The 54,200-nt window shown below is 70.1% G+C and carries 57 protein-coding genes and 1 tRNA gene; 25 read left to right on the plus strand and 33 right to left on the minus strand.

What is annotated here, in order from left to right; genetic code table 11:
• Positions 1-193 precede the first annotated feature (193 nt).
• Positions 194-1,177, minus strand: coding sequence for a GTPase (locus tag DVK07_RS13300; protein ID WP_017344295.1), 984 nt, complete (start codon positions 1,175-1,177; stop codon positions 194-196).
• A gap of 223 nt (positions 1,178-1,400) precedes the next feature.
• Here DVK07_RS13300 and DVK07_RS13305 point away from each other — a divergent pair, with 223 nt between their 5' ends.
• Complete coding sequence (locus tag DVK07_RS13305) at positions 1,401-2,864, plus strand: Na+/H+ antiporter NhaC family protein (RefSeq protein WP_121597518.1); 1,464 nt, start codon at positions 1,401-1,403, stop codon at positions 2,862-2,864.
• Between the two features lie 19 nt (positions 2,865-2,883).
• Here DVK07_RS13305 and DVK07_RS13310 read toward each other — a convergent pair whose 3' ends face one another.
• Genes DVK07_RS13310 through tnpA form a run of 4 tightly spaced genes read right to left on the minus strand, consistent with a single transcriptional unit; the run spans position 2,884 to position 6,159 of the window.
• Positions 2,884-3,660: a class I SAM-dependent methyltransferase gene (locus DVK07_RS13310; protein ID WP_121597519.1), complete on the minus strand. Its 777-nt coding sequence runs from the start codon at positions 3,658-3,660 to the stop codon at positions 2,884-2,886.
• Positions 3,661-3,669: 9 nt separating this feature from the next.
• A complete protein-coding gene (locus DVK07_RS13315; RefSeq protein WP_121597520.1) occupies positions 3,670-4,554 on the minus strand; it encodes an aldo/keto reductase in 885 nt (294 codons plus the stop codon).
• Positions 4,555-4,612: 58 nt separating this feature from the next.
• A complete protein-coding gene (locus tag DVK07_RS13320) occupies positions 4,613-5,767 on the minus strand; it encodes an RNA-guided endonuclease TnpB family protein (RefSeq protein WP_121597521.1) in 1,155 nt (384 codons plus the stop codon).
• Positions 5,768-5,769: 2 nt separating this feature from the next.
• The gene (gene tnpA, locus DVK07_RS13325) at positions 5,770-6,159 is read right to left on the minus strand and encodes an IS200/IS605 family transposase (protein ID WP_121597522.1); all 390 of its coding nucleotides are present in this window, start codon (positions 6,157-6,159) and stop codon (positions 5,770-5,772) included.
• A 216-nt stretch (positions 6,160-6,375) separates the two neighbouring features.
• Here tnpA and DVK07_RS13330 point away from each other — a divergent pair, with 216 nt between their 5' ends.
• On the plus strand, positions 6,376-6,885 hold the full coding sequence (locus DVK07_RS13330) for a DUF2240 family protein (RefSeq protein ID WP_199719514.1): 510 nt from the start codon (positions 6,376-6,378) through the stop codon (positions 6,883-6,885).
• Position 6,886: 1 nt separating this feature from the next.
• Positions 6,887-7,294, plus strand: a complete 408-nt coding sequence (locus tag DVK07_RS13335) for a hypothetical protein (RefSeq protein ID WP_121597523.1) — start codon at positions 6,887-6,889, stop codon at positions 7,292-7,294.
• 52 nt (positions 7,295-7,346) lie between these two features.
• Here the strand turns inward: DVK07_RS13335 and DVK07_RS13340 are convergent, their stop codons facing one another.
• Positions 7,347-9,257, minus strand: coding sequence for a methyl-accepting chemotaxis protein (locus DVK07_RS13340; RefSeq protein ID WP_121597524.1), 1,911 nt, complete (start codon positions 9,255-9,257; stop codon positions 7,347-7,349).
• Positions 9,258-9,582: 325 nt separating this feature from the next.
• Here DVK07_RS13340 and DVK07_RS13345 point away from each other — a divergent pair, with 325 nt between their 5' ends.
• Positions 9,583-10,878 (plus strand): DNA double-strand break repair nuclease NurA, encoded by a 1,296-nt coding sequence (locus tag DVK07_RS13345; RefSeq protein ID WP_121597525.1) that lies wholly within the window; start codon positions 9,583-9,585, stop codon positions 10,876-10,878.
• A 519-nt stretch (positions 10,879-11,397) separates the two neighbouring features.
• Here the strand turns inward: DVK07_RS13345 and DVK07_RS13355 are convergent.
• The 9 genes from DVK07_RS13355 to DVK07_RS13395 form a co-directional block, all read right to left on the minus strand.
• Positions 11,398-12,132, minus strand: a complete 735-nt coding sequence (locus DVK07_RS13355) for a CPBP family intramembrane glutamic endopeptidase (protein ID WP_121597527.1) — start codon at positions 12,130-12,132, stop codon at positions 11,398-11,400.
• A gap of 80 nt (positions 12,133-12,212) precedes the next feature.
• Positions 12,213-13,499 (minus strand): glucose-6-phosphate isomerase, encoded by a 1,287-nt coding sequence (locus DVK07_RS13360; RefSeq protein WP_121597528.1) that lies wholly within the window; start codon positions 13,497-13,499, stop codon positions 12,213-12,215.
• 90 nt (positions 13,500-13,589) lie between these two features.
• Entirely contained in the window at positions 13,590-14,693 is a 1,104-nt protein-coding gene (locus DVK07_RS13365; protein WP_121597529.1) for a DoxX family protein, read from the minus strand.
• A gap of 118 nt (positions 14,694-14,811) precedes the next feature.
• Positions 14,812-15,372: a class I SAM-dependent methyltransferase gene (locus DVK07_RS13370; RefSeq protein WP_017344314.1), complete on the minus strand. Its 561-nt coding sequence runs from the start codon at positions 15,370-15,372 to the stop codon at positions 14,812-14,814.
• A 109-nt stretch (positions 15,373-15,481) separates the two neighbouring features.
• On the minus strand, positions 15,482-16,624 hold the full coding sequence (locus DVK07_RS13375) for an aminotransferase class V-fold PLP-dependent enzyme (protein ID WP_121597530.1): 1,143 nt from the start codon (positions 16,622-16,624) through the stop codon (positions 15,482-15,484).
• A 40-nt stretch (positions 16,625-16,664) separates the two neighbouring features.
• The gene (gene trxA / locus DVK07_RS13380) at positions 16,665-17,003 is read right to left on the minus strand and encodes a thioredoxin (protein WP_017344316.1); all 339 of its coding nucleotides are present in this window, start codon (positions 17,001-17,003) and stop codon (positions 16,665-16,667) included.
• 231 nt (positions 17,004-17,234) lie between these two features.
• Positions 17,235-17,519 (minus strand): translation initiation factor eIF-1A, encoded by a 285-nt coding sequence (locus DVK07_RS13385; RefSeq protein ID WP_006628131.1) that lies wholly within the window; start codon positions 17,517-17,519, stop codon positions 17,235-17,237.
• 100 nt (positions 17,520-17,619) lie between these two features.
• Positions 17,620-18,306 (minus strand): AAA family ATPase, encoded by a 687-nt coding sequence (locus DVK07_RS13390; RefSeq protein WP_121597531.1) that lies wholly within the window; start codon positions 18,304-18,306, stop codon positions 17,620-17,622.
• 283 nt (positions 18,307-18,589) lie between these two features.
• Positions 18,590-18,664: transfer RNA gene (locus DVK07_RS13395), tRNA-Val, on the minus strand.
• Positions 18,665-18,838: 174 nt separating this feature from the next.
• Here DVK07_RS13395 and DVK07_RS13400 point away from each other — a divergent pair.
• Positions 18,839-19,990 (plus strand): Xaa-Pro peptidase family protein, encoded by a 1,152-nt coding sequence (locus DVK07_RS13400; RefSeq protein WP_121597532.1) that lies wholly within the window; start codon positions 18,839-18,841, stop codon positions 19,988-19,990.
• Between the two features lie 48 nt (positions 19,991-20,038).
• Here the strand turns inward: DVK07_RS13400 and DVK07_RS13405 are convergent, their stop codons facing one another.
• A complete protein-coding gene (locus DVK07_RS13405) occupies positions 20,039-21,427 on the minus strand; it encodes an NAD(P)/FAD-dependent oxidoreductase (protein WP_121597533.1) in 1,389 nt (462 codons plus the stop codon).
• A gap of 215 nt (positions 21,428-21,642) precedes the next feature.
• Here DVK07_RS13405 and DVK07_RS13410 point away from each other — a divergent pair, with 215 nt between their 5' ends.
• Complete coding sequence (locus DVK07_RS13410) at positions 21,643-22,998, plus strand: sodium-dependent transporter (protein ID WP_121597534.1); 1,356 nt, start codon at positions 21,643-21,645, stop codon at positions 22,996-22,998.
• A 63-nt stretch (positions 22,999-23,061) separates the two neighbouring features.
• Here DVK07_RS13410 and DVK07_RS13415 read toward each other — a convergent pair whose 3' ends face one another.
• The 4 genes from DVK07_RS13415 to DVK07_RS13430 all read right to left on the minus strand — a co-directional run bounded on the left by DVK07_RS13415 (position 23,062) and on the right by DVK07_RS13430 (position 25,766).
• Entirely contained in the window at positions 23,062-23,718 is a 657-nt protein-coding gene (locus DVK07_RS13415) for an AIM24 family protein (RefSeq protein ID WP_121597535.1), read from the minus strand.
• 111 nt (positions 23,719-23,829) lie between these two features.
• Positions 23,830-24,495 carry a cytochrome c biogenesis CcdA family protein gene (locus DVK07_RS13420; RefSeq protein ID WP_121597536.1) on the minus strand — a complete coding sequence of 222 codons (666 nt, stop codon included), beginning with the start codon at positions 24,493-24,495 and terminating at the stop codon, positions 23,830-23,832.
• A 6-nt stretch (positions 24,496-24,501) separates the two neighbouring features.
• Positions 24,502-25,074: a TlpA disulfide reductase family protein gene (locus tag DVK07_RS13425; protein WP_121597537.1), complete on the minus strand. Its 573-nt coding sequence runs from the start codon at positions 25,072-25,074 to the stop codon at positions 24,502-24,504.
• The gene (locus DVK07_RS13430; protein ID WP_121597538.1) at positions 25,071-25,766 is read right to left on the minus strand and encodes an SCO family protein; all 696 of its coding nucleotides are present in this window, start codon (positions 25,764-25,766) and stop codon (positions 25,071-25,073) included. The genes DVK07_RS13425 and DVK07_RS13430 overlap by 4 nt, the downstream gene beginning before the upstream one ends.
• A gap of 208 nt (positions 25,767-25,974) precedes the next feature.
• Between DVK07_RS13430 and DVK07_RS13435 the strand changes: the two genes are divergently transcribed.
• Positions 25,975-26,181, plus strand: coding sequence for a cold-shock protein (locus DVK07_RS13435; protein ID WP_004595330.1), 207 nt, complete (start codon positions 25,975-25,977; stop codon positions 26,179-26,181).
• 175 nt (positions 26,182-26,356) lie between these two features.
• Entirely contained in the window at positions 26,357-27,076 is a 720-nt protein-coding gene (gene radB, locus DVK07_RS13440) for a DNA repair and recombination protein RadB (protein ID WP_121597539.1), read from the plus strand.
• Between the two features lie 64 nt (positions 27,077-27,140).
• Here radB and DVK07_RS13445 read toward each other — a convergent pair whose 3' ends face one another.
• Entirely contained in the window at positions 27,141-28,280 is a 1,140-nt protein-coding gene (locus DVK07_RS13445) for a CBS domain-containing protein (protein WP_121597540.1), read from the minus strand.
• Between the two features lie 126 nt (positions 28,281-28,406).
• Here DVK07_RS13445 and DVK07_RS23350 point away from each other — a divergent pair, with 126 nt between their 5' ends.
• From DVK07_RS23350 to DVK07_RS13455, 3 genes are all read left to right on the plus strand, one after another.
• Positions 28,407-28,547, plus strand: a complete 141-nt coding sequence (locus DVK07_RS23350; RefSeq protein ID WP_199719516.1) for a hypothetical protein — start codon at positions 28,407-28,409, stop codon at positions 28,545-28,547.
• Between the two features lie 123 nt (positions 28,548-28,670).
• A complete protein-coding gene (locus tag DVK07_RS13450) occupies positions 28,671-29,354 on the plus strand; it encodes an HAD family hydrolase (protein WP_121597541.1) in 684 nt (227 codons plus the stop codon).
• A 69-nt stretch (positions 29,355-29,423) separates the two neighbouring features.
• Positions 29,424-30,182 carry a hypothetical protein gene (locus DVK07_RS13455; protein ID WP_121597542.1) on the plus strand — a complete coding sequence of 253 codons (759 nt, stop codon included), beginning with the start codon at positions 29,424-29,426 and terminating at the stop codon, positions 30,180-30,182.
• 1 nt (position 30,183) lies between these two features.
• On the opposite strand, the gene DVK07_RS13460 is transcribed toward DVK07_RS13455, so the two are convergent.
• On the minus strand, positions 30,184-30,744 hold the full coding sequence (locus DVK07_RS13460) for a hypothetical protein (RefSeq protein WP_121597543.1): 561 nt from the start codon (positions 30,742-30,744) through the stop codon (positions 30,184-30,186).
• 175 nt (positions 30,745-30,919) lie between these two features.
• On the opposite strand from DVK07_RS13460, the gene DVK07_RS13465 reads away from it, so the two are divergent.
• Both DVK07_RS13465 and DVK07_RS13470 read left to right on the plus strand, forming a co-directional pair.
• On the plus strand, positions 30,920-31,729 hold the full coding sequence (locus tag DVK07_RS13465) for an aldo/keto reductase (protein WP_121597544.1): 810 nt from the start codon (positions 30,920-30,922) through the stop codon (positions 31,727-31,729).
• A gap of 93 nt (positions 31,730-31,822) precedes the next feature.
• Positions 31,823-32,716: a bifunctional methylenetetrahydrofolate dehydrogenase/methenyltetrahydrofolate cyclohydrolase gene (locus tag DVK07_RS13470; protein WP_121597545.1), complete on the plus strand. Its 894-nt coding sequence runs from the start codon at positions 31,823-31,825 to the stop codon at positions 32,714-32,716.
• Positions 32,717-33,153: 437 nt separating this feature from the next.
• Here the strand turns inward: DVK07_RS13470 and DVK07_RS13475 are convergent, their stop codons facing one another.
• A complete protein-coding gene (locus DVK07_RS13475) occupies positions 33,154-34,602 on the minus strand; it encodes a bifunctional UDP-sugar hydrolase/5'-nucleotidase (protein WP_121597546.1) in 1,449 nt (482 codons plus the stop codon).
• Positions 34,603-34,842: 240 nt separating this feature from the next.
• Between DVK07_RS13475 and rpl7ae the strand changes: the two genes are divergently transcribed.
• From rpl7ae to ndk, 4 genes are read left to right on the plus strand one after another with little or no spacing between them, the layout of a single operon-like run.
• Positions 34,843-35,205 carry a 50S ribosomal protein L7Ae gene (rpl7ae, locus tag DVK07_RS13480; protein ID WP_004595322.1) on the plus strand — a complete coding sequence of 121 codons (363 nt, stop codon included), beginning with the start codon at positions 34,843-34,845 and terminating at the stop codon, positions 35,203-35,205.
• 6 nt (positions 35,206-35,211) lie between these two features.
• On the plus strand, positions 35,212-35,436 hold the full coding sequence (locus DVK07_RS13485) for a 30S ribosomal protein S28e (RefSeq protein WP_004595321.1): 225 nt from the start codon (positions 35,212-35,214) through the stop codon (positions 35,434-35,436).
• Positions 35,437-35,439: 3 nt separating this feature from the next.
• Positions 35,440-35,634: a 50S ribosomal protein L24e gene (locus DVK07_RS13490; protein WP_004595320.1), complete on the plus strand. Its 195-nt coding sequence runs from the start codon at positions 35,440-35,442 to the stop codon at positions 35,632-35,634.
• The gene (gene ndk, locus DVK07_RS13495) at positions 35,631-36,110 is read left to right on the plus strand and encodes a nucleoside-diphosphate kinase (protein ID WP_026046299.1); all 480 of its coding nucleotides are present in this window, start codon (positions 35,631-35,633) and stop codon (positions 36,108-36,110) included. Before DVK07_RS13490 ends, ndk begins: the two co-directional genes overlap by 4 nt.
• Positions 36,111-36,277: 167 nt before the next feature.
• On the opposite strand, the gene DVK07_RS13500 is transcribed toward ndk, so the two are convergent.
• The 4 genes from DVK07_RS13500 to DVK07_RS13510 all read right to left on the minus strand — a co-directional run bounded on the left by DVK07_RS13500 (position 36,278) and on the right by DVK07_RS13510 (position 40,403).
• Positions 36,278-37,573: a PQQ-binding-like beta-propeller repeat protein gene (locus DVK07_RS13500; protein WP_121597547.1), complete on the minus strand. Its 1,296-nt coding sequence runs from the start codon at positions 37,571-37,573 to the stop codon at positions 36,278-36,280.
• 113 nt (positions 37,574-37,686) lie between these two features.
• The gene (locus DVK07_RS13505) at positions 37,687-38,439 is read right to left on the minus strand and encodes a carbonic anhydrase (RefSeq protein ID WP_121597548.1); all 753 of its coding nucleotides are present in this window, start codon (positions 38,437-38,439) and stop codon (positions 37,687-37,689) included.
• 86 nt (positions 38,440-38,525) lie between these two features.
• Positions 38,526-38,660, minus strand: a complete 135-nt coding sequence (locus tag DVK07_RS24215) for a hypothetical protein (RefSeq protein WP_255410485.1) — start codon at positions 38,658-38,660, stop codon at positions 38,526-38,528.
• Positions 38,661-38,729: 69 nt separating this feature from the next.
• The gene (locus DVK07_RS13510; protein WP_121597549.1) at positions 38,730-40,403 is read right to left on the minus strand and encodes an ABC transporter substrate-binding protein; all 1,674 of its coding nucleotides are present in this window, start codon (positions 40,401-40,403) and stop codon (positions 38,730-38,732) included.
• Positions 40,404-40,543: 140 nt separating this feature from the next.
• On the opposite strand from DVK07_RS13510, the gene phoU reads away from it, so the two are divergent.
• Both phoU and DVK07_RS13520 read left to right on the plus strand, forming a co-directional pair.
• Positions 40,544-41,218 carry a phosphate signaling complex protein PhoU gene (phoU, locus tag DVK07_RS13515; protein WP_121597550.1) on the plus strand — a complete coding sequence of 225 codons (675 nt, stop codon included), beginning with the start codon at positions 40,544-40,546 and terminating at the stop codon, positions 41,216-41,218.
• Positions 41,219-41,335: 117 nt separating this feature from the next.
• Positions 41,336-41,680 (plus strand): hypothetical protein, encoded by a 345-nt coding sequence (locus DVK07_RS13520; RefSeq protein WP_121597551.1) that lies wholly within the window; start codon positions 41,336-41,338, stop codon positions 41,678-41,680.
• 53 nt (positions 41,681-41,733) lie between these two features.
• Here DVK07_RS13520 and DVK07_RS13525 read toward each other — a convergent pair whose 3' ends face one another.
• From DVK07_RS13525 to DVK07_RS13540, 4 genes are all read right to left on the minus strand, one after another.
• Positions 41,734-43,137, minus strand: a complete 1,404-nt coding sequence (locus DVK07_RS13525) for an ATP-binding protein (protein WP_121597552.1) — start codon at positions 43,135-43,137, stop codon at positions 41,734-41,736.
• A 124-nt stretch (positions 43,138-43,261) separates the two neighbouring features.
• Positions 43,262-43,972, minus strand: a complete 711-nt coding sequence (locus DVK07_RS13530; RefSeq protein WP_321166979.1) for a ZIP family metal transporter — start codon at positions 43,970-43,972, stop codon at positions 43,262-43,264.
• Positions 43,973-44,981: 1,009 nt separating this feature from the next.
• On the minus strand, positions 44,982-47,489 hold the full coding sequence (locus DVK07_RS13535; protein WP_121597554.1) for a DUF2309 domain-containing protein: 2,508 nt from the start codon (positions 47,487-47,489) through the stop codon (positions 44,982-44,984).
• Entirely contained in the window at positions 47,479-48,966 is a 1,488-nt protein-coding gene (locus DVK07_RS13540; protein ID WP_121597615.1) for a proton-conducting transporter membrane subunit, read from the minus strand. Before DVK07_RS13540 ends, DVK07_RS13535 begins: the two co-directional genes overlap by 11 nt.
• Before the next feature lie 263 nt (positions 48,967-49,229).
• Here DVK07_RS13540 and DVK07_RS13545 point away from each other — a divergent pair, with 263 nt between their 5' ends.
• Complete coding sequence (locus DVK07_RS13545) at positions 49,230-50,246, plus strand: amidohydrolase family protein (RefSeq protein ID WP_121597555.1); 1,017 nt, start codon at positions 49,230-49,232, stop codon at positions 50,244-50,246.
• Between the two features lie 27 nt (positions 50,247-50,273).
• Here DVK07_RS13545 and DVK07_RS13550 read toward each other — a convergent pair whose 3' ends face one another.
• Entirely contained in the window at positions 50,274-50,753 is a 480-nt protein-coding gene (locus DVK07_RS13550; protein ID WP_121597556.1) for an Lrp/AsnC family transcriptional regulator, read from the minus strand.
• A 116-nt stretch (positions 50,754-50,869) separates the two neighbouring features.
• Between DVK07_RS13550 and DVK07_RS13555 the strand changes: the two genes are divergently transcribed.
• The 5 genes from DVK07_RS13555 to DVK07_RS13575 all read left to right on the plus strand — a co-directional run bounded on the left by DVK07_RS13555 (position 50,870) and on the right by DVK07_RS13575 (position 52,951).
• Entirely contained in the window at positions 50,870-51,268 is a 399-nt protein-coding gene (locus tag DVK07_RS13555) for a thioesterase family protein (protein WP_121597557.1), read from the plus strand.
• Positions 51,269-51,355: 87 nt separating this feature from the next.
• Positions 51,356-51,595 carry a glutathione S-transferase N-terminal domain-containing protein gene (locus tag DVK07_RS13560; protein WP_121597558.1) on the plus strand — a complete coding sequence of 80 codons (240 nt, stop codon included), beginning with the start codon at positions 51,356-51,358 and terminating at the stop codon, positions 51,593-51,595.
• Positions 51,592-52,125, plus strand: coding sequence for a cob(I)yrinic acid a,c-diamide adenosyltransferase (locus DVK07_RS13565; protein WP_121597559.1), 534 nt, complete (start codon positions 51,592-51,594; stop codon positions 52,123-52,125). The genes DVK07_RS13560 and DVK07_RS13565 overlap by 4 nt, the downstream gene beginning before the upstream one ends.
• Positions 52,126-52,202: 77 nt before the next feature.
• Entirely contained in the window at positions 52,203-52,529 is a 327-nt protein-coding gene (locus DVK07_RS13570) for a cupin domain-containing protein (RefSeq protein ID WP_121597560.1), read from the plus strand.
• Positions 52,529-52,951, plus strand: coding sequence for a rhodanese-like domain-containing protein (locus DVK07_RS13575; RefSeq protein ID WP_121597561.1), 423 nt, complete (start codon positions 52,529-52,531; stop codon positions 52,949-52,951). Before DVK07_RS13570 ends, DVK07_RS13575 begins: the two co-directional genes overlap by 1 nt.
• A 26-nt stretch (positions 52,952-52,977) precedes the next feature.
• Here DVK07_RS13575 and DVK07_RS13580 read toward each other — a convergent pair whose 3' ends face one another.
• Positions 52,978-53,886: a Vms1/Ankzf1 family peptidyl-tRNA hydrolase gene (locus DVK07_RS13580; protein WP_121597562.1), complete on the minus strand. Its 909-nt coding sequence runs from the start codon at positions 53,884-53,886 to the stop codon at positions 52,978-52,980.
• Between the last annotated feature and the right edge of the window lie 314 nt (positions 53,887-54,200).

Consider the following 54,200-nt stretch of genomic DNA (forward strand, 5'->3'; position numbering starts at 1 on the left):
CCCAGCGTGGAGTCCTATCTCGCTCCACAAACGACAAGTCGATCCACGCGATACCTTCGGTGAGGCGTTCGATTTCGGCCATAAGCACTCTGAAGTCGAACGCCTCATCCTCTAACTTTACGCGACCAGCTGTCGCTCACGGATATTTAAATACCGTTTCATCGCCATCGATCTGCGACACTCACTCCCGTGATTACTCCCCGTCGCGGGTGGGGAGGTCGGGCTCGTAGCCGACCGCGTCGACCGCCATGTCGAGGACGTCCTCGACGTTCTCCTCCTCCGTGACGCTCATCGTCGCGTCGACGGACTCTGCCTTCACCGCCTCGAAGCGGTCGTGTTTGTTCGCCACGGTGAGCAGCGGCACGTCCGCGCCGAACAGCTCGCGGACCTCCTCGCGAAGCTCAAGCTGGACGTCGAGGGGGTAGCCGCAGTCGCCGGAGGGGTCGATGACGAAGACGACGGCGTCCGCGAGGTGTTCGAGGGCGCTCACCGCCTGCCGCTCGATGTCGTTGCGCTCGTCCTCCGGGCGGTCGAGCAGGCCGGGCGTGTCGACGATCTGGTACCGGACGTGGTTTCGGTCGAAGTGGCCGATCTGGACGCCCTTCGTGGTGAACGGGTACTCCGCGATCTGGTTGGACGCGCGGGTGACGCGGTTGACGAACGAGGACTTCCCGACGTTCGGGTAGCCCGCGACGACGATGGCGGGCTCGTCGGGGTCGATCTCCGGCAGGACCTTCAGCTGGTCCCGCGAGTCGCCGATGTAGCGCAGGTCGGACTCGATCTGGTCCATCACGTCCGCCATGCGGGCGAACGCCTGCTTCCGGTGTTTCCGCGCGGTGTCGACGTCGGAGTTCCGGATCTTCGTCGTGTACTCGTCGCGGAGGTCCTCGATCTGGCGGCCGGCCCACATCACCTGCGAGAGCGCCTGTCGGAGGCGGTCGACGTCGACGATGGCGTCGGCGAGCTCGTAGTAGAACGGGTCGACGTCGAAGCCGAAGTCGGGCCACGAGGTGACGACGTTCTCCAAGTTGTCCGAGAGCACGTTGCCGGCGGTCCGGAGCATCGACTCCTGCGCCTCGTGGCCGCGCTTCGCGCGCCCGGCCCGCGCCGCCCGCGAGAACGCCTTGTCGACGAGCTCCTCGGAGCGCGGAGTCGTCGGGAGGCCCTCAAATATCATGTTGCCCCGACTTGACCGCCGACGCGTATAAGAGCGTCCGTTCGCGGACCGCCGCGACACGGCGGCACACGGTCGGACGCGCGGGGTGACGGGAGCGGGCGCCGCGCCGTCGCCCCGTCGGACGCCTCGGGCTCGCGGCCCCGCCGCGAACGAGACGAACGATCGTTATCTTTTTCACGCATATTTCGAGTTGTTCTTATGCTTCAAGGGAATATAGCCGCGCATGGCACGCTCGTTCACGCCGACGGCGTACGAGGACCTCGACCCGGACCGCCGCCCGAGCCTCGCGGCGGCGCTGGTCCCGGTCCTCGCCGTCGTCGCGTTCCTCGGCATCGGCTCGGCCGTCCTCGGCTTGGACCCGCACCCGCCGCTCCTCTGGAGCATCGCCTTCGTCGGCGCCTTCGGGCTCTGGCTCGGCTACGACTGGGACGAGCTGTTCGACGGTATCGCCAACGGCCTCGTGATGGGGCTTCAGGCGATCCTCATCATCTTCACCATCTACGGGCTGATCGCGACGTGGGTCAGCGCCGGCACCATCCCGAGCCTGATGTACTACGGGCTGGAGGTGCTCTCGCCGACGACGTTCCTCCCGGCGGCCGCGGTGCTCGCCGCGATCGTCGCGTTCGCGATCGGCTCCTCGTGGACCACCGTCGGGACGCTCGGCGTCGCCTTCGTCGGCATCGGCGCCGGGCTCGGCGTCCCCGCCCCGATGACGGTCGGGGCCGTCCTCTCCGGCGCGTACGCCGGCGACAAGCAGTCGCCGCTCTCCGACACCACGAACCTCGCGGCCGGCGTCACCAACACCGACCTGTACGGCCACATCCGGCGGATGCGGACCGGCACCGCGATCGCCTTCGGGCTCGCGGTCCTCGGCTTCGCCGCGCTCGGCCTCCGCACGAGCGGGGCCATCCCGGCGGGCCGGATCGCCGAGATCCAGGGCGGGCTCACGGAGACGTACGCGATCACGGTCGTCGCGTTCGTCCCGCTCGTGGTCACCTTCGGGCTGGCGCTGCGCGGCTACGCCGCGCTCCCGACGCTCGTCGCCGGCGTGTTCGCCGGCGCGTTCACGACGATCCTCCTCCAGGGGACCGGCTTCGTCGCCGCGTGGGAGGTGTTCATGTCCGGGACCGCGCCGGAGTCGTCCTCGGCGACGGTGAACGACCTCCTCGCCACCGGCGGCCTCACCGGCTCCGCGTGGACGATCACGGTCGTCGTCGCCGCGCTCTCGCTCGGCGGCATCTTGGAGCGCACGGGCGTCCTCGCGGTGATCGCCCACGCGTTCACGTCGGCCGTCCGGAGCCCGGGCGCGCTCGTCGCGGGGACCGGCGTCTCCGCGATCGCCATCAACGCGCTCACCTCCCAGCAGTACATGAGCATCGTCCTCCCGGGCGTCACGCTCCGGAACACCTACGACGAGTTCGACCTCGACACCGACCAGCTCTCCCGCGCGGTCGAGGCCGCCGGGACGCCGACCGGCGCGCTGTTCCCGTGGCACGCGGGCGCCGTCTTCATGGCGAGCGCCACCGACGTGCCGACGCTGGAGTACGCCCCCTACTACCTGTTCGCGTTCCTCTCGCCGCTCGTGCTGTTCGCCATGGCTGCGACCGGATACACCATCGACGCGAACCCGGTCTCGGTCGGGGCGCCAGCCGCCGACGAGCCGGCCGCGGCGACCGACGACGACTGAGCCGCGACTTCCGAGGCCCTCAGCCCGGACGTCGAAACGCGAGACTGTACATCCGTCCGACTGATTCCGACTCGATCTCGGTCGCGAGTCGACGCGCGGTTGCCGACAGCGTATCGCCCGCTTCACCGGGACATTCCGCGGCCATGGAGGCCGCCTCGTCGGCGTGTGCCGAGACGTGACTCTCGGTCCAGGGGACCGGCTCCAAGAGCGTCCGCTCCCGCTCGAACTCCCAGCCGTGGCCCGCGAAGAACCGTCGCAGGAACGCCGCCGGGTAGAAGGTGAGCGCCGGGCGGCAGCGGGCCAGTTCCGACGCGGCGTTTTCGACGGCGAACAGCTCGCCGATCGCGGTGCCGTCTGGCAACGGGTCGTAGTCGTCGACGACGAGGTGCGCGCCCGGGGCCGCGACCCGTGACAGCTCCTCGGCCACCGTCGACAGCGCCGCGGGATCGAGGACGTTACACAGACCGTGCGCGGTGATCAGGTCGACGGAGCCGTCGGGTAGCGGGATCGATCGGAGGTCCGCCTTCAGCACCGCCAGCCGGTCGGCGTCGTTGCCGCGGTCGCTACCGTCGCCGTCGCTACCGTCGCCGCCGCTGTCGGCGACGCCGCTGTCGGCGACGCGTCGGCGCGTCGTCCGCGCGTGGTCCGGGTCGTTCGTCACGGCGTATACCCGAGCGGCGCCGTTCGCGAGCAGTCCGGCGGTCGCGTTCCCCATGCCCGCACCGGCCTCCAGACAGCGTCTCCCGGTCACCGGCCGGTCGCCGAGCGCGGTCGCGACCGTGTCTGGCACGTCCATCCGCCGTTCTCAGTGGTGGAGCTGTTCGGGAACCGGGCTGTCGTCGTGGCGCGCCCGTTCGATCACCGACCGCTGAGCGGCCTCGTCCATGCCGTCGTAGTCGGCCGCGGCCTCGAGGATCATGGTGATGAGCTTCGGATCGCCGGCGTTGATAACGCTGGTGAGTCCCTGTGCGGCAGCGAAGTCGAACCGCTCGCGGATCTCGTCGGGCGCGGTGACCGGCCGGTACCAGTTCGCGAACGGTCGGTCCGCCTCTGGAAGCTCGTCGGTCGGCGGCCACGAGCCGCCGGCGAACGCCTTGATCCCCAGCGTACCGACGTTCTTCTCGTCGGCGCGGGCGAGGACCGCCTCGTAGTCGTACTCGTCGCCGTCCTTCCCGGCGACGACGGGGTTCAGGGGGAACATCACCGATTCGAGGTCGTCGATACGGTCGAGCGCGTCGAGGATGAGTCCCGGGTCGCCGTGGCTCGTCAGGCCGATGTGGTCGATCAGCCCCTGCTCTTTGGCCTCGCGAAACCCCGTGAGCGCCCCGTCGTCGCCCGTGATCTCGTTCAACTCCTCGTCGTACTCGAGCCCGTGGACCTGATACAGATCGATCTTCTCGACGCCGAGGCGGTTCAGCGACCGGTCGAGCTTGCGCCACGCGCCCTCGTAGGTCCGCTCTTGGGTCTTACAGCCGAGAAAGATCTCCTCGCGGTGTTGGCGGAGCTTCGGGCCGAGCTTCAGCTCCGCGTCGCCGTACGTCGGGGCCACGTCGAAGTGATTGACCCCGTAGTCGAGGACGTGTTCGACCAGCTGGTTCGCGCCCTCCTGTTCGAGCCAGTTGAGCGCGATCGCGCCGAACGTCATGACGGTGCTGTCGTGGCCGGTGTCGCCGAGCGGGCGGGTCTCCATACGTGCGCCATCTCGCTGGCCCGACATAACGGTTGCCGGGCCTGACATCCTCCCACGGCTAAAGCCGTGGGGTTCCCCCACTGGGGGTTGAACCCACGGACACGGAGAGGTTCGCAGGTTCGTCGTCACGTGGGACGATGACCTGCGTTTCGGGCTGTGCCAGTACAGCCCCCGCCTCGGACAGCGGTTTCGAGAACTTGCCCAAGGCTCGTTTGCCGATATTCAGCGCACCGTTTTTGTCCGCGTTATCGTCAAGCCCACACTCAGGACACTCGAATCGCCCCTGCGTCTCACGGACGCCCTTACAGGCACACCGATTACAAGTCTGCGACGTGTCGTACTCATTGGTCAACTGTACGTCGATACCCGCGTCGTGGGCCTTGTACTCGATGTAGTTGAGCAGGCGAGCGAACGGCATCTTGTGGGTCTTGTCGTTGACGTACCGTCCCTTGTCGTTGTCCTTGCGAATCCCACCGAGGTCGCCCACAACGATGACCGCGTTCCGTTCCTCGGCGTCCTCCACGATTTGGCGAGCAATCTTGTGGAGACGCTCGTCCACCTTCCGCGCTTCTGCGTCACCGATACGCTTGACCACCTGCTGTCCCTGTCGGGGTTTGGCTTTCCCGATGGACTTGCGAAGTTGCTTGTAGTGTTCGCGGATGCGACGGACTTCCTCGCCGTAGAAGGCGGTCTTGCGGTCGGAGAGGAACGCGCAGGTAGCGACCCACCGTGCGCCCATGTCGATAGCCAGCACGTCGTCGTACTCGTCTTGGACGGTCACAGACCGCCTCACGACGAGATGGACGTACCAGTTACCGTCACGGCGCACTAACTCGCTGTCCCGAACGTCGCCCTCACGGACGAGTTGTTCGTCTTTGTACGGGACGTGAGCGGGACACCAGATGGAGTTACCCCGACCCTGTTCAGGGTCGTAGACGGGGACTTTGATCCACCACGACGAGAGAACAGTATCCTCGTCGTAGGCCACGTCGAACACATCGTTGCGGAGGACGACAGGTTGTTCGGTGTCGGGGTTCGGGTCTTTCTGTCGCTGGACTTTCGACGCCTGCTGGTCGGTCGCGGAGTAGAGGTCAGCGTCTCCGCCGTGAACTGCGGTCTGGAACGCCTCATACTCGCGGGCGAGTAGGTCGGCTTTCCTGTTGGTCAGCGAGTGGAGTTTGACTCGCACCGTGGTCGAGACGTTCCGTTGCATGACTATTCACCTGCTTGGGTGTCGATGTACTCCTCGATGACTTCGCTGGACACGTCGCCCGCGCTTGAGACGAAGTACGAGCGCGTCCACAGCGACGGCAAGCCGAAGTCGAACTCGTCCCGAAGTCGGCGCGAGGAGTAGCCCTTGACCTGTTGCATTATCTTGTTCGGGGCGAGCGTCGGGTCGCCCGTGATGAACAGGTGTACGTGGTCGGGGCGAATCGCCAACTCCAGTATTTCGAGGTCGAGTTCGTCGGCTTTCTCCTCGATGAGTTCTTCGAGACGGTCGCGTACCTCGCCCTCAAGCACCGATTTACGGTATTTCGAACACCAGATGAAGTGGTACTGGAGTTTGTGGACGTTGGTACGTTCCCTGTCGAACCCACGAGGCATCGTCAGTATATAGAGTATCTTCACCTAAATATGTTGCACAAGCATCCAACCCCAGCCGTGGCTACGAGCGTGGATAGATTCCCAGTTGTCGACTTCATCCCACCCGTAAACGGGTGGGCTTTCGCCTCGCTACCGCTATAAGCCGGACGTCGCGGCCGCCCTGAAGCGGGATGCGGTCCGGTAGGTTTACCGCCGTCGGCGCCCCCCGATTCGCACATGAGTCTGGAGGTCGCCGTCGCCGCCCCGTTCAAGACCCGGGCCCAGGACCGGCTCGGGGAGGGGGAGTTCGTCGTCGCGCTGTCGTTAGAGCGGGAGTGGTTCTCGCCCGACCAGGCGAAGCGCCTCGTCGACGTCGCCGTCGGTCGCGGGCTGCTGGCGTCCGAGGACGGCGACTTAGTCCCGCAGTTCGACCCGGCCGAGGTGACCGTCCCGGAGGGGTTCGCCCCGGACGAGTCGGTCCTGCGCGAGCAGTCCACCTTCGAGAGCGCGCTCGACGCCATCGTGGCCGCGGGCGTCGAGAAGCAGCGCGCGGTCGCCGCGATCAACGAGCGCCAGCGCGCCCTGGCGGTCACCATCGAGGCCGCCGCGGTCCTCTACGCCCGCGAGCAGGGCGCCGCGGTCGACCGGCTGGCGGCCGACGTGCGCGAGGAGCTCGCCGCCGCGGCGGGCGACGACGGGGGCACGGCGACCGGCTCGAACGACGCCGACGACTCGGAGGCGGCCTGAGATGGTCACGGACCGCCTCGCCGACGGCGTCCGGATCGCCGAGCTTCTCGCCTCGGAGGTGACCGGCAACGAGAGCGACCTCCGCGGGCTGGCGGTCGTCGACGCCGACCGCGACGTCGAGCCGACGGCGGACGGCGCGCTGGCGTACCGGATCGCCCGCGAGGGCTCCGGAACGGACGAGGGCGCGACCGAAGCGCTCGCCGAGGTGCACGTCCAGCCGGACCGCGCGCTGATCGAGGCGGTCGTCGCCCCGGACGCCGCCGCGGACGCGGCGATAGAGGTCGACCTCCGCGCGCGTCCGAAGGCGGTCCACCCGCCGCGCACGCTGGTGTTCGTCGAGGACGGCGCGCAGGTGAAGCGGGCGCTCGCGGTCCTCGAAGCGGTCGGAAACGCGTCGGACGACGAGTAGCCGACGGCCGCCACCGAACTGATAAAAAGCGTCCTCGTCGCGCGGTCGTCGACTACTCCGGCTGTCCGCCGTCGCCGACGGCGACGTTCGGCCCGGCACCGGCGGCGGGGTCGACGTCGTCGCGGGAGACGTCGAAGTCCCGGACGAGCGCGCCGAGCCGCTCCGCCTGCTCCGCGAGCGAGCCGGCCTCCGTCGTCGCCTCGTTCATCGCGGTCAGCTGCTCGTCGGCGGCCTCGGCGACCGCGTCCGCCTCGTCGGCGGTCGACCCACTGATGTCCGCGACCTCCTCGGCCATCGAGACGGTCTCCTCCGTGCTGGCCGCCTGGTCGTCGGTCGCGCGGCTGATCTCGCGGATCCCCTCGCCCGCCTCCGCGGCGTTGTCCGACACCCGCGCGAACGCGTCCGCGGCGTCCTCGACGGCGTCGGCGCCGACGGCGATGTTCTCCTCGGCGCTCCGGACCGCCTCGACGGTCCCCTCGGTCTGCGACTGCGTGGCGCCGATCAGCTCCTCGATCTCCGTGGCCGCGTCCTGGGTCTCCTCGGCGAGCTGTTTCACCTCGTCGGCGACGACCGCGAAGCCGTCGCTCCCGCCGCCACCGCCGCCGCCGGCGCGGGCCGCCTCGATGTTCGCGTTCAGGGCGAGCAGGTTCGTCTGCTCGGCGATGTCGCCGATGAGGTCGACGATTTCCCCGATGTCCTCCATCCGCTCGTCGAGCTCCTGGACGGTCCCCGCCGCGGAGTCGAGCGCCTCGCGGGACTCCTCGACGCGCTCGATCGCGGCCTCGGCCGTCTCCTCGCCGTCGTCGGCGATGTCGGCGGTCTGCTCCGCGACCTCGACGACCGTCTGGGTCGAGGAGGCGACCTCCTCGATCGTCGCCGAGAGGTCGTTCATCTCGTCGGACACCTGCCGGAGCATCTCGCGCTGCTCGTCCGCCCCCTCGGCGATCTCCGTGACCGACTGGCTGACGGCCTCGCTCCGGTCGGCCGCGGTCTCGACGCCGTCGACCGTGTTCGCGCTCGCGGTCGACACCTCCTGAGCGAACGACCGGACCTCGCCCATCGCCTCGTCGATGTCGTCCATCATGCCGTTGAACGCCTCGCCGATCTGGGCCATCGCCTCGCTCTCGCTCTCGGCGTCGAGCCGGACGGTCAGGTCCCCGTCGGCCGCCCGGTCCATCGCGGCGCTGTAGTCGTCAGCCTTCGTCTCGAGGTGGCTGTTCAGCCGCTCGACCTCCTCGCGGCGCTGTTCGACCTCCGCCTTGGCGGCCTCGACGTCCTGTATCTCCGACTGCTTCCGCTCGGCGAGTTCGAGCTGCTCGCGCGCCGCCTCGCGCGACTTCTCGATCGAGTACCAGTTGACCATCAGCGCGCCGGCGAGCGCGAGGACGAACACCGCGTGAATGCCGCCCCAGACGATCGGGTTCTCGATCGCCGCGGTGTGGTTGTAGACGAGGCTCGAGTCGATGAGGCTGAACGCGCCGTGGCCGATCGCCACGTACGCGACGCCGACGGCGAACGGGAGCCAGTCCTCGTACAGCGCGAGCACCCCGATGAACACGAAGAAGCTGAAGTGCGCCTCGATGTACCCGCCCGACAGCTTCACCATCGCCATCGAGACGGTCATGAGGCTGAACGCCGTGAGCACCGTCCGCTGGCGGCGGCCGAGCCCCGACCAGTTCGCCAGCGCGGCGGTCGCGAGGATGACGGCGACGAACCCGCCGAGCATCCACGGCGGCGTCGCCGGGATCTGCGCGCCGGTGATCGACTCGGTCCCGCTGTACAGCCCCATCGCGATCAACAGCGGCACCTGTACCACGGTCGCGATCAGGATGTTCCGGTGGCGCGGCGCCCACATCTCTTCCGGCATCGAAGTGCCGTCAGGGATGTACCGGATCACCTCTCGTACGCTCCCGGTCAGCCCGCCCGATCCGCCCGAATCTATCCCGGTCGCAGTCTCTGCCATACCCGTGGGTTGTCGTATGTTTTAAAAACACATCGCCTCCAACTATTATCCCTGATACCGTCGTTTAGCGCGCGCAGCGACGCTAAGAAACTGGAGCCATTCGCTGACGAGACTCCTCTTTCGGCCCATTTTGCTGGTAAATTGACGTAATCCGAACTGGTTCGGTCGATCGGCGGTCCCGATCGGCCGTCCCTCGACTCGGCTCGGCGGATCGAGCAGCTCGGCGGATCGAGCAGCTCGCCGGATCGAGTCGTCACCGGACCGCGGCGATGCCCTTGACGGCGCGGCCGACGACTTTTATATCCGTCCGGACCGCCGTACGGTCGTGACGCTCGATCCGATCCACGTCGAGAACATCGCCCAGCTCGCGTACGGCATCGGCGGCGACGTGGACGCGACGGACCACGACGACCTCGCCGAGCGCGTGTGGCGCGAGTGGCTCCCCGAACTGCGCCGCGACGGGCGGGTCGTGATCGCGGCGCTCGGCGACCACGAGCGCCGCCGGGCCGCCATCGACGACGTGGCGCTCGCCGAGCGCCCGTTCGAGACGGTCCACGGCCTCGACTCGGGGACGATCAACCCGACGACATTTAAAAACGGCCTCGTCGTCGACGTCGCGCACGCGGCGATGGCGAGCTCCCCGACGGATCTCGACCTCCACCGCGACCGCACCATCGTCGCCACCGTCCACGCCGGCGACTCGACCGCCGGCTTCGACAGCGAGTGGACCCGCCGCGACGAGGGGCACACCAAACAGCGCGTCCTCCACGTCCCGCGGGTGAACCGCTACGCCGAGCGGGTCGTCCACGCGCTCGCCTTATACCTCGCCGAGGGGACTCACGCGCTCGACCGCGCCGACGAGGTCGACGAGCTGCTCGTCCTCGACGGCCCCATCTACCCGAAGGAGCTGTTCACCTGGGCCGACCGCGACCCCGAGCTCGGCGCGCTCGCCCGCGAGGCGAAGCCCCGCGCGGTGATCGAGAAGTACGTCCGCCTCGTCGAGCGGTTCGCCGAGCGCGGCGTGCCGCTGGCCGGCTTCGTCAAGAACCCCGCGAGCGGCGCCGCGGTCCGGGCGCTCTCGCGCGCCGGCGTCGAGTCGCCGTGGCCCGACGACACGGCGCTTTTCACGCGGCTGCTGGAGCGGCGGGAGCAGGGTGACGGCGCCGAACCCGTCGGAACGGACGGTGACGACCCCGCGGCCGCCCGCGGCGCTCGCCTCGACGACGACCTCACGTTCACCACCTGGTTCCGCAGCCGCGGCGGCGCGGACGCGCCGATGGCCGCCGACGGCGACGCGCTCGGCGTCGAGCGCGAGCTCGACCCCGAGCTGTACGAGCCCACGTTCATGGTCGTCTACGACCCCCGGACCGACGTGACGTACAAGCTGGAGGCGCCGTACGCGTTCACCCGCGACGCGGCGACCCGCGAGCGGCTCACCCGGCAGGTGGTCGCCGAGGTGGCGGCGACGCGCGGCCCGCCGGAGCCGGTCTCGAAGGCGGACGAGCTGGCGCGGATCTCCGCGACCGAGAAGGCCGCGCTCCGCCGGAAGTTCGAGGAGCGGCTCGGCAGCGACCAGCAGGCCACCTACGACGACCTGCGGTGGGGGAAAGAGACGTACTGAACTACCGCCGACTGCTTATAAATGGCTGACTGCGGAATGGCAGAGAGCACCGCTATATCCCTATCTGCTCGCTTATAAATTGCTGATTCTGGATCGGCGGGGAACACCGCCAAAGCCCCAGCTGCTCATTTATAAATAGCCGCCAACGGATCGACAGAAAACACCGCCAAAGCCCCAGCTGCTCATTTATAAATAGCCGCCAACGGATCGACAGAAAACACCGCCAAAGCCCCAGCCGCGAGGGCGGCGCACACTCGCTGCGCTCCTCGTTCGTTCGCTTCGCTCACTCACTGCGGTGCTTGCGTCGTCTGCGCCGCCCTCGCGGCTGCCCCTTTGAGTCCCACCCCGCACCGCACAGCACCTCACACCCCCCCAGCCTCGCGGCTCCCTCCGCTTCGCTCCGGTCGCCGCGTCCCTCGCGCGTGCTCCTCGCGGCCTCCGCTTCGCTCCGGCCGCTCGCAGGCACGCGCCACCGCAAAAATTCGGTCCCGATTCTCGGCAGAAACGTCGCGGCCGCCCTCAGAGCGTCTCCGCCAACAGCAACGCGTACGTGATCGCGTTGTAGATGCCGTGGACCAGTCCCGGGACTACCACGTTGTCCGTCCACTCGTAGAGCGCGCCGAGGACCGAGCCGAGGACGACCACGACGCCGACGTACGCCCACTGCTCGACCGGCGTTCCGGAGACCGAGGGGAGGTGGATCAGCCCGAACGCGAGGCTCGCGATGAGGATCGCGGGGACGGCGTCGAACGCGCGCCGGACGCCGCCCTGAACCACGCCCCGGAACAGCAGCTCCTCGACCGGGCCGACCACCGCGAGCGACACCGCGATCATCGCGAGGTAGTAGACCACCGGGTCGCCCGCGGGGACGACGGCCTGGTTCTGCCCGGTCGTGAGGCCGACCTGGCTGAGCGCGAACAGCGCCCCGTACTGGAACGCGAAGAGGCCGGTCCCGCCGCCGACGATGATCGCGGCCTCGCGGGCGTCCGGCCGGGCGACGCGGGCGATCTCCCAGTCGTCGGTGACCGCGAGGTAGCCGACGGCCCCGAGCGCCAGCGCCCCGAACTGGAGCAGTGTCTGAAGCACCTGGTAGCCGGTCGACCCCTCCGAAACCAGCCCGACGGAGGCGGCGAGCGTGGCCGCGGGCACGGTGATCGCGTTCGCGACGAGGAACGCGAACACGACCGCGAACAGCGCGCTCGCGAGGCGGAACACCCGGTCCCCGACAGCGGCCGCGATGGGGTCGTCGCTCATTGTCGAGGGCACGGCTTGCGGGGCTTTAGGCGCACCGGAAGGGATCGGCGGCGTCGACTCCGACCCGGCGGCCCGGGGCTTCAGTCGATCCGCAGTTCGCGCTTCTCGTCGACCGCCTCGGCCTCAGCGAAGTCGCCGCCGCCGAGCAGCCCGCGGGCCGCCTTCTTCCCCCACTCGACCGCGGGCTGCGTGAACGTCGAGACGCTCGCCAGCTCGCCGTAGAGGACGCAGGCGGCCTCCATCCCGAAGAGCAGCTCGCCGAGCGCCCGCTCGTCGACGCGGTCGATCTCGACGCGCACGTTCGGCACCCCCGCGGCCGCGAGGCTCGCCTCGGTCGCCTCGAACTCGGCGTCGAGCAGCCCGCCGAGCGACGACCTGCCGAGGTACGCGAGCCCGTCGAGGTCAGTCTCCGGGATCGCCACCTCTGTGCGCTCGGTCGGGCGCAGGAGCGTCACCAGCTTGTCCGGCGGCCCGGCGCGGTACAACTGGAGCTGGGAGTGCTGGTCGGTCGCGCCCAGCGCGCGCGCCGGCGTCTGCCCGAGCCCGTCCTTCCCGAGGCTCTCGGCCCACAGCTGGGCGAACCACTCCGCGAACGTCTCCAGCGACTCCGCGTACGGCATCACGGCGTTGGTGAGCGCGCCGCGCTCCGCGAGCGCGTACGTCGCCGCGCCGTAGGCGTACGCGGGCGACTCGTACAGCGACCCCGAGAGCGATTCTATCCCGTCGCGGCCGCCCGCGAGGACGGCCTCGACGTCGTGGCCTTGGAGCGCGGCGACCGCGAGTCCGACGGTCGACAGCGCGGAGAACCGCCCGGGAACCCCGTCCGGGACCGGCAGCGAGGGCAGATCGTGGCGGTCGGCCAGCTGGCGGAGGTTCCCCTCCTCGCCCGTCGTGACGAGCGTGCGCTCGGTCCAGTCGACGCCCCCGTCGGCCATCGCCTCGCGCACGACGAGGAAGTTCGCGAGCGTCTCGGCGGTCGTCCCCGACTTCGAGACGACGTTGACGACGGTGTCGTCGAGCGGGAGGTCGGCGAGCAGCGCCCGCGTGTCGTCGGGGTCGACGTTGTCGAGGACGTACGCGTCCACGTCGCTCGACAGGGCGTTCGACAGCGTCGCCGCGCCGAGCGCGCTCCCGCCGATGCCGACCGTCAGCACCGCCTCGGGGCGGTCGAACCCGTCGACCGCGGCGTAGATCGCGTCCGGGTCGGCGGCCTTCGGCAGGTTCAGGGCGGCGTAGCCGAACTCGTCGTCGGCCATTCCCGCCGAGATCCGCTCGTGTGCGACCGCGACGCGGTCGTCGAGTCTGTCCAGCGTTGCCGTCGTGAGCCCGGGGGTCGTCTCCAAGGCGTTTCCGAGGTCCACTCGCATACTACCCTCACCGCGCGAGAGCGACTTAAAAACCGCCGGCGGACCGCCGTCGCGCCGGCGCCGACCGGAGCGACGGGCGAGAGCCGCCGGTCAGTCGGCCGCCGCGACCGGCTCCTCGCCGTCGTCGAGCGCGGGGCGACCGAACCACCGGTCGAACGAGAGCGGGCCGGCGCCGAGCGTGAAGACGGCGGAGGCGAGGCCGAACAGCGCCACGTGGGCGAGGACCGGGTCGTCCGGGAGCCCGAACAGCGTCGTCGTGAACAGCACGAACGAGAGCGCGGCCGCGCCGCGGGTGAAGAACCCCGCGATCAGCGCGAGCCCCACGGCGACCTCGGTCACGCCGGCGCCGACGACCCACAGCCCCGGGTCGACGGGGACGACCGACGTGAGGTCGTACTTCTCGACGACGAGCAGCGCGCTGCCGGGGTCGGCGAGCTTCTGGATCAGCCCGAGGTAGACGAACGAGACGCCCATTCCGACCCGGAGCACCGTCGGAACATAGCGCCGCAGCGGGGTGGTCGCCTCGTCGAGGAACGACTTCAGGTGGTGGACGGGGTCGATCCGGCCGTAGTACGACCCCGGCGTGCTCGCCACCGCCAGCAGCATGTCGTCGGCGCTCGGCCGACCGCCGCCGAGTATCAGCAGCGCGAGGAACACCGGGACGTACTCCACCGCGAGGACGACGAGGGGGTCGCCGGCGACGAGCACCCACGCGTACGTCAGCAGGCCGGCCGCGGCGGTGATCCGCGTCGCGAGCCCGAAGAGGGTGAAGAAGCCGAGCCCGATGAAGAGCACGCGGAGCAGCGGGCTCGCGCCGACGTCGAACGAGAGGGTCGGCGCGAACAGGTACCCCTGGAAGCCGGCGCCGACGAGGGGGAGTCCGACGGCGAGCCGCAGCATCCACGGGACGAGGTCGCCGTAGCCGGCGAGCTTCTCGCGGAGGACGACGACGTCGACGACGGTCGGACGCACCCAGAGATACGCGGCGATTCCGGCCGCTGCGAGGAGCCCGGACCCCGCGAACAGCGCCGCGTTGAACGGGTCGGAGAGCACCTCGGCGACGAACGCGACCGCGTCGAGGGGATCGCCCGAGTCCTCGGTGACGTAGTCGACGTGGGCCGCGACCGGCCGCGCGGCGAGCGTCGCGAGCAGCGCGAGCGCGGCGACGGCGACCGATCGGTGGCGAACGGACATACCTCGCTTACGCGCCGAACGCACCTAACGGTATTTCTTCACGAACGTTCGAATCGGACCCTGTGGGGCGGGTTTGCGCCGCTTCGGGTCGCTCGATACCACCGTCGGGAGCCGTCGCCTACGGCGCCCGCGAGACGAGCGCGAAGGTCTCGGTCCGCGTCTCGGCGCGCTCGACGTCGAACCCGGCCTCGGCGAGCGCGTCGCGCGCGTCGCTCACCGAAAAGCGCTCGTCGACAGGCGGGCCGTGCTCGCCGTCGCCGTCGGCCGACCAGTCGAAGACGACGAACCGCCCGTCCGAGCGGAGGACGCGGGCGACCTCCTCGATCGCTTCCGGGCTGCCGAACTCGTGGTACGTCATCGTCGAGAACGCGCCGTCGAGCTCGCCGTCCGCGAACGGGAGGTCCGACACGTCGCTCGCGACGAGGTCGACGTTGTCGGGGACGCCCTTCTCGCGGTAGTACTCGTGCATCTCGGACTGGACGTCGACGCCGTAGACGGTCTCGGCGTGCTCGGCGACGTCGTCGGTGTAGAAGCCGGTGCCGCTTCCCAGGTCCGCGAGGACGCCGAACGCGTCCGCCGCGAACGGACCGATCAGCTCCTCGGCGGACACCCAGCGATACCGCACCGCCGGTCGCTCCAAGCGGTCAGCGCCCTCGGCGTCGAACGTGTGGAATCCCATGCCCGGTCTTGCGCGCGGAGTGACAAAACGCGTCCGATCGCGCGGCACGGGCGTCCCTCGCGACGGCGGTCGCGCTGCCACGGGCCGCCGCGTCTCGCTCCGCCCCGCCTCACCACTCCGGTTCCAGCGCCTCGACGAGCCGGTCGATCTCGGCCTCGGTCGAGACGGCGTGGACCGACGCCCGGATCCCGTTCGGATGCGGCAGCGACCGCACGACGATGTCCTGCTCCCCGAGCCGCTCGACGGTCGCTTCCGGGTCGTCGACGTCGATCGTGACGAGCCCCGACTCGTACTCTCGCGGGCTGCGCAGTCGGTCCTCCGGGACGCCGTCCTTGAGACGGTCGGTTAGCGACTCGATCCGCGACTCGATCGCGTCGAGACCGACGGCGTCGACCGCGTCGAGCGCCTCGACGAGGCCGACGTGGGCCGCGGCCGTCGTCGTTCCGATCTCGAAGCGCCCCGCCGCGGGCTTGAACTCGATCTCGTCGCCGGTCGGGTCCTCGACGCCCCGGTAGCCGACGGCGCGGGGTTCGAGGTCGGCCGCGGCGTCGCGGTCGACGTAGAGGAAGCCGGCTCCCCACGGGCCGAGCGTCCACTTGTGGCCGGCGGCGGCGACCGCGTCCGCGCCCCACTCGCTCACGTCCATCGCGACCTGTCCCGGCGACTGGACCGCGTCGACGAGGGTGAACGCGCCCGCCTCGTTCGCGACCTCGACGAGGTCGGCGACGGGGAGGCGGGTGCCGTGGGTCCACGTGATCGCGCTGAAGCAGACGAGGCGGGCGTCCGCGACCGCCTCGGCGTACTCGTCGCGGTCGACGCGGCCGTCCTCGGTCTCCAACACGCGCACCTCGACGCCCTCGCGTTCGAGGCGCTGCCACGGGAGGACGCCGGCCGGGTGTTCGAGGTCGGTCCGGACGACGACGTCGCCCGGTTCCCAGTCGATCGCGCCGGCGACGCGGTTGATCCCGTCGGTCGTGCTCTCGGTGAGCGCGATCTCCTCCGGGTCGGCGCCGACGAACTCGGCGATCCGCTCGCGCACCCGGTCGTACGTCTCGAACGCGTGTTCGTACGGGTCGGTCGTCGCGGAGCCGTACTCGTGGTCCGCGACGAACGACCCGGCCGCCTCGACGACGTACTCGGGGCTCGGCCCGTGCGCGCCGAAGTTGAAGTACGCCGCGTCGCCGAGCGCCGGGACGTCCGCGCGAAGCTCTCTGGGGGTCATACGGTCGTCGTCGAGTTGGATCGTTCTCATGGTGTCGGTTTCGGCGGCGCCGCGGCGGGTCTCGCTCGGATCAGGCGTCGGCCTGGCGGACCGCGTCCGCCAGCGCCTCCTCGGTCTGCGCGCCGACCATCTGATTGACCAGTTCGCCGTCCGCGAACACGAGCAGCGTCGGGATGCCCTGAACGCCGTACTCGCCGGCTAACGCCTGGTGGACGTCGACGTCGACCTTCAGCACCGTCGCGTCGGTGTCTTCCGCGACCGCCTCGACGGCGGGCTCCATCATCTGACACGGGCCGCACCAGTCGGCGTAGAAGTCGACGAGGACGACGCCGTCGGCCACTTGTTCGTCGAACGCGTCGGCGTCGGTCAGCTGGATCGGCTCTCCGGGTGCGGCTTCTGTCGAACTCATACCAAGCCGTACGCGCCTCGTGGTAATAATGGTTTTGGATAGTTTCCACAATACTACGATGGCCCAGATGCGTGTTTCCCGTCCGGCTCCGTCGCGATACGGGCCGATGCGGTCGCTATCGGCGTTCGAAAACCGGTACGGTCGAGCGAGCGGCCGCCCGACCGGGGTCGTATCGGAGTGGAGAGAAACCGCGAGAAGTCGGTCGACAGCGACGCGGTGCGGGTAGTTCGACTACTGAATGTGGCCTTCGCGGCGGAGCTGGTCGGCGTCCTCGTCCTCGTAGCGCCACTCGACGTTCGCCTTCTCGTCCTGCCAGTCCCACGGCTCGGCGAGGACCACGTCGCCCTCGCTGATCCACGTGCGGTACTTCATGCGGCCGGGAATTCGGCCGAGCCGCTCGACGCCGTCGGCGCAGCGCAGCTGAACGTGGTTGCCGCCGAGGTGCTCGGTCACCACGGCGAACACTTCGTCGTCGTTGGGCATGCGGAGGTTCTTCCGCCCGGATTCTTCGCTCATACCACCCGTAGTGCGCTCGCCCGTATAAGTGATGGGAGACGCGTGTGTGCCCGCGTCACGCGATATGTTCGCACGAAACCGGTACCGCGGAGGGCGACGCTCACTCCGCGTCGGTGACCGGGGCCGATCGGTCGCCGCGGCCGGTCGGCTGGTCTTCGCCGGCCACGTTCTCCCCGAACGCGGCGTCCACCTGCGCGAACGTCTCCGCCTCGGTCCCGGAGTTGTCGACGACGACGTGGTCGGTCGCCACCTCGTCGAACAGCTCCTTGAAGTGGAGGTGGATCTCGAAGTCGGCGTCGCTGATCCCGTCGCGGCGCTCGATCCGGCGCTCGACGACGGCCTCGTCGCAGGCGACCTCGACGAGGTCGAACTCGGCGGCGGCCGCGGCGGCGGTCTCGCGGGCGTCCGCCCGGAACCGGGCGTCAGCGAACGTCGCGTCGAGGACGACGGCGTCGCCGGCCTCGACGTCGTCGCGGGCGCGTGCGAGGAGTTCGGCGTAGACGGCCTCGGTCTCCGCGTCCGTGTACTCGGGGTCGTCGAACAGTTCCTTGCGTATCACGTCGGTGCGGCGGATCCGCCCGTCGACGTGGTCCGCGACCCGCTCGGCGACGGTCGTCTTGCCGACGCCGGGCAGCCCGCAGACGACGACCAGCCGTCCGGTCGGGCCCTCGTCGTCGGCGATCGTGGCGGAGGAGGTCGACCGCGTCGGATCGAGCGAATCCGCCGGTTCACCGTTCGAAGTCGGCGATTCGGTCCGGTCCGACGCTCGACCGCCTCGGTCTCTCATCTACCCGTAGCCTCCGGTGTGAGGTAAAAGAAACTTCGCATCGGGGCGTAGACCACGTAACGCCCAACTCCGTGTCGCGACATCGTGAACACAGTCGTTCGGCGAACGGCGCGTAGATATAAACACCTCTCACCGTCCTGCGGTTTTCGCGTATAAAGGGGTGGGTTGGGGCAGATTTGAACCTCAGTCACTCCGCTCGCTCCGTTCCCTGCTTCAAATCCGCGGCACCATTTTGTCGACACGGACCGCTCGCTGTCGCTCGCGGTTGCGGTGTCGACGAAAATGGGTTGGGGCAGATTTGAACTGCCGGCCTCCTCCATGTCAAGGAGGTGTCATAACCGGACTAGACTACCAACCCGCAGGGGCTTACTGACGCATTTCGTCGTATCCGGGGGACGTAATTGAACCTTTCGTTTCGGGGATCCGGGCGGGGTGAGTCACCACCCGCCGATCGGGCGACGGCGGGCCCCCGAAGTCGACGGTGCGCGAGGCTTTTCGACCGTTTTTACCCGCTCGCCGACAGTCCGTCCGTATGGTCGACCTTGCCGCCCGCACGGAGAGGCTCGACGCGTACCTCGACGAGCGCGGGCTCGAAGCGGTCTGGTTCGCCCGCCCGAACGGGTTCGCGTGGCTCACCGGCGGCGACAACGTCGTCGACGCCGACGCGACGACGGGCGTCGCCGCCGCCGGCTACGACGGCGACCTCCGCGTGATCACCGACAACATCGAGGCGGACCGGCTCGCCGACGAGGAGCTCCCGGACGCGTTCGCGGTCGAGTCGGTCCCGTGGCACGCCGGCTCGCTCGCCGAGGCGGTCGCCGAGCGCTCGCCCGCCCCCGCGGCCGCCGACTTCGACGTACCCGGCTTCGAGGCCGTCGACGGCAGCCGGCTCAGACAGCCGCTCACCGACGACGACGTCGAGCGCTACCGCGAGCTGGGCCGCGAGGTCGCGGCCGCCGTGGAGACGGTCTGCCGGAACCTCGAACCCGACGACCCCGAGTACGAGGTCGCGGCGGGCATCGACATCTCGCTCGCCTCCCGCGACGTGGATACGCCGGTCGTCCTCGTCGGCGGCGCGGAGCGGGCGCAGGCGTTCCGCCACTACACGCCGAGCGACGCCGCCCTCGGCGACTACGCGCTCGTGTCGGTCACCGCCGAGCGCGCGGGGCTGTACGCCTCGATGACGCGGACCGTCGCCTTCGACGCCCCCGACTGGTTCGAGGAGCGCCACCGCGCCGCGGCGCGCGTCGAGGCGACCGCGCTCCGAGCCACCGAGGCCGCCGCGGCCGGAGCGCTCTCCGAGGGCGGCGACGGCTCCGACGACGGGCCCGAATCCGTCGCCCCCGACACCGCCGGCGACGTCTTCGAGGCCATCCGAGCGGCGTACGACGCGGTCGGCTTCGCCGACGAGTGGGAGCAACACCATCAGGGCGGCGCGGCCGGGTTCGCTGGCCGAGAGTGGATCGCGACCCCCGAGAGCGACGAGCCGGTCCGGCGCCCGATGGGCTACGCGTGGAATCCGACGGTTCGCGGGACGAAAAGCGAGGACACGCACCTCGTGGCGTCCGACCTGACCGAGCGGCTCACGAAGACGGGCCGCTGGCCGACTCACGAGGTCGAGCCGGTCGACGTCGCGGGGATCGATACCGAACCCGTCGAGTTAGCGGCGCCGGTGCTCCGGTAAGGAGGGCGATACCGCCGGCGCCGGGCGGATCTCCGCGCGAACGCGGCGTCAGTACACGTACTCGCTTTCGTCGATGCCGACGTAGTCCTTCTTCACCCGGCGCTTGTTCCACTTGTAGCCGAGGAGGAGCTTGGCCGACTCCCAGCCGGAGCGGTACGGCTGCGAGAGCAAGCTACCGCCCGTCTCGGCGGCGAGCATCGCGTCCGCGGCGCCGATGACCCGGTTCCAGTCGTCCGGGCCGTACTCCGCGACCATGTCGGCCATCGTCACGTTGCGGACGATCTCGTCGCCGATCGCCTCCTTCCAGCGGCGGTTGTACGCGGCCAGGTCGCCCTCGGCGGCGAGTTCGCCCGCGATCGCGCCGGTGCGGACCGCGACGTGGTCGCCGCCCTCGTGGAACGCCGAGGTCGTCCCCATCGCGCCGCCCGCGACAGCGATGCCGGCGTCGACGGGCGAGTCGATCGGTCGGGTCGACGAGATGGGGTAAGTCTCCGTCCCGTTCCGCTTGCCCGCCTCCTCGACGACCGGGAAGTCTTCCTCGACGTCGTACTCGTCGCCGTACTGCCACTCCAAGAGGCGACGGATGTACTCGCCGCCCTGCGGGATCGACTCGTCGTCCTCGCGGAGCAGCGCGTACTCCGAGGCGTCGACCTCGTCGATGTCGAGGCCGATCGGCATCGTCAGCCCGACCCGACAGACGCGGTCCGCGTTCGGGAATATCCACGGATACGCGGTCTCGCCGGGCATCACGCCCCACCAGAAGACGATGGCGTCGTTGACCGCCTCGAACACCTCCTCGGGGACGCGCCGGTACTCCTGGTAGGCGATGTGGTTCGCGGTGCGGGAGGCCAACCGCTCGGAGGCGGCCGCGTCCGCCGGCAGGTACTCGTCGAGGACGCGGTTCGTCACGGTGCGCTGGGGACCGTCGGCGAGGACGACGAAGTCGGCGCCGACGGTCCCGCCGTCCGCGAGTTCGAGCGCGTGCCGCGGGTCGTCGTCGGCGGGCGCGACCGAGAGGTCGGTGTCGACGCCGCGCACGGAGGTGCCGACGCGGTACTCGGCGCCCGCGTCCTCGGCGCGGTCGCGGAGCCAGTCGTCGAAGCGCGCGCGCTGGAAGGTGTACCCGAACTTGTCGTACGAGGAGTCGATGCCGGTGGCGGTGAGCGTCGCCGCCTCGTCGGGCCCGCGGAACTCCGCGCGGTTCAGCTCGCGCTGAACGACCCCGTCGTCGAACTCGTCGGGGTGGATCCCCATGATGTCCACCCAGTAGTCGAGGATGCCGGCCGCGTCGGTCGAGTCCGGACCGAGGCGGTCGCGGTCGGCCCGAGGGACCCCCTTCTCGATGACCAGCGCGTCCGCGCCGCCGGTCGCCGCCGCGTGCGCCGCGGACGACCCGGCCGGCCCGCCGCCCACGATCGCGACGTCTACGCGTTCCATACCCCGTGAGGTTCCCGTCCGGCTATTAAATTCACGGTCCCCGACGCGGATCGGTCTTTACCGTCGCTCCGGGGCGACCCTCGGCGGCTTTGAGGGTCCCTCGGCGCCAACCCGTCCTCGCCACGCCGGTGCCCGATTGATCACGTTCGATGATTATCGGTGAGAGCGGCGGAGAGACACGCTTTTACACGGTTGGGGATCTCTCTCCGACACCAATGGCACGCGAGACGTGGGCGACGCGGATGGGGTTCATCCTCGCCGCGGTCGGGAGCGCGGTCGGGCTCGGGAACATCTGGCGGTTCCCGTTTATCACCGGCCAGTACGGCGGATCGTCGTTTCTGATCACCTACTTAGCGTTCGTCGCGCTGGTCGGGTTCCCGGCGATCCTCGTCGAGTTCGTCATCGGGCGGCGGACCGACCGGAACCCCGTCGGCGCGCTCCGGGAGCTGGGGAGCGGCGTCTGGTCGCACGCCGGGTGGCTGTTCGTCGTCACCGGGTTCGTCATCCTCTCGTACTACAGCGTCGTCGCGGGCTGGTTCCTCCGGTACACGCTCATCGGGGCCACGGAGGGGTTCACCGTCGCCGACCCGACGGCCGCGGACGCGCTGTACGAGTCGGTCTCGACCGGGCTCGACGCGCTCGTCTTCCACGCCCTGTTCATGCTGCTCGTCGTCGGCATCATCGCCGCCGGCGTCAGGCGGGGGATCGAACTGAGCGTGAAGGTGATGGTGCCCGCCATCCTCGTCCTGCTCGTCGGCCTGGCCGCGTACGGGTCCACGCTCGACGGCGCGAGCGCGGCGTACGCCTACTACCTCTCGCCCGACTTCGGCACGATCGCCGCGAACTGGACCGAGATCCTGCCGGCCGCCGCCGGGCAGGCGTTCTTCACCCTCTCGCTCGGGATGGGCGTGATGATCACCTACGCCTCCTACCTCGGCGAGGACCGGAACCTCGCGGCCGACGCCGGGATCATCGCGGCGCTGGACACGCTCGTCGCCGTCCTCGTCGGCTTCGTCGTCTTCCCGGTCCTCTTCACGATCGGGATCGAGCCGGGTGCCGGCGGTCCGCGGACGATCTTCGTGAGCCTCACCGCCGCGTTCGCGGGGATCCCCGCGGGCCGAGTCCTCGGAGTCGTCTTCTTCGGCATGGTCGGGATCGCCGCGCTCTCCTCGGCGATCAGCATCCTCGAAGTGCTCGTCTCCTACCTGATCGACGAGCTCGGGGTCGCCCGCGTGCCGGCGTCGGCCGCGCTGGGCGCCGCGGTGTTCCTGCTCGGCGTGCCGGTCACGATCGACTCGATCTTTCTCGGCCTGTACGACGGGCTCGCGGACGGGATCTTGCTCGTGCTCGGCTCGCTGCTGCTCGCGCTGTTCGTCGGCTGGGTGATCCCGGACGTCGCCCGCGAGGAACTGCGAAAAGGCGTCGTCGACGTCGGCGGTCTCGACGCCGCCTGGATCTGGGCGGTCCGGCTCCCGATCCTGATCGTCGTGGTCGTCGTGTTGTACCTCGGTATCACCGACTACGTCGGCTTCCTCACCGGCGATTTCGCCAGTTGGCTGGCCGCGCGGTAGGGCGGTTCGGAAGCGTCGCCCGATCCGGGTCGCCGCCGGCCGTTCGGCGCGTCGCGCCCCGCCTCAGACGTGTTCTTCCCGCGGCTGGACCACGACGAAGCCGCCGGAGCCGCCGAAGCGCATCTGGTAGCGCTCGCCCGACTCCTGACCGATCATGTCCGAGAGGCTCCGGTTGACCTCGACGTCGGGCGAGGTGCCGCCCCACGCGACGGTCGCGCTCGGGTCGGTCGCCACCGGCGGCTCCAACACGATCGGGTCGCCGTGGGTGGTGAGCGCCACGTACCCCGGCCCTTCGAGGTAGACGTTGCTGAAGCCGCCGGCGAGCGCGCCGGCGAGGCTGTCGATCGTGTTGATCTCGTAGGAGAGCGACTCCTCGAACGCGAGCACGTCCTCGCCGTTGACCGTTATCGACTCGCCCGCGTCGAGCTCGACCACCTGTACCTTCTTGCCGTCGTCCGCGAAGTAGACGTGGCCCTGTCCCTCGACGGCCATGATCGGCGTCCCCTCGCCGGTGGCGGCCTCCTTGAGGAAGCCGGTGATGCCGCCCTCCGCGGAGGCCTTCCCGGTGAACGACACGTCGCCGGTGAACGCCACCATCGAGCCGGCCTTCGCCATGACGGTGCCGTCGACGTCGACGTCGAGGGTGTAGCTGTTCTCGCGCTGGAACGGTTCCGCGCTGTCGGTCGGTGCGTTCTCGGCGGTGAACTCGTCTAGGTTCATGGTACGGGGACCGAACCGTTCGGTTCGGCTGTACGGAGATTCCGCGGTATCACTTAAGAACCTACGGGAGACTCGGGAACGTCCGACACCGATCGGCCGCGTCGCCGTCGATCAGTACACGACCAGCGAGAGGTACAGCTGGCCGATCCCCGCGACGACCATCACGGCGCCCGCGATCCGCTTCAGCAGGCCGGCGTGGGCCATCACCCGGTTGGCGTTGCTGACGAGGCCGACGCCGGTCGCGACGGTGGTCGCGGCCATCAGGACGGCGACGGTGCCGCCGTAGACGCCGAGGAGGAGTACCGCCGTCTCGGACGGGAGGGCGATCGCCCGGGCGACGACGCTGAGAAACACCGGGGCCACACAGCCGGCCCCGGCCAGCGCGTACCCCGCCCCGAAGACGCCGAACCCGAGCACGCTCGACCGGCGCTCCGGCAGCGGCACCGATATCGACGGCATGCGCCCGGAGACCACGAGCAGTCCGAATGCGATCAGCAGCGCTCCGACGAGCGTCTCGAAGACGGTGATGTTCGACAGCGTCGAGTAGCCGACTCGGACTGTCGCGCCCGCGAGCAGCGCGAACGTCGCTAACACGCCGACGGCGGCCGCGATCCCTCGAACCCCCGCCCCGACGACGGACGCGGAGTCGGCGTCGACGGAGTTCACGTAGAAGCCGACGTATCCGGGGAGGAGCGGGTACGCGCACGGCGAAAAGAACGTGGTCACGCCCGCGGCCACGGCCAGCGGGACGTTGGTCGCGAGCGAGACGTCGGTCATGGGGACTCAGTCACCGCCGACCACGCGCTCGATGCCCGCGACGAACTCCTCGGTGGTGTGGGTGCCGGAGGTCGCCCAGCGCACGCGCCCGGAGGCGTCCATGGCGCGTGCGCTCGGATAGCTGCCGACGTTGAGTCGCGCCGCGAGTTCGGCAGAGACGTCGGCCGCGACGAGCCAGTCACCGTCGTGCTCGCGCCACCAGTCGACCACCGTCTCCTCGCTGACGGCTTCCCCGACCGGCTCCGTCGTGACGGAGACGAACAGCACCTCGTCGCCGATCCGGTCGTGAGCCGCCGCGAGGTCGGGCATCTGCTCGGCGCAGGGCGGACACCACGTCCCGAAGAAGTCGACGAACGTCGGCCGGTCGGGCGCCGGAAGCGTCACCTCGCCGTCGCGACTGCCCGGTGCCTCGATGGTGTCGAGCGTCACCGGCTCGATCGGCTCCGAGTCCCCGCTGGCGCCTTGACTACCGGCTGACTCGCCACCGAGGGCGTCCGGCACTCCGCCGGTCGCGACGACGCCCGCTCCGCCGAGGACGCCGACGCTCGCGAGCCCGGCCAGCAGGTGCCGTCGCCTCACGCCGTGACCACCCGTCGGAAGTCGTCGACGATCCGTTCCACGTCGGTGGCCGGCCCGCGCGGGTACGCGCGCTCGACGATCCCCCGCTTGTTGACGAGGAGGATGAGCCCGTAGTGCGGGAACGTGTACTCCAGGCTCTCGTAGTCGTTGTCGAACGCCTTCTCGATCTTGAGCCCGAACTCCTCGTCGAACAGCTCCTGGCCGCGCTCGTACGTCTCCGGGCGGAGGAAGTGCCAGTTGCCGGCGTCGAGGTCGACGCCCCGCTGGCCCGCGTACTCCCGGAGGACCTCGGCCGTGTCGCGCTCGGGGTCGAACGTGGTGGGGAGGAACGCCGCCTCGTCCTCGAACCCCTCCTCGGCGGCGACCTCCTGTGCGCGCCGAAGGCGGAGGATGAGGGCCGGACAGACGCCGTCGGGGCAGTTGGTGTAGAACATCGTCCACAGGAACGCGCGCTCGCCCTCGAACTGCGCCGTCGATATCTCCTCGCCCGTGATCGGGTCGGGCACGGTGAACTCGGGCATCTCGTCGCCTTGGATCGGGTGAACCGGGTCTCCCCGAGTCTGCTCCGGCGGGCCGAGGATCGTTCCCTCGGGACCGGAATCGCCGAGGACGCCGGCGCAGCCGGCGGTGGCTGTCGCGCCGGCGGCGGCGCCGGTGGCGGCGAGCGAGCGGAGGAAGTGGCGGCGGTCCATGTCGTTGTCCGACCTACGTGGTCGCTCGTAAATGAACCCCGCGCCTGGTGGCGCGCGATGAACACGACCGGAATCGCCCGAAAAGTGGTTCCAGCCGCCGTGAACGGTCGTTACGGTGCGATCGGGGCGGTGGACAAACGTCCGGAACCCCCGTGGTACCGTGACCCTCGCAAGGGTTATCCCCGGCGCGGCTGTGTGTTTATTCGCAATGGCAAACGGTAAGGTTGATTTCTTCAACGACACTGGCGGCTACGGTTTCATCTCGACTGACGACGGCGACCTCGACGACGACGAAGACGTGTTCTTCCACATGGAAGACGTCGGCGGCCCGGACCTCGAGGAGGGTCAGGAAGTGGAGTTCGACATCGAATCGTCCCCCAAGGGACCGCGCGCGACGAACCTCGTCCGCAACTAATCTCTGAATCGCGGACAGCGCGTCCGCACGCAACACCGGATTTCGGCCGTCGCTCGACGTGATCGGCGCCATCTCCGTTTCTTTCACACTTATCACAGCTCGGCGAGCGACGCGTACTGCTCAGTTCCCGTCGTAATCGACCGTTTAAATACGAGCGCGAGCGAACCGGCCGGTAGTGAGCGATCCGATCCCGACCGGCTGTCGACCGGTCGACGAGCTGTTGGGGGGCGGCTTCGAGCGCGGCGTCGTCACGCAGGTGTACGGGCCGCCGGCCGCGGGGAAGACGAACCTCGCGCTCGCCGCCGCGGTCGAGGTCGCGGCCGGGGGCGACCGCGCCCTCTACATCGACACCGAGGGGCTCTCGATCGACCGCTTCGAACAGATGGCCGAGGGGCGGCTCGAACGGGGCGACGGCGACGACACCCTCGAGGAGCTCGCCTCGCGGCTCGTCATCTCGGAGGCGTACGACTTCGACGACCAGCGCGAGGCGGTCCGGGACGCCGAGGAGCTCGCCGAGGAGGTCGAGCTGATCGTGTTGGACTCCGCGACCGGCTTCTACCGGCTGGAGCGCGCCGGCGACACGGAGGGCGGCGAGTCGCTCCGCAAGGTCGCCAAGCAGGTGACGCACCTCCTCTCTCTCGCCCGGCGCCACGACGTCGCCGTCGTGATCACGAACCAGGTGTTCACGGACCCCGAGGGCGACCGCGACCGCGCGCTCGGCGGGAACACCCTCAACCACTGGACCGGCGCGATCCTCCGCGTCGACCGCTTCCGCGGCGGGAACCGCCGGGCGACGCTCGAAAAGCACCGGTCGAAGCCGGCGGGCGACACCGCGACGTTCCGGATCGTCGCCGACGGGCTCGCGGAGGGTGCGGACGGGAACCGCTCCGACTGACGGTCGCAGAAAGGCAATAAAAAGCGGCCGGGCGACGTTCTCCGCTCGTTCGACGCCTACCGCCTCACAGCTCGCCGAGCTTGCGGAGGAGCTGGCCGCGGTACTCCTCGTCGGCGTTGACGCCCTTGATCTCGAGGACGTTCCGCTCTAACTTGTCGAGCGCGACGTGGAAGGCGTGTTCGGCGCCGTACCCCTCGCCGGAGCCGCCGACCTGGCCCTCGTTGGTGCGGAGGCGGATCTGACACTGGATCAGGGGCGTGCCGCGGAGCTTCTCCTTGTGCGCGTGGAGCCGGACGTGCGCGTGGATGACGTGCATGTCCGCGTACTTGTCCGCGACCTGTTCGATGGACTCGACGATGTGCTCGCGGGTGGTTCCCTCCAGCAGGTCGACGTTCGTGATCTGGACGTCCATCGAGTCCTGCTCGGTGAACGTCAGCGCGCGCAGCACGTCGGTCTTCGTCACCATCCCGGCGACGGTGTCGGCGCCCTCGGGCGTGACGACCAGCCCGGAGACATCGTTGTCGAACATGCGCTGGACGACCGTCTGCGCGGTCTCGTCGTTCGCCGCCGTGACGACCGGGCTGGACATGATGTCGTAGACGGGGATGTCGAGCATGCGGTCGATGTCCCCGGCGCGGTCGCCGCTGCCCTGTCGCTCCTGGTCGCGGACGACGAACTCCACGATGTCGTTGGTGGTGACGACGCCGACGAGGTCGCCGTCGTCGTCCAAGACCGGCAGCCGGGAGACGCCGTTCTCCCGGAGGCGGTTGATCGCGCGGCCGACGCTCTCCGTCTCGCCGATGCCGATCACGTCCTCGGTGGCGATCTGGCCGACGGTGATCGCGTCGAGGCTGTCGATGACGGCCTCGAGGATCTGGTCGACCGTGACGATCCCGAAGAGCTTCTCGCCCTCGTAGACGGGCGCGATCTTCACGTCGCCCTCGACGAGGAGCCGCGCGGTCTCGCGGACGTCCTCGTGGCGGTCGACGGAGGGCGCGGGCTTCATCACCGCGGACACCTTCGTGTCGTCCTCCATGCGCGAGCGCATGAGCTGTTTCTCGCCGACGACGCCGGCGTACTCGCCGTCCTCGGCGACGACGATCCCCTTGGGGTTCTCTCGCTCGAAGATAGAACGGACCTTGGCGAGCCGCTCGTCGACGTCGACCTCGACGTATTCCGGCGCTGCGATATCAGAGATGTTCATAGTCCGTTCTGAGGATTCGACGGGCCGGGTATTGAAAGTGCGGGAGTCGTCGCGCGCGGCGGCGACCGTCGTCTGACGGTCGAAATTCGCCTGAAGGTATTTGGGCGCCGCGACCGAAGTCACCCCGTGAAACTCTCGACCGCGCTGATCGCCGTCGGGGTCGCGCTGATCGTGATTCCGCTGCCGGTGCCGATCCCCTTCGTCGGCGTGATCGTCGGCACGCTCGCGCTGTTAGTCGGGCTCGTCCTCCGGCTGTTCGGCGTGTGAGGCCGCCCGCTCGGCCCCAGATCGCAGCCCTCCCGGGGCGTGAGGCGCCGCGCTCCCGGGACGTGAGGCGCCGCGCTCCCGACGTGTGAAACCTTTTTGCCCGTTACCCACCCACGGCGATGCGTGTACGACGCCGTCGTCCTCGACAACGACGGGGTGTTGGTCGGGCGGACGCCGTTCGACACGCTCCGCGAGGCCGCCTGGGACGCGTTCGTGAGCCTCGGCGTCGAGGACCCGGACCTCGCCCACGTCGACGACGTCGCCGTCGGCGTCGACCCCGCGACGCTGACCGACATCTGCGAGCGCTACGGGGTCGACCCGGCGGAGTTCTGGCGTGTCAGAGACGAGACCGCGGCCGCGGCGCAGATCGACGCCGCCCGGAAGGGGCGGAAGACGCCGTACGACGACGTCGATGCGCTCCGCGCGCTGGACGCCTCGCTCGGCGTCGTCTCCTCGAACCAGCAGGCGACCGTCGACGCCCTCCTCGACCACTTCGGGCTGGCGGGCCGCTTCGAGGCCGCGTACGGCCGCGAGCCCTCGGTCGCCAGCCTCTCGCGGAAGAAGCCCTCGCCGTACTACATCGAGCGCGTCCTCGAGGATCTCGGCGCCGAGACGGCGCTGTTCGTCGGGGACAACGAGTCGGACGTCCGCGCGGCCGACAACGCCGGCATCGACTCCGCGTTCATCCGGCGTCCCCACCGCCGGTCGACGGAGCTCTCCTGTCACCCGACCTACGAGATCGACGACCTCCACGACCTTGTGAGCATCTGCGGGCGGGCGCCGGCCGATACGGACGGCGAGGTCTGAATCGGCGGCCGAATCCGCGCCACCCGCCCCGACCAAAACGGGCATGTGGCCCGTCGCCGAAACGCGACCATGCCATCGCCCTCCGCGAGCCCGGCCACCGACCCAGACGCGCCGGACGTGCGGTCCGTCGTCGGCCGCTACCGCCGCGCCGAGCGCGCCGCCAGCTGGTCTCTCGCGCTGATCGCCGTCGGCGCGTCCCTCGCGGCGGTCGCGGCGCTGTCGTTCTGGCCCGGCGTGGCGGTCGGCGCCGTCCTCATCGCCGCGCTCCGCGTGCCCCTGTTCCGACGGCGCGGCTCGACCCGCCTCCGGACGGACGCGACGCCCGAGGCCGTCGTCCGCGAGTTCGCGACGGCGACGCCGCCGATCCTCGCGTTCCAGTGGGCCGTCGCCGACGAGGTTCGGCGCGACGGCGCGACCAGCCCGACCGATTCCGTCGGCGAAGGCGCATCCGGAGCGGGCGCGACCTACGAGTTCTCGTACCTCTTCGGTCTCAGAACGGTCGAACTCGACCTCGCCGTGGACGTCGGCGAGGGGGACCCGATCGCCGGTGAAAGCGGGACCGATAAGTCCGGGAGCGCGTCGGATCGGCCACCGGTCGCGACCGTCGACATCGAGGGGACCGCCGGCGGGAAGCCGTGGGGATCCTACGCGGTCGCGGTGCGCGAGGCGCCGGACGGCGGGAGCGTCGTCGACGTCGAGCTACGGCCGACGCGTCGGTTCGGCCTCCGTCGGCTCCCGCAGGGGTGGGCCGCAGGGCGGTACTACGCCGAGGCGCTGGCAGCGCAGGGGTACGAGACCGTCGAGCGGACGGTCTCCGTGACGCGGTGACTCACCCGACGAGCTCCGTCTCGGGCGCGTCGACGACGGTGCGGGAAACGCGCTCGTCGCCGTCGACGCCGCGGAGCTCGACGCCGCGGAGGCGCAGCGCGACCGCCGCGTCCGCACGCTCGTCGTCGTCGCGGGGACGGAGCGTCTCTCGGGTGTCGTCGCCTTCGCCGTTTCCGTCGTACACGACCACCAGTTCCTCCTCTTCGAACGCGACGTAGTCGACGGCGTCGAGCCGGATCGCGACCCGGCGCCTGCGGGCGATCGTGACCGCGACCCCGCCGACGGCGGCGAGCAGACCGACGCCGGCGACGAGGAGGTCGCCGGCGCCGATCGCGCCGACGTCGTCCCACAACAGGTTCGGGACCAAGCTACCGAGCGCGAGCACGGCGCCGACGCCCGACCAGCCGACGTCGCGGAGCTCGGGCGGGACCCGTCCCGCCGCGAGCGCCCGCGGAACGCCGCGGAGGGCGTCGACGACCCCTCGACGGATCCGGATCTCGTCGGGGGCGACGCGGACCCGTCCGCCGACCGTCGCGAACGACCACGCGCCGGTTCGGCTCATCGGGGGCTCGCCGGATCGAGGCGGTCCAGCGCGGGGAGACGCCGAGTCGAAGGGTTCGCTGTCATGGAGGGTTGTCGGATACACCGCCGCGACCCACTTAAACCCGCTCGCGGCGCGGGTTCGAGCGCGGGGACGAAGCCGGGGGCTTTTGGCCGACCCCGGGACAGTGTCAGTCATGGACCTCCCGCCCGTCGGCCTCGGAACGATGGGGATCGACGACCCCGACGCGGTCGCGACCGCGCTCTCGCTCGGCTACCGCCACCTCGACACCGCCCGGATCTACGACAACGAGGCGGTCGTCGGCGAGGGGCTCGCCGCGGGGCTGGCCGGTGATTCCGGCGTCGACGACGCCGTGGACGCCGCGAGCGACCTCGACCGTGAGGACGTGACCGTCGCGACGAAGCTGTGGATCGACGACCTCGCGGCCGACGCCGTCGCGCCCGCGGCCCGCGAGAGCGCGGACCGTCTGGGCGTCGACGCGATCGACCTGCTGTACGTCCACCGGCCGCGGGGTGACTACGACCCGGAGGCAACGCTGCCCGCGCTCGACCGGTTAGTCGACGACGGCCTCGTCCGGAACGTTGGCGTCTCGAACTTCGAGTTCCCGGACCTCGACCGCGCGGTCGACGTCCTCGACGCGCCGCTCGCGGCCCATCAGACCGAACTTCATCCGCTCTTTTATAAACCGAAGCTGCTCGACCACGCCCGCGAACACGGGTATCCGGTGGTCGCCTACTCGCCGCTCGCCGGCGGTCGCGTGCGCGAGCTCGACGCCGTCGCCGAGGTCGCGGACGCGCACGGGACGACGCCCGAGGCGGTCGCGATCGCGTGGGCCGCCGGCAAGGAGCCGGTCGTGACGATCCCAAAGGCGTCGAGCGAGGCACACCTCCGCGCGAACCTCGCGGCGGCCGACCTCGAACTGACCGAGTCCGAGGTCGCCGCGATCGACGCCGTGGAGCGCGAGGCGGAGCTGTTCCCGGAGTAAACGATCCGTATTCTTGGATCAAATTGGGGATGAACTGCGTTCGATGACCACGATCCCGCGTCATTTTTATCGCGGGGGCGACGACGGTCACACATGACAGAGATCATCGACGGGGAGGCGGTCGCGGCGGACGTGCGCGACGCGGTCGCCGACGAGGTGGCGCGGCTGTCGGAGGAGGGCGTCGAGCCGGGGCTCGCCACGGTGCTGATGAGCGACGACCCGGCCAGCGAGACGTACGTCTCGATGAAGCAGCGCGACTGCGAGGAGGTCGGGATCGAGTCCTTCCACGTCGAGATCGACGCCGACGCGCCCGCGAGCGAGCTGTACGAGACGATCGACGACCTCAACGACCGCGACGACGTCCACGGGATCTTGGTCCAGCTTCCGGTCCCCGACCACGTCGACAAGCGGACCGTCCTCCGGCGGATCGACCCGGAGAAAGACGTGGACGGCTTCCACCCGGAGAACGTCGGGCGCCTCGTCGCGGGCGACGCGCGGTTTAAACCGTGTACGCCCCACGGCGTCCAGAAGCTCCTCGCCGCCTACGACGTGGAGACCGAGGGGGCGGACGCCGTCGTCGTCGGCCGCTCCGACATCGTCGGCAAGCCCATGGCGAACCTGCTGATCCAGAAGGCGCCGACCGGCAACGCGACGACGACGGTCTGTCACTCGCGAACGGAGGACTTGGAGGGGAAGCTGGGGGGGGCTGATCTGGTCGTCGCGGCCGCCGGCATCCCGGAGTTCGTCGACGGTTCGATGCTCAAGGAGGGCGCGACCGTGATCGACGTGGGGATCAATCGCGTCGACGCGGACACCGAGAAGGGGTACGAGCTCGTCGGCGACGTGGAGTACGAGTCGGCGAGCGAAGTGGCGGGGGCGATTACCCCGGTTCCCGGTGGGGTGGGGCCGATGACGCGCGCGATGCTCCTTTATAATACGGTGAAGGCTGCCGGGCTCCAGCACGACGTTGAAGTGGAGTTGAACTAGGAGGGGGACGCTGTGGACTTCGTGAGTTCCGGCGGTCTTCGTTTATAAGCGACCGAGTGTTGTTTATAAACAGTTGCTTTGGGGTCGACACCGAACACCGCCAAAGCCCCAGCCGCTCGGCCGTACGTCGTTGCTCCCGCGGTGAACGCCTCCAAAGCCCCAGCCGCGAGGCGGGCGCACGCTCGCTGCGCTCCTCGTCACTCACTTCGTTCGTTCCTGCGGTGCTTGCGTCGCCTGCGCCCGCCTCGCGGCTGCCCCTTTGAGTCCCGCCCCGCTCCGCCCAGCACCGCAGCCTCACGCCTCCCCAGCCTCGTCGGCCTCCCTTCGGTCGGCCGACTCCCTCGCGCGTGCTCCTCGCGGCCGCCGAGGGCGGCCGCTCGCAGGCACGCGCCACCGCCGTCTATTTATAAGTAAGCGATCGTCGCCGCGACTCCCGTTCAGTCGTCGTCGGCCGCGGCGGCGCGGTTCCGGATCTCGATCCGGTCTTCGATTTCTGGGTCGATGCCGTGCTCGCGGGCGTACTCCGCCAACACCTCGTACTGGATGTCGGCCTCGTCGATCCGGTGGCGCTGGGCGAGCGTCGGGTACTCGTGTTCGGAGTGCAGCAGGTAATCCGAGACGGCGACGGTGTAGCGCGCCTCGGGGTCGATGGGCTCGCCGCCGACGGCCGCCTCTAAGATGAGCTCGGCGTCGTCGTCCCAGACGACGCGCGCGTTCGAGACGTGGCCGTGCCACCAGTCGTCCTCGCCGAAGTCCACGTCGGGCGCGGCCATCTCCCGGAACACGTCGTGAAGCTCCGCGCCGGTGACCGAGGCGAGCGCCACCGGCTCCTCGAATGGGATGAGGGAGATCAGGTCCGCCTTCGTCACGTCGCCCGCCCACGGGTCGCCCTGCCGGAGCCCGCCGGCGTTCGACAGGCCCACGTCGGCGTCGTGGGCCCACCGGAACGCGTCCGCGACGAAGTTGCCGACGCGGCACTCCCCGCCGTGGACCACGTCGCCGGCCCGCTCGATCGGCTCCTCGACGACGTCGACGGTCTCGTCGAGGTCGGCCGCGGCCATCCGCTCCGCGAGCGCGTCCGCGAGGTCGGGCGCGGGGTCCGCCCCGTCGGGCTCGTGAAGCGTCGCGATCGGCGGGTCGGCGTCGAGATCGATCTCGGCCACCGTCTCCCCGTTGACCCCGGGTCGGACGAGCAGCGTGTCCGCGACGACCTCGTTCCGGCGGCTGTGGACGTGGCCGCCGAGGATCGCGTCGACGTCGAGCTCGCGCGCGAGGTCGTCGTCGCCCGCCCCGAGGTGCGAGAGGACGACGACGTGATCGAGCGGGTCGCCGTCGCCGGCCGCGCGCTCCTCGCTCCTCGGAGTCGCCCGGTCCCGGCGTTCGGCGACCGCCGTCCGCATCTCAGCGAGCGCGTCGCGCGCGGCCGAGACGGGGTCGTGGAACGAGAGGTCGGCGGCCATCGGGTTCAGCGAGTCCGTCGCGGGGTCGGTGACGCCGACGAACCCGACCGTCTCCCCGTCGACCTCGCGGGTCGCCCACGGGACGACCCCCTCGTCGCGGCCGAACGGCTCGCCGTCCTCGTCGCGGACGTTCGCGGAGACGAACGTCGCGGGCGAGTCGGCGACGAGGTCCCGGAGCGCGTCGGGGCCGTAGTCGAACTCGTGGTTGCCGAACGTGTCGAGGACGGTGTCGGTCGCCTCGTAGAAGTCGAGGACCTGCCTGCCGGTCGCGACCAGCGAGAGGACGCCCGGCGCGGTCGTGTCGCCGGTGCCGACGACCGCGGCGTCGGCGCCCGAGAGCGCCCGGACCCGGCCGGCGAGGCGGGCCGCCCGCTCGGGGGCGTCGAAGACGTTCTCGATGTCGGAGTAGTGGACGAGACGGACCATTCGATACGGGGAGGGAGGGGCGAGCCGGGCTTAAAAAGCGCGGAGTCGGTCCGCCGCTGCGGTCCCTCGGTCGTTACCCCGTGATCCCCGCTCGCACACCCGCACGACATTGAAAGCGCTTTTATGGATGTCCGGACTACGTCGCTTCACAGCCTCTGCGGGGTTGATGATGTGCCGTGCCGTTAGGGACCGACCACGGTACGGGCACGCGAGCCCGCGCGGAGGATAGGTGAACAACATATGCCCGTTTACGTAGACTACGACACCCCGGCGGACCTCGCGGAGCGATCCCTCGAAGCGCTCGAGGTCGCCCGAGACACCGGCACAGTGAAGAAAGGAACCAACGAGACCACCAAGGCCGTCGAGCGCGGCAACGCCGACCTGGTCATCGTCGCCGAGGACGTCTCCCCCGAGGAGATCGTGATGCACCTCCCCGAACTCGCCGAGGAGAAGGGGATTCCGGTCGCCTTCGTCGACACGCAGGACGAGGTCGGGCAGGCCGCCGGCCTCGAGGTCGGCTCGGCCGCCGCCGCCGTCGTCGACGCCGGCGACGCCGCCGACGACGTCGAGGACATCGGCGAGAAGGTCGCGGAGCTCCGATAACCTCCCATGAGCGCAGAAGAGGGCACCGGCGACTCGACGACCGCGGAGGTCATCGAGGTCGTCGGCAAGACCGGGATGCACGGCGAGGCCATGCAGGTCAAGTGCCGCATCCAGGAGGGATCGAACCAGGGCCGGATCATCACCCGGAACGTCCTGGGTCCCGTCCGTCTGGGCGACGTGCTCCAGCTGCGGGAGACCCAGCGCGACGCCGACTCCATCGGAGGCCGATAACCAATGGTCGAGACACGCACCTGCGATTACAGCGGTGAGGAGATCGAGCCCGGCACGGGCACGATGTTCGTCAAGAAGGACGGCACCGTCCTCCACTTCGTCGACTCGAAGGCGGAGAAGAACTACTTCCTCGGCCGCGAGGCGCGCGACGTCGAGTGGACCGAGGAGGGCCACCGAGCCGGAGGCGACGAGCAGTGAGCCACCACGACGAGCGCACCTTCGTGATGGTGAAGCCCGACGGCGTCCAGCGCGGTCTCATCGGCGAGATAGTCTCTCGCTTCGAGGACCGCGGGCTCAAGCTCGTCGCCGGCAAGTTCGTCCGGCTCGACGAGGAGCTCGCGAAGGACCACTACGGCGAACACGAGGACAAGCCGTTCTTCGACGGCCTCGTCGAGTTCATCACCTCCGGCCCCGTCTTCGCGATGGTGTGGGAGGGCGCGGACGCGACCCGCCAGGTCCGCGCGATGGTCGGCGAGACCGACCCGACCGAGTCGCCGCCGGGCACGATCCGCGGCGACTTCGGCCTCGACCTCGGCCACAACGTGATCCACGCCTCGGACCACGAGGACGAGGGCGCCAACGAGCGCGAGATCGACCTGTTCTTCGACGACGAGGAGCTCGTCGACTACGACCTCGACACCTCGGCGTGGGTGTACGAGGACGAAGACCACTGACGCCCCGGCTCTCGGAACTTTTCACTTTTCGCTGCGCCCGACGCCCGCCGAGCCCTCGCTCAGTCGACACACCGCGTTTCCGGTGAATCCCGCCCGGTGACTCGTCGCGGTCTCTCGGTTTCCGTGAGGAATCTGGTTATAAGTCGACCGTGAACGTCCACGCCCTCTCAGGTGTCGACCGCGATCGCGGTCCCGTCGTCGGCGACCACGATCACCTCGTCGCCGCCGTCGCCCGTGACGTCGGCGAACAGGGGACCGCCGTAGGCGACGACGTCGCCGGCGTCACCCCGGGCGATCACCTCGCCGCTCTGGGTCATCGCGAGCACCCCGCCGGCCCGGTTGACTACCGCCGGCGCGCGCTCGCCGTTCCCGTCGACGTCGCCCATGCGCGGCTCGTTGATCCGGGTCGACGCGCCGTACTGCTGTTTCCAGACGACCTCGCCGTCGAGCAGGTCGACCGCCCACACGCTTCCGGAGCCGCCGACGTACACCCGCCCGGGGTCCGCGTCCCCCACGGCGATCGGGCGGTCCTGGAGCTTGACCTCGTACCGGTCCGACCCGTCGCTCGCCTCTACGGTCTCGATGGTCCCGCTCGCGCCGCCGAGCGCGAGCACCGGCCCGTCGCGGCTGTCCGCCGCGTTCCAGCTGAGCGGGTTCACGCTCGGCTCGGTCGTCCAGCGCGTCCCGCCGTCGCCGTCGAGCATGTGAACCGTCGCGGGGTCGCCGGCGGTCGTCAGCACGGCGAGCCCGCCCCGCTCGCCGGCCTCGGCGTCCGGTTCGACGATGAGCGGCCGACGGCTGATCTCGCCCGACAGCGAGGCCTCGGCGACCGAATCGCCCGCGGCGTCGACGACGCGAACGCCCCCGTCGGTCGTGACCGCCGCGATCTCCCGGTTCCCGTCGCCGGTGAGGTCGCCGACGGCCGGTCGGAGCCCGGCGGGGCCGCCGAGGTCGACCGCGAACCGCTCCGTCCCGTCCGCCGCGTCGAGAACGACGAGCTCGCCCGACGCCGTCGTGAGCGCGACCACCGAGTCGCCGCCGAGGGTGCTCGCGGTGAGGCCGCTGACGGCGACGGGATCGCCGCCGTCCGCTCCGTCGGAGTCGTTCCCGTCGGAGTCGTTCCCGTCGGCGTCTCCGCCGCCACCGGTGCCGTCCCCGCCGCCGCGCTCCGCGTCCGGTCCGGAGACCGGAACCGTCCACGGGGTCCGGTCCGTCCCGGCGACCGTCGCGGTGACGACTCGCGACCCGTTCTCGACCGCGGGCCGGAGGAGGAGCGGGTCGCCGTCGACGGTCGCGACCACGGCGCCGCTGCCGTCGTCGCCCGCGGCCGGCTCGGACTCCCACACGACCGTGGCCTCGGTCGTGACGTCGTCGACGCCGACGAACGCGAACAGCGCCACGCCGACGCCGGTCGCGCCGCCGGCCAGCAGTATCAGGGTCGCGAACAGGACGCGTCGGTCCATTTGAACCCCCTTCGGGCGTCGCCGTGAAACGGTTGTCGGATGCGGACCCGACGGTCGTCGAACGCGGCTCCTCCGGTCCGCGGCGGCCCGGGAGACGCACCGGGAGGCCGCTCCTACCGCTCCTTCCGCTCCAACAGCGTCGCCACGTGATCGGCGTGCGCCTCGCCGACGAGGTCGCGCAGCGTTGCGGGGTCGCGCTCGCCGTCGGCGTTCACTAAGTAGACGGCGCCGTCGCGGTCGCCGTAGACGCCGTGGAGGTCGTAGACGAACCCGTACACGGTCGCGTCCGCCGCTTCCTCGCTCTCTCGGGCGAACGCGACCTGCTCGTGGACGTTGTACTCGACGAGGCGGTCGCGGACCGAGGTATCGGCATCGTTGTCCGCGTTCTCGTCGCCCGCGCGGTCGCCGGCGACGTCGCCCCCCTCACCGACCACGGCCGGGTCGTTCAGCCCGGCCTCGACGATCGGTAACAGCGCCTCGACGTCGGCGCGGACGCCCGGTTCGGCCGGGAACTCCCCGGTGCGAGCCGCCGTGAGCGCGGCGGCGACCGCGCCGCAGCCGGTGTGGCCGACCACGGCGAGGACCTCGGTGTGGGTGTGCCGGAGCGGGTACGCCACGCTCCCGTCGAGGACTCGCTCGCCGTCGACGAGGGCGCTCACGCTGTTGCCGATGGCGCCGGAGGTGAAGAGGAACCCCGGCTCCTCGACGGCGAACATCCCCTCCTGGGAGACGCGCGAGTCGGAACAGCAGACGGAGACCACGCCCGGGCGCTGCCCCTCGCGGTGGCTGTCGAAGGATCCGGACGGCAGCGCGGCGACGTGGTCGTCGTTGCGGTCGAGGAGGTCGACGAGTATCCCGCGGTGCATACCGTCTCGACCCGGCGGGAGAACAAAAGCGTCGGGGCGGGAGGGCTCTCGGGACGCGGGCGATCGGCGCCGAGGGGGCGGCCCCGTCAGGCGACGAGTCCGACCGCCGCGACCAGGAACCCGACGACGAACACCGCGAGGAGCGCGACCGTCGCGATCACGACCGCCGGCGCGAGCGCCTCCTCGTTCTCGTCGAGGACGAAGTCTTCCATGTTCTGCATGTCCGGAGCGTCGTCGCGGCGGGGTTTGAACGCTTCGACCGAGGCCGCGCTACCCGCCGAAACGGTCCGTCACTGGTCGAGCCAGACGTTGTTGTAGTCGCTCAGGACCCGCGGGTTGTACTGCGAGCGCGGGTGGGCGACGAAGTCCTCGACGTAGTCGCGGACCCCGATGGAGACGCGCAGGCTGTAGCTGGGGAGGTGGACCCGGTCTTCGAGCACCGTCGGAATGATCGACTCGTACAGCTCGCGCCGCTCGTCGATGTCGCTGGCGCGCCGGGCCTCGATGATGTCGGCCATGAGGTCGTCGTTCTCGTAGTAGGTCCCGTTGGTGGCGCCGATCTGGCCGTCGTGGAACAGGTTGTACACGTACGAGTCCGGGTCCGGGCCGCCGAGCCACCCCAGCGCGTACATGTTGTAGTCGTCCTCGTCGCCGGTGTCGTACGTGTCGAGGAAGGTGCCCCAGTCGTACCGGCGCACCTCCGCGTCGTAGCCGGCCTCGTTCAGGCCGTTCGAGACCGAGATCCCGATCTGCTCCCGGAGGTCGTCCGGCGGCACGATGATACGGAAGTTGTAGTCCTCGGGCACGCCCGCGTCCGCGAGCAGCTCCGCGGCGCGGTCGACGTCGCGGTCGTGGCCGATGTCCGCCCACTCGTCGGTCGGGAAGTCCCACGAGTCGGCGACCGGGAGCGGCACCGGCGCGTAGTTGCGCTCCCCGGCCGGTTCGATGAAGTTCGAGACCGCCTGGTCCATCGAGACCGCGTAGTCGATCGCCTCGCGGACCTGCGGGTCCGCGGTCGGCCCCTCGTTGCAGTTGAACGCGATGTAGTAGTAGGAGATGCCGGGCTCGGACTGGAGCGACATGTTGTCCGCGCTCCGGACCGTCTCCCACGTCTGGGGCGTGATCCCGTCCGCGACGTCCGACTCGCCGGTCTCCAAGGAGACGACGCGCGTCGTGCTCTCCTCGACCGGCTCGAACCGGAGCCGATTCAGGTGCGGCAGCGTGTCGCCCCAGTAGCCGTCCCACTTCACCAGGTCGACGAACTCGCCTTCGGTCCAGTCGTCGAACTCGAACGGCCCCGAGCCCACCGGCGACTCGAGGTTGAACGCGTCCCTGTCCGCCTCCCGGACCGACTCGGGGACCACGCTCCGCGTCAGCGCGAGCGTGTAGAAGGGGCCGTACCCGTACTGGAGGTCGATCTGGACGGTCCGGTCGTCGACGACCTCGACCGCGTCGATCATCTCGACGTCCGGCGCGTTGGCCGTCTCCTCCTCGACCGGCGCGAGCAGCGAGTACCTGACGTCCTCGGCGGTGACCGGGTCGCCGTTCTGGAAGCGCGGCCCGTCGCGCAGCTCCACGACGTACCGCGTCCCGTCCCGCTCGACGGTCGGCTCCTCGCTGGCGAGGTGTGGCACCGGGTTCGTCCGCTCGTCGTAGGCGTACAGCGGCTCGAAAACCTGCGAACACACCTGCTGCGAGTAGATGTCGTTGACCACGATCGGGTCGAACTCGATCGGAGACACCTGCTGTGAGTACACTAACTCGCCGCCGCTGACGGGCTCGTCCTCGCTCCCGGCCCCGTCGTCGGTCCCGTTGCCGTCGGTTCCGCCGGGTCCGTCTCCGGCCGTTCCGTTCCCGTCGCCGTCGGAGCCGCGGCCGGCGCAGCCGGCGACCGCCCCCGCCGTCACCCCGGTCGCGACGCCGCGAAGCACGCGCCGCCGCGACGAGTCGAGTTTCCGTGACATTGCCCGCCGTTTCGCCCCGAGGGATAAGTCAGGAGACACCGAGGCAGCGTTCGACCGTACGCCGGACAACCAGAGATTGTTGCCGAGAACCGGCGGCCGGCGACGTGTTTTTGTGCGTTCGGCGTGGCGGATACGCCAAGATGCCACGCGAACAGTACCAGACGAAGTTGGAGGGGCTCCGCGACGACGTCCTCTACATGAGCGAAGTGGTCGCCGAACGGCTCCGCATGGGGCTCGACGCCCTCGAGCAGCAGGACGGGGAGCTCGGCGAGGAAGTGATCGCCGGCGACGCCGAGATCAACGACCTCTACCTCGAATTAGAGGGGCAGTGTACGGACCTCATCGCGCTCCAGCAGCCGGTGGCCGGGGACCTCCGGTTCATCGCGGCCTCGTTCAAGATCATCACCGACCTCGAACGGATCGCGGACCTCGCGACGAACCTCGGGGAGTACGCGAAGCGGGCCGACCGCGAGGTGTTCCCCGACGTCGACGTCCAGCGCATCGGGGACGACACGCTGGCGATGCTCCAGGAGGCGATGGACGCCTACGCGGAGTCGGACCCGGAGCGCTGTTACGCCGTCGCCGAGTCGGACGACGACCTCGACGCCGCCTGTGAGGCCGCGAGCGACCTCGTCGTCCGCGACCTCATCGAGCGCGACGAGCTCCGCGAGGAGGAGGACGTGGAGGCGACGATGCGGAACGTCTCGCGGCTCCTCCTCACGATCCGCGACCTCGAACGCGTCGGCGACCACGCGGTCAACATCGCCGCCCGGTCGCTGTACATGATCGAGAACGACGACGAGCTGCTGTACTGATCTGCGTCTGTACCGACCGGGGACGAGGGCGTACGCCCTTGGCGGGCCGTCCGCGACGTGTCACCGCGCGTGACGCCGTCCCCGTGTTATATCCGGCTGACCGCCGACTCCGTACACATGGTTCTCGGAGCTATCGTCTCGTTCGTCGTCGCGCTGTTGGTCGGTGGATTAGGCATCTACGTCAGCGGCCGTCTCGTCGCGGGCGTGGACGACTACTCGCACGCGGTGGTGACGGCGCTGCTCGGCGCGCTCGCGTGGGCGATCGGATCGCTGATCCCCCTGATCGGGTCGGTGGTCGCGCTGGTCGCGTGGGTGTGGGTCATCAAATGGCGGTACCCCGGCGGGTGGAAGGACGCGGCGATCATGGGGCTCGTCGCGTGGGCGGCCGCGCTGGTCGTCATCGCGGTACTGGACGGCCTCCTCGGGCTCGACATCAGCGCGTTCGGCGTCCCCGGCGCCTGAGCGTCGGGTTCCGTTCCGCTCCGTTCCGCTCCGTTCGCTTCGATCCGCTCGGATCAGGTGGCGATCTCGAACCGAGCGCCGCTGGCCGCGTCCTCGGTGACGCGGATCTCCCAGCCGTGCGCGTCGACGATCCGCTCGACGATCGCCAGCCCGAAGCCGCTGCCGTCCTCCCGGGTCGTGTGTCCCTTCTCGAAGACGCGCTCGCGTTCCGCGGGCGGGATACCGGGGCCGTCGTCCTCGATGAACACGCCGCCGTCGGGCAGGACGCCGGCGGTGAGCGTGACGTCGCTGCCGCCGTGTTCGACGGCGTTGCGGATGATGTTCTCGAACGCCTGCGTGAGCCGCGCGGAGTCGCACGACAGCGTCACGCTCCCCGTGACCCGCAGCGTGCTCTCCGGCGCCCTGACGTTCTCGTAGCCCTTCTCGACGATCTCCGCGAACGGAACGTCCCGCCGGTCGCCGAGCGTCTGCCCCTCCTTCGCGAGCGTCAGCAGCTCGTCGATGAGCGCGTCCATCCGCGCGACGGCGTCGAGCGCCGTGTCGATGCGCTCGTCCTCGACGTCCGACGCCGCGAGGCTGAGGTTGCCGGCCGCGACGTTCAGCGGGTTCCGGAGGTCGTGCGACACCGTCGCCGTGAACTCCTCTAATTGGTCGACCGTCTCGGTCAGCTCCCGGTCGTACAGCTTCCGGTCGGTGATGTCGCGCGTCAGCCCGACGAGCGAGGTGACCGCGCCGTCCTCGTCGGTGATGGGCTTACACCGCGACTCGACCCAGAGCCGCACCGACTCGGACTTCTCGACCCGGTACTCGACCACCTGCGGCGTCCCCTTCGAGCACGACTCCATCGCCTGTCGGACCCGGACCACGTCGTCCTCGTGGACCCGGTCGAGGAACGTCGTCGGGTCCTCGCGGAGCTCCGCCGGCGACTGGCCGAATATCGCCTCGTGGCCCTCGTTGATGAACCGCAGCTCGTCCCAGGTCGGCGAGAACACCCACCACACCTGGTCGGTCACGGCGGCGATCTCGCGGAGCCGCCTGTTCGTCCGGTCTCGCTCCCGCTGTGCCCGCCGGTGCTCGACGTAGGTGACGATCTTCCGCGCGAGCAGCGGCGCCTGGTTCTCGATGGTGTCTTGGATCACGTAGTCGGTGACTCCGGCCTCGATGCTCTCGCTCGCGACGGTCTCGGTCCCGGTGTTCGTGAACAGCAGGAAGGGGAGGTCCGGCCGCTCCTCGCGGACCCGCTTCAGGAACTCGACGCCGGTCACGTCCGGCATGTGGTGATCGCAGAGCACGCAGTCGATCGACGCCTCCGCCAGCAGCCGCTCCCCCTCGGCGGCGGAGTCCGCGGTCTCGATCCTTAGCCGGTCGCACTCGTCGCGTAGCCGCGTGGAAACCAGCTCTCGAAGCTGGTCGTCGTCGTTGACGTACAGCAGGTCGATCGGAGGGTCGGGGTTCATGGCCCCGCTCTCGGCGGCGATCAAAAAGTCGTTCCCCCACAAAAATCACGTCTGATACCTCGCGGCCGGTCCGGGACCCGCCCGATTCAATCGGCGGCGGGCGCCGTCCGGGCCTCGGCGCGCGTCACACCGCGACCCACCACGCCACGGCGACCGCGACGCCGCCGAGGGTCGAGCTCAGGACGGCGTGTCGGCGGAGCCGGTCCCGGAGTCGGTGGCCGTCGGCGTCGTGGTCCGCGGCGTCGACCGGGCACGTCTCGCTCCCGGTGGTACACTCCGGCAGCAGATCGACGGCGACGTGGAGGAACACGCCGGCGGCGATGCCGAAGAGGAGCCCGCGAGGTCCGCTCTCCGGCGAAAGTCCGGCGATGCCGACCGGGAGGGCCACGATGCCGACCGCCGCCGCGGGCAACAGCAGGGTGACGACCGACTGCCCCCGCTCGGCGAGGCGACGGGCCGCGGCGTACCCGGCGGGCGCCTTGTGCGAGACGAGCGCGACCCCGAGGACGGAGGTGAGCGAGGGCATCGCCGTGTAGATCGCGCCGATGATCGCGCCGGCCGAGAGCGCGTGAACCGTCAGCTCGGCCGTCGTTCGATCGACGGGTAGATCCAGATGGGTGAACCGGTGTCCGACCGTGTGACCGGCGTACCCGCCTAGGAAGCCGACCGCGATGCCGAGGCTGCCGAGTCGGCCGTGCTGGCCGAGCGCCTGCGGGATCAGGAAGAGCGCGGCGCTGGTCACCATCGCACCGCTGGCCAGCCCGTACCCCCAGACCGGCTCCAAGGGGTGGCTGCTCCGCACCGCACGGGCGCCGAGGGGCGCGCCGACCGCCATCGCCGCGAACGCGGTCCAAGAGACCGCCACGAGCTTCCAATTAACCCCGTCGGCTATCGCCGCCACCGACAGGAGTACCAGTGCTATCAGTCCGGCCGCTCCGACGGCTCGTTCCCGGCCGGCCGTCGATCGATCCGTCGCAGCCTGGGAGAGATGTTCTCCGGTCACTATTGTACAGTAATAACTAAACTACCCGAATTAATAAAAACTTCGGGCACGTTCTCGGACCGGACGTGGATCCGCGGCTACGAACCACGAAACCGGCCGTATCGGGGATTTAAACCGCAGGCTCTGCTGAAACCCTTCGGAAGTGATACATTCTGACCGGGCGTGGTCAGCACAGACGTAGCGACGAGTGATAGCGGGAGTAAGTGTAGCACGTCGCTCAGTGCGATGGCGTGGGCGTTTATAAGTCGGACCGCGGTGTTGCTGTCGGCTCTTTATAAATGGTTGAGGCTGCTGCGGTGGACACCTACAAAGCCCCAGCCGGTGAGGCGGGCGCACGCTCGCTGTCGCCCGAAAATCGAAGATTTTCGGGATGACGAGAGAGCTTCGCTCTCTCGAACCACGCGCCTCACTCGATCGCTACCGCTCCCTCGTTGCGGTGCTTTCGTCGCCTGCGCCCGCCTCACCGGCTGCCCCTTTGAGTCCCGCCCCGCACGGCACCCGCACCTCACGCCTCCCCAGCCTCGTCGCTGGCGGCTGTCGCCGCCAGCGACTCCCTCGCGCCGTCGGTTCGCGGCCCTCCGGGCCGCTCACCGGGGCGCGCCACCGCCTATCATTTATAAGCGCTCGTCGCCGTCGCTCATGACTATTTAAATACCGTTTCGTCGCTATCGATCTGCGATACTCACTCCCGCTATCGATCAGGAAGCACCATTCAGCGACCGGGTGTTTCATCCCAAGTTATATTTGAAGAACAGGGTTTCAACAGGGCCAAACGGCTCTAAAGTGTTGGAATCGGCGCGAGGGGTACCGACGGTACACCCTCGTCGAGCGGGCTGTGGCCTCAGTCGTCCGCCGCGGCGGGGGCCGTGCGCGGCTCCGCGTGCGCTTCGGCCGCCTCGGGCGCCGGCGTCCACGTCAGTTCCTCCTCGTACTCGAAGGCGCGGTGGTCGCGCGTCGGGTCGACAACCGTCAGCGAGAGCCAGTCGTTGTCCAGGAGTCCGGTCACCGCCTCGTTGTCGGCCAAGACCTCGGTGACGCGGTCGACCGGCGCGTGGACGACCGTCGAGAGCCGGAGCGGCTGGTGGTACGGCTCGCCGGCGGCGGCCTTGACCGACTGGATCGGGAGTCCCGTCATGAGGTCGCCGCCGTTGCCCTGGTAGACGCCGACGTTGCCGACGGGGTTGTGGGTCACCTTCGACCCGCTCCCGTACGCCGCGTTGTCGACCGTCGAGAAGTAGTACTGCGCGTTGATCCACTGCGTGACGACCATCGGGCCGGCCAGTATCGCTTCGAGCGCGTCGCCGTCCGGGTCGGTCGCCCAGTCGTACGAGTGGAGGAAGGCGCGCCCGTCGAGGTCGAGGCCGCTCGTCAGCTCGCGGGGGCCGACGACGAAGCCGGCGTTGCCCGCTAACCCCCACTCGGGGCGCGTCTCGGCCCAGTCGCCGGCGCGGCGCTCGGTCTCGCGGACGGCCGACTCCTCGGCCTCTTGCCCGGTGCGCTCGGCGGCGGCGCGCCCGCGTGCGGCGTCGAGGTCCGCGCGCAGCCGTTCGAGGTCCGCCGCGTGCGACTCCGGCACGTCGCCGTCGTACAGCTCGATCTCGTCGGTCGTCGTGTTGTGTTCGGCCGCGAGGAAGACGGTGTCGTCGGGCACGTCGATCCCGCACTCGCGCAGTCCCGCCTTCACCTCGGGGTCGTTACAGATCGCGGCGAGGGCGCGGGCGTTCGGCCCGCCCGGGTTGCCGGCGCAGGCGCCGCAGTCGAGGCTGGAGTCGTAGGGGTTGTTCGCCGTCTCGGCCGCGTGGCCCGTGAAGACGACGAGGCGCCCGAACGCCTCCCAGCCCATCAGTTCGAAGGCGGTCGCGGCGTACTCGACCCGCTCGTCGCGGGTGAGCCCCGTCGGAAGCCCCTCGCCGGAGTCGTCGTGCTCGTGGACGCCCGGCTCGCAGAACTCGTGGTCGGCCGGCACCGCGTCGTCGGCGCCGTCGAGCAGGTCGCGCACCCGGCCGGGCACGAGCGTGCGCGCCGCGAGCGCGAGGCCGTACCCGCTCCCGGCGCCCTCGACGAAGCTGAACGCGGTGGCGGGGTTCGACCGCAGCGTCTCGACCACCTCGCCGGCGGCCTCGCGGAGGTCGGCCCAGCGGTCGCGGCTCGCCCGCGCGTCGTCTTCGGCCGGAACCTCCGAGACGCGGTGTTGCGGGTCGACGATCGGCGGGCAGGCGTCGACCGACACGCTTGCGTCGTACCCGGTGTACTCCATCGGGACGCCGAAGAAGCCCGCGTACCCGTGCGTCTCGTAGTCGCCGGTCGCCTCGACGTGCCGGCGGATCACCTCGGAGCGCGTGTCGATACAGAAGACCAACTGGGCGTCCGGCCGCTCCGACGCCCCGCCGTCGGCGCGTGCCTCGTCCCCCTCGCGCGCTTCGGTTCCCCCGTCGCGCGCCTCGCTCTCGGCGGCGACCCGCTCGACGAGCCCGTCGCGGTACGTGGCCTCCCACGCGCTCAGGAACGCGTCGGCGATCTCGTCGCTCGGGTCGACCGCCGGCCCGTCGGACCCCTCCGGCGGCGCGAGGTCGACGCCGAAGGCGTCCGCTAACGCCAGCCGGGCCGCGAGGTAGCCCGTCGGCGTGATCGGGTGCGCGGACTGCCACGCGCCGCCGTCGTCGGCGCGCCGCTTGAGCAGCCCGGTCCACCCGGGGAGCGCGGCGAACTGCGACTCGAAGACGGCCTCCCACCGGTCACGGGGGTACGGCTCCAGCGCGGACTCGATCGCCGTCGTCGGCGACGCCGGGAGGTCGGCGACGAGTCCCGTATTCGGAATTTCGTCGTCGTACGCGGCCACCGACCGGAAGGCGTCGTAGAACCCCGCCTCGCGGTTCGGCATCGACCACTCGGCCTGTCCCTCGTCGAGGAACGCCGACAGCCACTTCGTCAGCACGCGGTCGACGCGCTCGGCGTCGGAGTCCGTCGCCTCCGCGTCGCCGGAGCCGCTCGATTCCGCCGTCTCCTCGGCGTTCTCCAGCCGCTCCAGCACGGCCTCGGGGTCGCCGTCGCAGCCCCGGTCGGTCAGTTCCGCGTCGAGCAGGTCGGGGTCGATACGTCCCTCGTCGAGGGCCGCCCGGAACGTCTCCGCGCGCGGGTAGCCGCGGCCGCCGAGCAGCTCGGACGCCCGGCTCACGGCCTCGTCGAACGGCCGGTCCTCGAAGCCGGAGAGGGGGTTCGCGGTCACGAACGAGTGGACCGGCCAGACCGAGCCGACGGCGCTCGCGGCCGCGTCGATCTCGTCTTCGACCGTGTCTCCATCGCGTCCCATTGCGTCGGCGTCGTCTTCGGTGGTGGGTTCAGCGTTCATCGTACTCCTCCGTGGCGGTCAGGACGGTGTCCGGTGCGGGTTGCCCCGCGTTCACGAGCGCGACGTAGAGGCGCTCGCTCCGCTCGTGGACGCCGGTCTCGATCGCGACGTACGCGGCGAGGAAGACGACGGCGACGAGCGCGTGGAGCGCGGTCAGTTCGGTCGGGGCAGAGACGAGCGGTAGTCCGGAGAGCAGCCCCGAGACGGCCCGGTACGCGAGCGCGTACACGGCGATGGCGGGGAGCGCGACCAGCGGGACCGCCCCGTAGCGGGCCGCCGTCGAGAGGGCGGTCCGGCGGACGGCGCTCCGGGCCGCGTGGAGCGTCGTGAGCGTCACGAACCCCGCGAGCAGCAGCCCGCTGTCGACGCTCGTCCCCTTCCCCGTCAGGAGCGCGAACGTCGCGCCGCCCGCGAGCCCGGTCAGCAGCACGACGACCGCGCCGGCGACGCCCGTTCCCTCGGGTTCGGGTCCGCTCTCCGTCGGGGCGGCGCGCTCGACCTCGTCGCCCGCGCTCAGGAAGTGGTACGCCTTGTAGAAGCCGTGTAGAATCAGGTGCGTGACGGCGGCGCCGAAGAAGCCGAGCCCGGCCTGGACGATCATGAAGCCCATCTGACCGACCGTCGAGCAGCCCAGTTCGCCCTTGACGTCCGACCGGACCGTCTTGAGCAGCTTCCCGGCCAAGGCGCTCGCGGCGCCGACGACCACGATAGCGAGCATGAGCCACGTCTCGACGGTCACGACCGGCGCGAAGCGGGTCAACAGGATGCCGCCCGCGTTGACGAAGCCGGCGTGCATCAGCGCCGAGGCCGGCGTGGGGGCGGTCATCGAGGAGAGCAGCCAGCCGTGGAACGGGACGAGCGCCGACTGGATCATCGCCGCGAGGACGAGCGCGGCGCCCGCGACGAGCCACGCGGGCCCGCCGAGGGAGTCGGCGCTCGCGGCGATGCCGGAGACCGTCGTCGCGCCGGTCGCCCACCACAGCGCCGTCACGGCGACGCCGAGCAGCGCGCTGCTGGCGAGGAAGTGCCTGCGGGCGACGCTCGCGGCGGCCCGGGCCTGCGGCCAGCCGTCGACGGTGCCGACGAGCCGCGCCATCAGGAGCCCCATCGCCAGCCAAAAGCACCAGAACAGCGCGACGTGGTCGGCCGCGACGAGCGCCATCACGGCGAGCGTGAACGCGGAGACGCCGAGGAAGAAGTCGGTCTCGTGGGCGCTCCCGACCATGTAGCGGCGCGAGTAGCTGTGGACGATCCCGCTGAAGAACGTCACGACGACCCACAGCAGGACGGTCAGCCCGTCGACGGCGACCGCGCCGGAGATCTCCCAGGGCCCGCCGAGTCGGACGTGGGCGACGAGCGCGGCCAGGCTCGCGGCGAACAGCGTCCACGCGAGCCGCGTTAGTGCGACGGGAACGGTCGACGACTCGGCCGTCTCCCGGAGCGCTCCGACCGTCGGGTTCGAGGTGCGTCCTGACATCGTTCGAGCGACCACGCGACCGGGGTCGGACCGCGCGCGGCGCTTGGTCCGGTTTCGGTCGGTTTTCATCGCTTTCGAGAACGGAACGGCTATTAAATCTGTCTGTATTCACAATTCGTTCGACCATACCGGATTATAGAACATTATGTTTATCGCCTCCGCGATCCGATCGGGCTCGGTCAGCCTCGCGGCGACGGCCGCCTCCGGCCCGTTCGGCGTCGCCACTCAGGAAACCATAACCTCCCCCGGTCCGGAGGGTCGGTATGGAAGAACTCTCGGGAACCGTCCTCGCCGGAGAGTCGTTCGAGCCGGTGCGAGGGCGGGTCATCGTCGAAGACGGGCGGATTGCGGCGGTCGAGGAGACGGACACCGACTCGACGGACGTCGTGCTGCCGGCGTTCGTCAACGCGCACACCCACCTCGGGGACTCCGTCGCGAAGGATGCCGCGGTCGGCCTCTCGCTCGACGAGGCGGTGGCGCCGCCGGACAGCCTGAAACACCGGCGGCTGGCGGCCGCCGACCGCGACGAGCTCGTGTCGGCGATGCGGCGGACGCTCCGATTCATGCGGCGGACCGGCACGGTTTCGACGCTCGACTTCCGCGAGTCGGGAGTCGCCGGGGCGCGGGCGCTCCGCGACGCGGCGGCGGACACCGGCGTCGACCCGTTCGTCTTCGGGAGCGGCGACGCGTCGGTCCTCGACGTGGCCGACGGGTACGGCGCCTCCGGCGCGAACGACGACGACTTCGCCGCGGAGCGCGCCGCCTGCGAGGAGCGCGGCGTCCCGTTCGCGATCCACGCGGGCGAGCCGGACGCGACCGACATCCACCCGGCGCTCGATCTGGACCCGGACCTCCTCGTTCACATGGTCCACGCCGAGCGGGAGCACTTGGAGCGCGTCGCGGGTCAGTCCGTCCCGATCGCGGTCTGTCCGCGCGCGAACGCGGTCCTCGACGTCGGAACGCCGCCGATTCGGGAGCTGCTCGATCACACGACGGTCGCGCTCGGTACGGACAACGTCATGCTGAACCAACCGTCGATGTTCCGGGAGATGGCGACCGCGGCGAAGCGGTTCGACGTCACCGACCGGGAGGTGCTGCGGATGGCGACCGCCGCGGGCGCCGAGATCGCCGGCCTGGACTGCGGGGTCGTCGAACCGGGCCGGCGGGCGGCGCTCCTCGTCCTCGACGGCGACTCGGACAACCTCTCCGGCACCGAAGATCCGGTGGCAGCGGTCGTCCGGCGCGCGACCGGGCTCGACGTGAAGCGGGTCGTCGGCTGACCGCCTCTCCGGCCCGCCCCGCCTCGGTCAATCCTCGCCGTTCCGCTCGACGTCGAACTCACCGAACGGGGTCGTCTCGTGGGTCCGCACGAGCACCTCGTCGGCGACGGTGACGCCCATGTCGAGGAGCGCCTGCGCCACCGGCGTGATGTCGTCGTCCGACTCGCCGACGACGGTCACGAGGAGGTTCTGCTCGCCGGTGACGAGCTCCTGGACCGACACGACGCCGTCGATGTCGAGGATGTCCGGGATGAGCTCGCCGCGCTCCGGAATCGACGCGGTGCAGTAGAGCAGCATCCGGAGGGGGTAGCCCGACCGCTGGTAGTCGACGCTGGCGCTGTACCCCTTGATCACCCCCTCGGATTCGAGCCGCTGAATCCGCTTGCGGACGGTGCTGTCCGAGGTGCCGGTCCGCTCCGCGACGTCCCCGGACGACGTGTTCCGTGCGTCCTCCTGTAGCGCGTACAGGATCGCCCTGTCGACGTCGTCTATCGCGCCGTTGCCCATACCGCGGTGATAGACGCGCGGCCGTTTTATACGTTGTCGAGACCGGCAAGTCCGCGTTTTCGACCGCGGCCGTCCGATCCCGACGCCTACATACGATCCCCGCCAGTGGGTCGGATATGGGTACGTACACCGCGGACATCGACGTGCGGTTCCGCGACATCGACGCGATGGGCCACGTCAACAACGCCGTCTACGCGACGTACATCGAGCAGGCGCGGACGCGGTACTTCAGCGACGTCCTCGACGCCGACCTCTCGCGCGTGTCGACCGTGCTGGCGTCGATCTCGATCGACTTCCGGCGCCCGGTCGAGCTCGTCGACGGCGAGGTCACCGTCACCGTCGACGTGGCCGACCTCGGACGGTCGAGCGCGACGATGACCCACGAGATCCGGGCCGGCGGCGAGGCGGCCGCGGAGGCCGAGGCGACGCTCGTCTCCCTCGACCCGGAGACGGGGGAACCCGCACCCATCCCGGAGGAACACCGGGCCGCGATGGAGTCGTACCACGACCTGTGAGGCGCTCGGGCGAGGCTCCGTGCCGCGGTCGGGGCGGGGGGAGGCGCGGACGCACACCTTCTTGACGGCGCGGACGGATCGATCGGTATGAGCGTTCGACTGTACGCCCTCGACGGGTGTCCGTGGTGCGAGAAGGCGGCCGACGCCTTGGACGAGGCGGGCGTCGACTATGAGACGGAGTGGGTGGAGGCGCTCCACTCCGACCGCAACGAGGTCAAGCGCGTCAGCGGCCAGCGCGGCGTCCCCGTCCTCGTCGACGAGGAGCGCGGCGTGACGATGGCGGAGAGCGCGAACATCGTCGAGTACGTCGAGAGGACCCTCCAATGAGCATCTACACCGGCCGCGGCGACGAGGGCGAGACCGACCTCCGGGACATGAGCCGGGTGTCGAAGTCGAGCCACCGCATCGAGGCGTACGGCTCCGTCGACGAGGCGAACGCGCTGCTCGGCACGGTTCGCCCGACGGGGCACGACGACGTCGACGACCTGCTGGAGGCGATCCAGAACCACCTCCACGTCGTCCAAGCGGACCTCGCGAACCCCGACCCCGACCCGGACGACCCGCAGGTCGAGAGCGAACACACCGAGGAGTTAGAGGAGCACATCGACGCGTTCGACGAGGAGTTAGAGCCCCTCACGTCGTTCATCCTGCCGGGCGGCGGCGAGGCGGGGGCGGCGCTCCACCACGCGCGCGCCGTTGCGCGGCGGGCGGAGCGCCGCGTCGTCGACCTCGCGCGCTCGGAGCCGATAAACGAGGCCGTCGTCACCTACCTCAACCGGCTCTCCGACCTCCTCTTCACCCTCGGGAGGGTCGTCAACGCGCGCGACGGCGAGCCCGAGGAGTCGCCCTCGTACTGAGCCCGCGCCGTTTCGACCGCGGGGGCGGCCCGGCTCCCGAGCGCGCGATTTTTCCCCGTCCCGCGCGAGGTGCGGGTATGACGCTCGACAGCTACGCGGCGGCGGTCTCCGGTCTCGACCCGGACCCCGGCGAGGTCGAGACCGCGGAGCTCGTCGTCACCGACGACGCGCTCGTGAAGGCGTTCGTCCTCGGCCCGGACGCGGCGGTCGACCCCCACGAACACGCCGGCGCCACGAACGTGTTCCACGTCCTCGAAGGCGAACCGACCGTGGTCCGCGACGACGAGGAGGCGGCGCTCGCGGCGCCCGCGGTGGTGCCGAACGAGCGGGGCGCGGTCCACGGCGCCCGCAACGACACCGACGAGCGGGCCGTACTCACGGCCACTCTCGCCCCCCTCCCCTGATGGACGGCGAAATCGACCCCGAGGAGCTGTCGGCGCTGCTCGATGAGCGCGACGGCTCCGGAGACGACGCCGACGGCGCCGACGGGAACGCCGACGAGTCCGAACCGCTCCGCGTCGTCGACATCCGCGACCAGCGCGCGTTCGACCGGGGCCACCTCCCCGACAGCGAGTGTATCCCGTTCCCGGAGCTGACGAGCCGTATCGCGGAGTTAGAGGGGGCAGAGCGGATCGTCACCGTCTGTCCGCACGGCGTCGCGAGCCAGCAGGCGGCCCAGCTGATCGGCAGCTACGAGGGCACGCAGGAGGCGCGCGTCGAGAGCCTCCGCGGCGGAATCGAGGCGTGGGAACAGGAGATTGGTGAGCTGACGGCGTCGGAAAAACCGGACCCCGATCCGGACGAAGGCCCCGAATCTCCCTTCTGACGCGGGACGGTTCTTTTTTAAATGGCTCAGATCGCGCGGACGCGGACCCGCCAGAAGTCGCGGAACGCGTCGTCGAGCGCCGCCTCCGGCTTCCCGGTGGCGTCCGAGACGTCCGTCACGTCGGCGCGGTCGCGCACTCGCCCGAGGACGCTGCGCTCGCCGACGGCGATCACGCGGTCGAGGTCCTCCGCCCCGGCGACCGCGGCGAGCGCCTCGTTCGCCCGGTCGAGGTGGTCGTCGATCTGTCCCTCGCGGCGGCGCTCGAAGCGCCCCTGCGAGAACCCGCCCTTCGAGTGCGCCTCTTTCACGTCGCTGGTGAACCCCTCGAAGGCGACCCGCTCGCCGCCCTCGTAGGTGCCGACGGCGAAGACGTCCGAGCGGACCAGCGCGAACGCGAACCGGCCGGTCGGGCGGAACCACGCCTCGTCGAGCCGAAATCTATCGCTCCAGCGGTCGAACGGCTCGGGCTCGACCGGCGGGGTCAGCGCCGCGCTCACGGCGCCGGTGTCGTCGGCGAGGACGACCGCGGGCGCGGCGCGCCGGACCAGCTCCGTGCGGTCGCCGAACCAGTCCGAGACGGTCGCCGGGACCGAATCGGCGTCCGGCACGTACGCCGTGAGCAGCCCCTCGGGGTCGTCGGTCTCGACCGCCCGGAAGCGGTCGAGCACGTCGGCCAGCCGCGAGCCGCTGTAATCGCTCACGCGCCGGAACTCGACGGACGCCTCGGTTCCCTCCGCGCGCTCCAACCGCTCTTCGAGCGACTCGATCCGGTGCTCGAGCTCGTTGACGCGCTCCTCGGCGCGCTGGCGGTCGGCGACCGCGTCGGAGCGGCGCTCCTCCTCGGCCTCGGCGCGGCGTTCGAGGTGGCGCTTCTCCTCTTCGAGCTCCTCGATCCGCTCTTTCAGCTCGGCGCGCCCGAGCAGCCTGTCGATCATACCGAATCCGCGACCCCCTGCGACCTAAAAGGTGCGTCTGCGGCGGATGCGATTTTGTGACCGCTTATAAATGAACGCTGTGCGGTGGCGCGTGCCGACGAACGCCCGAAGGGCGTGAGTCGCACGCGCGAGGGAGTCGGTGGTCCGGAGCGAAGCGGAGGACCACCGACGAGGCTGGGGAGGCCTGAGGTGCTGTGCGGAGCGGTTTGGGGCGGGACTCAAAGGGGCAGTCGCGAAGGCGCCGTAGGCGACGTAAGCACCGGAACGAGGGAGCGAAGCGACCGAGTGAGGAGCGCAACGAGCGTACGGCGCCT

Origin of the sequence: Halorubrum sp. Atlit-26R, from assembly GCF_003666015.1 — an archaeon.
Classification (GTDB): domain Archaea; phylum Halobacteriota; class Halobacteria; order Halobacteriales; family Haloferacaceae; genus Halorubrum.

Bases quoted from the DNA above. Each gene is read 5' to 3' on its own strand.
- DVK07_RS13415 (WP_121597535.1), bottom strand. From the start codon at position 23,718: ATGAACCTAGACGAGTTCACCGCCGAGAACGCACCGACCGACAGCGCG.
- DVK07_RS13365 (WP_121597529.1), bottom strand. From the start codon at position 14,693: ATGTCCGTTCGCCACCGATCGGTCGCCGTCGCCGCGCTCGCGCTGCTC.
- DVK07_RS13355 (WP_121597527.1), bottom strand. From the start codon at position 12,132: ATGAGCGACGACCCCATCGCGGCCGCTGTCGGGGACCGGGTGTTCCGC.
- DVK07_RS13310 (WP_121597519.1), bottom strand. From the start codon at position 3,660: ATGGACGTGCCAGACACGGTCGCGACCGCGCTCGGCGACCGGCCGGTG.
- rpl7ae (WP_004595322.1), top strand. From the start codon at position 34,843: ATGCCCGTTTACGTAGACTACGACACCCCGGCGGACCTCGCGGAGCGA.
- tnpA (WP_121597522.1), bottom strand. From the start codon at position 6,159: ATGCCTCGTGGGTTCGACAGGGAACGTACCAACGTCCACAAACTCCAG.
- DVK07_RS13535 (WP_121597554.1), bottom strand. From the start codon at position 47,489: ATGAACGCTGAACCCACCACCGAAGACGACGCCGACGCAATGGGACGC.
- DVK07_RS13435 (WP_004595330.1), top strand. From the start codon at position 25,975: ATGGCAAACGGTAAGGTTGATTTCTTCAACGACACTGGCGGCTACGGT.
- DVK07_RS13575 (WP_121597561.1), top strand. From the start codon at position 52,529: ATGGACGGCGAAATCGACCCCGAGGAGCTGTCGGCGCTGCTCGATGAG.
- DVK07_RS13360 (WP_121597528.1), bottom strand. From the start codon at position 13,499: ATGCGAGTGGACCTCGGAAACGCCTTGGAGACGACCCCCGGGCTCACG.
- DVK07_RS13305 (WP_121597518.1), top strand. From the start codon at position 1,401: ATGGCACGCTCGTTCACGCCGACGGCGTACGAGGACCTCGACCCGGAC.
- DVK07_RS13465 (WP_121597544.1), top strand. From the start codon at position 30,920: ATGGACCTCCCGCCCGTCGGCCTCGGAACGATGGGGATCGACGACCCC.
- DVK07_RS13370 (WP_017344314.1), bottom strand. From the start codon at position 15,372: ATGGGATTCCACACGTTCGACGCCGAGGGCGCTGACCGCTTGGAGCGA.
- DVK07_RS13545 (WP_121597555.1), top strand. From the start codon at position 49,230: ATGGAAGAACTCTCGGGAACCGTCCTCGCCGGAGAGTCGTTCGAGCCG.
- DVK07_RS13550 (WP_121597556.1), bottom strand. From the start codon at position 50,753: ATGGGCAACGGCGCGATAGACGACGTCGACAGGGCGATCCTGTACGCG.
- trxA (WP_017344316.1), bottom strand. From the start codon at position 17,003: ATGAGTTCGACAGAAGCCGCACCCGGAGAGCCGATCCAGCTGACCGAC.
- DVK07_RS13300 (WP_017344295.1), bottom strand. From the start codon at position 1,177: ATGATATTTGAGGGCCTCCCGACGACTCCGCGCTCCGAGGAGCTCGTC.
- DVK07_RS13530 (WP_321166979.1), bottom strand. From the start codon at position 43,972: ATGGCGGTCGGCGCGCCCCTCGGCGCCCGTGCGGTGCGGAGCAGCCAC.
- DVK07_RS13315 (WP_121597520.1), bottom strand. From the start codon at position 4,554: ATGGAGACCCGCCCGCTCGGCGACACCGGCCACGACAGCACCGTCATG.
- DVK07_RS13390 (WP_121597531.1), bottom strand. From the start codon at position 18,306: ATGAGAGACCGAGGCGGTCGAGCGTCGGACCGGACCGAATCGCCGACT.
- DVK07_RS13430 (WP_121597538.1), bottom strand. From the start codon at position 25,766: ATGGACCGCCGCCACTTCCTCCGCTCGCTCGCCGCCACCGGCGCCGCC.
- DVK07_RS13335 (WP_121597523.1), top strand. From the start codon at position 6,887: ATGGTCACGGACCGCCTCGCCGACGGCGTCCGGATCGCCGAGCTTCTC.
- DVK07_RS13510 (WP_121597549.1), bottom strand. From the start codon at position 40,403: ATGTCACGGAAACTCGACTCGTCGCGGCGGCGCGTGCTTCGCGGCGTC.
- DVK07_RS13475 (WP_121597546.1), bottom strand. From the start codon at position 34,602: ATGGTCCGTCTCGTCCACTACTCCGACATCGAGAACGTCTTCGACGCC.
- DVK07_RS13490 (WP_004595320.1), top strand. From the start codon at position 35,440: ATGGTCGAGACACGCACCTGCGATTACAGCGGTGAGGAGATCGAGCCC.
- DVK07_RS13410 (WP_121597534.1), top strand. From the start codon at position 21,643: ATGGCACGCGAGACGTGGGCGACGCGGATGGGGTTCATCCTCGCCGCG.
- DVK07_RS13340 (WP_121597524.1), bottom strand. From the start codon at position 9,257: ATGGCAGAGACTGCGACCGGGATAGATTCGGGCGGATCGGGCGGGCTG.
- phoU (WP_121597550.1), top strand. From the start codon at position 40,544: ATGCCACGCGAACAGTACCAGACGAAGTTGGAGGGGCTCCGCGACGAC.
- DVK07_RS13330 (WP_199719514.1), top strand. From the start codon at position 6,376: ATGAGTCTGGAGGTCGCCGTCGCCGCCCCGTTCAAGACCCGGGCCCAG.
- DVK07_RS13555 (WP_121597557.1), top strand. From the start codon at position 50,870: ATGGGTACGTACACCGCGGACATCGACGTGCGGTTCCGCGACATCGAC.
- DVK07_RS13460 (WP_121597543.1), bottom strand. From the start codon at position 30,744: ATGAGCCGAACCGGCGCGTGGTCGTTCGCGACGGTCGGCGGACGGGTC.
- DVK07_RS13485 (WP_004595321.1), top strand. From the start codon at position 35,212: ATGAGCGCAGAAGAGGGCACCGGCGACTCGACGACCGCGGAGGTCATC.
- DVK07_RS13565 (WP_121597559.1), top strand. From the start codon at position 51,592: ATGAGCATCTACACCGGCCGCGGCGACGAGGGCGAGACCGACCTCCGG.
- DVK07_RS13520 (WP_121597551.1), top strand. From the start codon at position 41,336: ATGGTTCTCGGAGCTATCGTCTCGTTCGTCGTCGCGCTGTTGGTCGGT.
- DVK07_RS13570 (WP_121597560.1), top strand. From the start codon at position 52,203: ATGACGCTCGACAGCTACGCGGCGGCGGTCTCCGGTCTCGACCCGGAC.
- DVK07_RS13500 (WP_121597547.1), bottom strand. From the start codon at position 37,573: ATGGACCGACGCGTCCTGTTCGCGACCCTGATACTGCTGGCCGGCGGC.
- DVK07_RS13455 (WP_121597542.1), top strand. From the start codon at position 29,424: ATGCCATCGCCCTCCGCGAGCCCGGCCACCGACCCAGACGCGCCGGAC.
- DVK07_RS13445 (WP_121597540.1), bottom strand. From the start codon at position 28,280: ATGAACATCTCTGATATCGCAGCGCCGGAATACGTCGAGGTCGACGTC.
- DVK07_RS13405 (WP_121597533.1), bottom strand. From the start codon at position 21,427: ATGGAACGCGTAGACGTCGCGATCGTGGGCGGCGGGCCGGCCGGGTCG.
- DVK07_RS13505 (WP_121597548.1), bottom strand. From the start codon at position 38,439: ATGCACCGCGGGATACTCGTCGACCTCCTCGACCGCAACGACGACCAC.
- DVK07_RS13525 (WP_121597552.1), bottom strand. From the start codon at position 43,137: ATGAACCCCGACCCTCCGATCGACCTGCTGTACGTCAACGACGACGAC.
- DVK07_RS13420 (WP_121597536.1), bottom strand. From the start codon at position 24,495: ATGACCGACGTCTCGCTCGCGACCAACGTCCCGCTGGCCGTGGCCGCG.
- DVK07_RS13560 (WP_121597558.1), top strand. From the start codon at position 51,356: ATGAGCGTTCGACTGTACGCCCTCGACGGGTGTCCGTGGTGCGAGAAG.
- DVK07_RS13470 (WP_121597545.1), top strand. From the start codon at position 31,823: ATGACAGAGATCATCGACGGGGAGGCGGTCGCGGCGGACGTGCGCGAC.
- DVK07_RS24215 (WP_255410485.1), bottom strand. From the start codon at position 38,660: ATGCAGAACATGGAAGACTTCGTCCTCGACGAGAACGAGGAGGCGCTC.
- DVK07_RS13375 (WP_121597530.1), bottom strand. From the start codon at position 16,624: ATGAGAACGATCCAACTCGACGACGACCGTATGACCCCCAGAGAGCTT.
- DVK07_RS13320 (WP_121597521.1), bottom strand. From the start codon at position 5,767: ATGCAACGGAACGTCTCGACCACGGTGCGAGTCAAACTCCACTCGCTG.
- DVK07_RS13400 (WP_121597532.1), top strand. From the start codon at position 18,839: ATGGTCGACCTTGCCGCCCGCACGGAGAGGCTCGACGCGTACCTCGAC.
- DVK07_RS13580 (WP_121597562.1), bottom strand. From the start codon at position 53,886: ATGATCGACAGGCTGCTCGGGCGCGCCGAGCTGAAAGAGCGGATCGAG.
- DVK07_RS13385 (WP_006628131.1), bottom strand. From the start codon at position 17,519: ATGAGCGAAGAATCCGGGCGGAAGAACCTCCGCATGCCCAACGACGAC.
- DVK07_RS13540 (WP_121597615.1), bottom strand. From the start codon at position 48,966: ATGTCAGGACGCACCTCGAACCCGACGGTCGGAGCGCTCCGGGAGACG.